Source organism: Arthrobacter sp. NPDC055585, assembly GCF_053619115.1.
This window is the reverse complement of record NZ_JBSHIT010000008.1, coordinates 1-46,506: the sequence shown is the minus strand read 5'-3', so window position 1 is coordinate 46,506 and position 46,506 is coordinate 1. Positions and strand designations below refer to the sequence as shown.

The window sequence follows — 46,506 nt, the reverse complement described above, 5'->3', positions numbered from 1 at the left end:
GTCCCACCGGACCCGCCGGCGAACAAGGCCCAACCGGACCTACCGGACCCACCGGACCAGCCGGCGAACAAGGCCCAACCGGACCTGCCGGACCCACCGGACCAGCCGGCGAACAAGGCCCAACCGGACCTACCGGACCCACCGGACCCGCCGGACTTCCCGGCCGGGACGGAAACAGCATCCACAACGGATCCGGGGCTCCCGCAAACAATGTGGGCGTGGACGGCGACTTTTACCTCGACACCACAACCTTTGCCATCTACGGCCCCAAGTCGGCGGGAACGTGGCCGGGTGGATCTCAGAGTCTGATTGGCCCGCAGGGACCCATGGGCCCTCAGGGCGTGCAAGGCCTTCAAGGTGACCCGGGTGCCCAGGGTCCAGCTGGATCCAACGGTGCTCCGGGACCGGCAGGACCAGAAGGGCAGATCGGTCCGGCCGGACCACAGGGACCTGCAGGGGCTCCGGGACCCGAGGGGCCAGCCGGGCCACAGGGTGATACGGGCGACAAAGGCGACACCGGTGATAAGGGTGACACCGGCCCTGCCGGACCAATCGGCCCGGCAGGACCGGAAGGACTGGAAGGACCAATAGGCCCGGCCGGACCAACCGGCCCGCAGGGGCCCCAGGGCCCGCAGGGCCCAGCCGGGGGCGAGACGGTCTTTGTCAGCTTCCTGCCCGGAACCATAGATCCCGCAACTCTCCCCAACGGTGCGGGCTACTTCCCGATCGCCGGGTCCGTAGCTCCCTCCAGCTCACGGGAAGCTAAGGAAATTCGAATGCCGCGCGCAGGGACCATCACCGGGATGAGAGTCGAGATGACGGAACGGAGCAGCCTCATCGACGTGTACCTCGTCCGTGACGGCCTGTTCCAACCCCTGATGTCCTGCTCGACTACCTCCCACTGTGGGCGCACTGGATCGCTGGCCGTGGAGCAGAACCAGAAGCTCGTCCTGTGGGTTCACGGCTTGGGGCCCGCCCCCATTGAGAACCTGCGCGTCTCACTGCTCTTCGAGTAGAGCCACCGGCTCCTAGATGGCCTTGCCCGGGTTGAGGATGCCCAGCGGATCCAGCGCTGCCCGGATGGTGTGCATGACTTCGAGCGAGACGTCACCCAGTTCCTCCTGGAGCCAGTCGCGCTTGAGCAGGCCTATGCCGTGCTCTCCGGTCAGTGTGCCACCCAGGGACTTGGCCAGGTGGAACATCTCCCCCAGCGCGGTCTTTGGCGGTCCTTCTGTCACAGAGTCCTCAGGGTCCATCACGATCATGGGGTGCAGGTTGCCGTCGGAGGCGTGCGCGATGGTGAAGATGCGGACGCCGGTGCGTTCGGCGATGTCCTCCAGCCCTGCGACGACGTCGGCCAGCTTTCCGCGTGGCACTCCAATGTCCCCGATCGAAACCCTGCCGAGTTTCTCGAGCGACGGGATGGCTTCACGGCGGGCGGTCACGAGTGCGGCGGCCTGTTCATCGTCGACCGCCCGCTCGCACACCCCGAACGGCGAGACGGCGTCCATCACCACATCCTGCTCCAGAAAGGCCCCGTGCCCGTCGGTCTGTACGAGCAGGAAGGACGCACCGCGGGAGCGGTAGTCCGTGCCCAGGGCTGCGTCGACGGCTTCGAGGGTCTGGCCGTCCATCAGTTCCATCATGGACGGCTGGATCCGGGCCGCTACAACGGCCGACGCCGCCCGCGCGGCCTGCTCAACGTTCGGGAAGAACGCGGCCACCGTGGCGGTCTGCACGGGAAGCGGGCGCAGCCGCAGCGTGGCCTCGACGACGATCCCCAGGGTGCCTTCGGAGCCGATCATCAACGCGTTCAGGTCGTAGCCGCTGACCCCTTTGATGGTCTCCCGTCCGGTGCGCAGTTCCCGCCCGTCCGCGAGGATCACGCGCAGCGCCAGCACGGCTTCGCGGGTGACGCCGTACTTGGCGCAGCGCATCCCGCCGGCGTTCGTGGCGATGTTCCCGCCGATCGAGCAGATGGCGGTACTGGCCGGGTCCGGGGCGTAGAAGAGTCCGTATTCTGCTGCTGCCGCGTTCAGTTCAGCGTTCAGCACGCCGGGCTGGACCACGGCCAGCTGTTCCTCCGGGTCAATCCGCAGGATCCGGTCCATGCCGGATACGTCCAGCACCACCTCGCCCCGGCGGGAGGATGAGGCTCCCGCCAGCCCGGTTCCTGCTCCCCGCGGCACCACAGGCACCCGGTGGGCGGTGGCCCGGCGCAGGACCTCGGCCACTTCCCCGGCATCCTGGGCGAAAACCACCCCCTCCGGCAGGCTGTCAGCCACAAACCCGGATCGGTCGGTGCTGGCTCTCAGTCGGTCCTCGTGTTCCACGGAGGACCGGGCAGCAGCGCCGAGTACTGCGGCATGCCCTTCCGCGAAAGTGGTTCCGGGTGCGTCCAGGGGCTCGGTGCTCACAGATTCTCCTTGCGTTGGCTTACGGGACCATCCAGCCGAGGACCGGCGTGGACTGCAGCCAGATCAACAGGGTCATCAGGACAAGCAGGCCAAGGGACCAGCCGATCAGTTTGCGCAGCAGTGTGCCTTCCACCCCGTTCAGCCCCACTGCGGCCGCCGCGATGGCCAGGTTCTGCAGCGAGAGCATCTTGCCCAGCACACCGGCGGAGGAGTTGGCTGCAGCCATCAGGGTGGGCGAAAGCCCGGTCTCCTCGGCGGCAGCAACCTGCAGCTGGCCGAAGAGGGAGTTCGACGACGTGTCCGAGCCGGTCAGCGCCACGCCGATCCAGCCCAGCAGCGGGGAGAGCAGGGCGAAGAAGCCGCCGGCCGAGGCGAGCGCAACGCCCAGGGTGGTGGTCTGACCGGACAGGTTCATCACGAAGGACAGCGCCAGCACCGAACACACGGTGACGATGGTCCAGCGGAGCGTTTTCAGGGTCTCCCCGTAGATCCGCACGCCCTTGGCCGGTGCAATGCGGTACAGGATCATCGTCAGGATTCCGGAGATCAGCAGCAGCGTGCCGGTGGCCTTCAGGTGGTCGAAGCGCAGGTTCTGCGCGCCGACGGGAGCGCCGGAGGAATTCACCACGTCCAGGCCGGGCCAGTGGAACGTCACACCGCCCACCTGGGTCAGCCATGCCTTGATCGGCGGGATCTGCGCGAGAGAGAAAACAACAATGATGATCAGGTACGGAGCCACGGAGAGCCAGACGCTGCGTGCCGGCGGACGGGCGTTGTCCCGGTCCCGGTCTTCTGCTGCGGCGGCCGCATCTTCCCCGCCGGACCCGGTGCCCCCTTCGCTCCCGGTGGCACCGCCGGAGGTGTTTCCGTCAACTGGCGCTGCACCGCCGTCCCCGCCTGTGCGGGTCAGGGTATCGGTTCCTTCCGCGCGCTCCCCGGCCCGCTCTTCGGCCGCTGCCCCGCGTGCCGCGCCGGCGTCGTCGTTCATCGATTCCCCGGACATGCCGATCAGTTCCTTCGGCTGCCAGACCCGCAGCATGGCCAGCACGGCGATCACGGTGGCTACGGCGGCTACAACGTCCGTCAGTTCCACCACAAAGAAGTTCGAGGCCACAAACTGGGCAAGGCCGAACACGATGCCGGCCACCAGCGCCACGGGCCAGGTCTGCCGCACACCGCGCTTGCCGTCCACCAGGAACACCAGGATCAGCGGAACCACCAGGGCGATAAACGGCGTCTGCCGGCCGGTCATGGAGGACAGTTCCTGCAGCGGGATGCCGGTGACGCCGTTCAGGGCGATGATCGGGGCGGCCATGGCACCGAACGCCACCGGCGCGGTGTTGGCCAGCAGCGCCACGATCGCGGACTTCAGCGGTTTCATCCCGGCAGCCATCAGCATGGCGGCGGCAATCGCCACCGGAGCACCGAAACCGGCAAGCGATTCCAGCAGGGCGCCGAAGCAGAACGCGATCAGGATGGACAGGATCCGCAGGTCGTCGGAGATGGAGCGGATGGTGCGCCCCAGCACGTCGAACCAGGGTGTGGCCACCGTGAGGTTATAGATCCACAGTGCGTTGATGAGGATCCAGAGGATGGGGAAGATGGCGTAGAACGCACCGAGCGCGGTGGCGGACAGGGTCTGGTCCAGCGGCATGCCCCAGCCGAAAAGTGCCAGCAGGATGGACAGAACCAGCGAGATAATGCCCGCCTGGTACGCCTTGAGCCGGAAGACGCCGAGCATCACGAACAGCAGCAGCAGCGGAAGGGCGGCGAGGATGGCGGAGAGCACCAGGGAGTCGCCGATTGGATCAAGGACCTGTTCGTACTGCGCTGCCGGAATATGCACAAAAACCCCTTTGTTTTTGCCGGGCCGGGTGGATCCGGTCCTGCCCGTACACAAGTTGGGATGACACTAGGCCTGCACCTCCAGCCGGTCAACGCCCCCGGCCGCCCTTTTCCCCGAAATAGCAGAAAGTGCACGTATCAGCGCTGAAACGCGCACTTTCTGCTATTTCGGTGCATGCGGCAGGATATGGTCATGAGTTTTGAAGGGTTGCGGACAGCCGTTATCACCGGTGCGGGGTCGGGAATCGGCCGGGCCACCGCCAGGGAGTTCCTGGCCAGAGGCTGGCAGGTTGTGCTCGCCGGCAGGCGCGAAGAGGCGCTGACGGAAACGGCCGACGGCGATGCGCGCGCCCTGGTGGTCCCGGCGGACGTCACCCAGCCCGGCGACGTTGAGCGCCTCTTCCGCGAAGCAGCGGACAGGTTCGGCCGGGTGGACGTGCTGTTCAACAATGCCGGCAGCTTGGGACCGTCCGGCTCCGTGGATCAGATCAGCCTCGCCGACTGGAACGAAACCATCGCGGTGAACCTGACCGGCACCATGCTCTGCGCCGCGGCGGCTGTCCGGCAGATGAAGGACCAGGACCCTCAGGGTGGCCGGATCATCAACAACGGCTCCCTCTCCGCGATTGCGCCCCGCCCGTTGGCCGCGGCGTATACGGCCACCAAGCATGCTGTCACCGGCCTCACCAAGTCCATCGACCTGGACGGCAGGGCGTGGGGAATCAGCTGCGCCCAGATCGACATCGGCAACGCCGCCACGGAACTGCTGGCCGGCATCACCAGCGGCGGAGCGCTTCAGCCGGACGGCAGCCGCAAAGCGGAACCCACTTTCCCGGCCGAAGAGGCCGCCCGGACCGTCGTGTTCATGGCGGAGCTGCCGCCGTCGGCCAATCCCGGTTCCGTGATTCTCACGGCGGCAGGCATGCCGTACCTCGGCCGGGGCTGAGCCAGACGCTTAGCGCGCCGGGGCGGCATCCTCAATGTCTTCGTCTTCGATGCCCAGGATGTCCAGCTTGCCGCTCTTGCGGTCTGCGAGGTACTTCTTCATCTCCCGCTTGATCACCGGCAGCAGCAGGTAAACGCCCAGCAGGTTCACGAATGCGCAGATGAACAGTGCGGCGTCGGTAAAGGAGATGACCTGGCTGAAGGAGAGGATGCAGCCGGCCACGGTGAAGGTCAGGAAGATGACCTTGTACGTGATCTCGCGCTTCCGGCCGCGGCCGAAGAGGTATTCCCAGGCTTTGAGCCCGTAGTAGGACCAGGTGATCAGGGTGGAGTAGGCGAACAGTGCGACGGCGACCGCCAGCACGACCGGGAACCAGGGCAGCACGGTGGCGAAGGCATCGGAGGTGAGAATGACGCCGTCGGGGGCGCCGCCGCCGCCCTGCACCTGGTCAATGCCGGCCTGCAGGCTGGGTGCTCCGGCCATGATGATGGCCAGAGCCGTCATGGTGCAGATCAGGACCGTGTCCACCAGCGGCTCAAACATGGCCACGAAGCCCTCGCTGACCGGGCGGCGGGTCTTGACCGCGGAGTGGGCGATTGCGGCGGAACCGACGCCGGCCTCATTGGAGAAGGACGCCCGCTGGAAACCAATGATCATCACGCCGAGGATTCCGCCGGCGAAGCCTTCGGGACGGAACGCACCTTCGATAATCGCACCGAAGGCAGCGGGGATGTTCTGGAAGTTCGCTGCGATGACCGCACCGCAGGCGAGGATGTAAACCGCAGCCATGGCCGGAACCAGCTTGGAGGTGGTGGATCCGATGGACTTGATGCCGCCCAGGATGACCACGGCAACCAGGACGGCGAGGATGACGCCGAAGATCAGCGCGGCGCCGTCGGAACCCAGGAATCCTTCCTCGCCGCCGGTCGCGTTGCGGACCTGTGCGAAGGTCTGGTTGGCCTGGAACATGTTGCCGCCGGCCACGCCGAAGAGCAGGATCGCCACCGCGAACGTTCCGGTCAGCACTTTGGCGGGCAGCGAGCCGAAGCGCTTGAAGGCCACCGGCAGGTATTTGAACGGCCCGCCGCTGACTGTGCCGTCCTCGTGGACCTGACGGTATTTGACGCCCAGGGTGCATTCCGCGAATTTCGTGGCCATGCCCAGCAGCCCGGCCAGGATCATCCAGAACGTGGCGCCGGGTCCGCCCAGGGCCATGGCCGCGCCGACGCCGGCGATGTTGCCGAGTCCCACCGTTCCGGAGAGCGCGGAGGTCAGCGCATGGAAATGCGGTACTTCCCCGGGGTCCTGCTTGGTGGAGAACTTGCCGCGGACCACCTCCACGGAGACCTTCAGCCCGCGGAACTGGATGAATCCGAAGTAGCAGGTGATCACAATCCCGGCGATGATCAGCCAGGCAACAACAACGGGAAAACTGAAGTCCCCGATGGTCAGCGGGAAGAAGACGATGTCATTGAACGCAGTCGCAATGGGTTCCATGAAGTTGTTGACGGATGTGTCGATCGAGCCCAGCAGGCCCTCCGGCTCGGTCTGCGCAGGCACACTGATGCTGCGGCCCATCTCCACCCCCAGGAACTAGTAAGCGAGCTGACGATTAGTGGAGCTAGCTTGCCTTATGTCCCGCCTGTAACACAAATCACAGGCGGGGCGGTGTGTCAGGGCACGACGGCGGGAGACGCTGCCAGATGCGCCCTCACTTCGTCGGCGGCGCGGCGACCAGTCACGACGGCACCCTCCAGCGTTCCCGGGAACGCGTCGGAGACGTCCCCGCCGGCAAGCGCGAATCCCGGACTGGCCGGCGTCCCCGCAGCCAGGGCGGCTGTGTACCCGACGGGCGGGGCGAGCCAGGTGCCGCGGGCCCAGGAATCGGCGCTCCAGTCATAACTGAAGTGTGCCCGCACCCGAGCATCCGGGAGATAGGCACGAATGCCGGCTTCCAGCTCACCGGCGTCCGGCGCCCCTTCGGCCGCCGGTGCAAGCCCGACAGCCAGCGTCCCGCCGTCGGGCAGCTGCGCTTCGGTGCGGAAGTAGCCAAACGGCCCTTCGGAGGCGAAGACCCGGCAGTGCCCGGTGACGCCATCCAGGACGAACCAGTCCTTCCGTGACGCACCGGGCTGGCCGGCGGGCAGGAAGGGTGCCAGCGGGCGGAGCAGGTCCCCAGGCACCGTGATGTCCTTTAGGGTATTGAGCGGCACGGCCAGCACGATGGCGCGGGCTTGGAAGACTTCACCGCCTGTGTGGACCGTGTAACCGGCGGCGGTACGGACGATGTCCCGCACGGGCGTCTCGAGGTGCAGGCGGGCTTCGGAGCGGTCCAGCAGCCCGGCGGCGAGGACCGCCGTTGTGCCGCGGATCTGGCTGCGGTAGTGCTCCGGATCGCGGAGTTCAGCCGGCTCCAGCAGCAGGTGGGCAGCGTCGAGTTCCTCCAGCGGAGCTCCGGCCAGATAGCGCTGCGTGGCAGCGTGCCAGTCCTGGATGTCCGGTGCCAGTCCAGCCTGGTCCAGGACGGACTGGGCCGTGGCCGGTTTGCCGGCGCAGAGGTTTTCCAGCAGTTCCAGGCTTCCCGTGAGGGCGGCGTCGTCCTGCGGGTACTGCTGGGCCCGGATGCCGCTGCGGAAATGCGTCAGGTAGCGGTCCGCGGCAGGTGAGTCGTAGAGATCAAGCCCGAGTTCCCGGACCAGCGCGCGCGTAGCGTCGAAGCCGGGCAGCAGCCAGGTGCCGCCCAGGTCGATCATGCGGCCCGCGGCGGGCCAGAACCAGCCGAACGCTCTGCCGCCTATCCGGGTGGACGCTTCGACGACGTCGACCCTCAGGCCGGTGCCGCGGAGTTTGTCTGCGGCAGCGAGACCGGCGAGGCCGGCACCAACAATGACTACGTCCGTGTGGACTCCAGCGTCCGTGCCGGGTGCGCCCATGATTCTCCTGAAGACCAGTGTCCGAGCCCTGCCCGGCGCCCGTGGGTGCAGCGGTCAGGGAAGCTTGTGGTCCCCATTCTGGGCGCGCGGATTGGGCGGCACCAAGATCGCGCGGAATTGTGTAGCCGAAGGCTAAGACCCGCGGGAGCTGCGGGTTTCCTTCTCGTTCGCCTTCTGGATGGCATCCACCAGTTCATCCTTGGTCATCCGGGAGCGGCCGGTGATGTCCAGCCGGGACGCGACGTCGTACAGGTGTTCCTTGGACGCGTTGGCATCCACTCCCCCGGCGGTCTTTGCGTTGGAGCGCCTGCCCTCCTCAGCCCTCTTGTCCGAGGGTCCCTTGGATTCCTTGGGTTCCCAGTGATCGCCGACCTTTTCATAGGTGTGCTTCAGCGACGCATAGGCCGTCTGGGCGGCGCGCTGCTCGTCGCCGTATTCCTTCAGGGCTGAATCGTAGGTCTTTGCGAAGGTTTTCCGTGCCTTCTTTTCTGAGCGCTGAAGTGTCGAGGGCAACTCACTCTTTTTCACCTTGCCGGTCTTGGTTGTCTTCGGCATTCTCAGTCGTCCCCCTCCGGCTGGATAGTGAAGGCTTCCGTCTCTTGAACCGATCCCATGACGTCCTGGACTTCGGCGCTGTCGGTGTCATCCGCCAGCGGTTCGGGCTGGCGCCATTCCTGGGCGTGGTCAGGGACGGCGTTGCGGGTGAGGTTCTGCGTTTCGTGCTTCATTTCCTCATCCATGCGGCGCCCGTGGGTGCTGTTTCCGCGTTCGGCCATGATGCTTTCCTTCCGGTCGGCGACTTACTAAGCGTCCTTACTGTCTACCATCCGGGAGGGTGCGCCTCAACCCGCTGCGGTCAGCACTCCACAACGTTCACGGCGAGGCCGCCCATAGCGGTTTCCTTGTACTTCGAGCTCATGTCCCGCCCGGTTTCCCGCATGGTCACAATGACCTCGTCCAGCGACACCCGGTGCTCGCCGTCGCCCCACAAAGCCATCTTGGCGGCGTTGACCGCCTTGCCGGCACCGATCGCGTTCCGCTCGATGCACGGCACCTGCACCAGCCCGCCGATCGGATCGCAGGTCAGGCCCAGGTTGTGCTCCATCGCGATTTCCGCGGCGTTTTCCACCTGTTCGGGCGAGCCGCCCAGGATTTCGGCAAGGCCTGCGGCAGCCATGGACGACGCCGAGCCCACCTCGCCCTGACAGCCCACCTCCGCGCCGGAAATCGAGGCCTGCTCCTTATAGAGCACCCCAATTGCTCCGGCGGCGAGCAGGAAACGGACGACGGCGTCGTCCTTCTGTTCCGGGCTGGCCGTGTCCATGCCGGGGCCGTAGTGCGTGGCATAGAAAAGCACCGCGGGGATGATTCCGGCCGCACCGTTGGTCGGCGCGGTGACCACACGGCCGCCGGACGCGTTTTCCTCGTTCACGGCCAGCGCTACGAGGTTCACCCATTCCTGCCAGAAACGCGGGTCCCGGTTCGGGTCCTCTGCGCGCAGGCGGGTATGCCACTGGGGTGCCCGACGGCGGACTTTCAGCCCGCCGGGCAGCAGGCCGGAGCGGGAAATGGCTGAGTCCTTGCACTGGTCCATCACGTCCCGGATGTGCAGCAGGCCGGCGCGGATCTCCTCCTCGGAGCGGGACACCAGCTCGTTCGCCAGCATTACCTGACTGATGGAGAGCCCGTTGGCGGTGCAGTGTTCCAGCAGCTGGACGGCGGTGCGGAAGGGATACGGAAGGGACTGTTTGGAGGCCTCGAGCTCGACGGCGGCAGTCTCCTCTTCGCCGTCGCGCACAATGAACCCGCCGCCCACGCTGAAGAACGTGGCTTCATGGAGCATTTCACCGTCCGCGGCGCTGACGGCGAACCGGATGCCGTTGGTGTGGCGGGGAAGGACGGTGAGCGGATGCAGCACCATGTCCGCGATCCCGTATTCAAGGACGACGCCGGCGCCGGGCTTCAGCTGGCTGCCCAGCTCGATCTTGCCGCTGGCTTCGATTTCGGCGAGCCGGTCCTCCATTTGGTCCGGGAGGATCTCCTCCGGGGCGAAGCCCTCAAGCCCCAGCAGGACGGCAGGAAACGTGCCGTGCCCGCGGCCGGTCGCCGCGAGGGACCCGTAAAGGTCCACGCGGAGACCGGCCACGGAGGCAAGGACACCGGCGTCGGCGAGCTCCGCGGCGAAGGCCGCGCCTGCCCTCATAGGCCCCACAGTGTGGGAGCTAGAGGGGCCGATGCCTACGGTGAAGAGGTCGAATACTCCTACAGCCATGCGGTGTCCTTTGGTTCGCGCGTCTTAGGCGCGGGCGGGTGCTCCGGCCAGGTCGGCGACCTGCGGGTAGAGCGGGTGGGCCGCGGCCAGGGTATGGACGCGGTCCTTGAGTGCGCTGAGATCGTCAGCGTTTCCGGCAATGAGGGCCAGCGCTATGATGTCTGCGACTTCAGAGAACGCTTCCTCACCGAAGCCGCGGGTAGCCAGCGCCGGGGTGCCGATCCGCAGACCCGAGGTAACCATCGGAGGACGCGGGTCGAACGGCACGGCGTTGCGGTTGACCGTGATGTCGATCTGCGCGAGGCGGTCCTCGGCCTGCTGGCCGTCCAGTTCCGCGTTGCGCAGGTCCACCAGGACCAGGTGCACGTCAGTGCCCCCGGAGACCACGGAGATACCCTTGGCAGCGACGTCGTCGGAGAGCAGCCGTTCGGCGAGGATCCGTGAACCGGCCAGGGTGCGTTCCTGGCGTTCGCGGAACTCAGGCGTGGCGGCGATCTTCAGTGCGGTGGCCTTGCCGGCGATCACGTGCTCCAGCGGCCCGCCCTGCTGGCCGGGGAAGACGGCGGAGTTGATCTTCTTGGCGATGTCCGCGCCGTTGGAGAGGATGATGCCGCCGCGCGGACCAGCCAGGGTCTTGTGCGTTGTGGAGGTCACCACGTGGGCGTGCGGAACCGGGCTGGGGTGCAGCCCTGCCGCGACCAGTCCGGCGAAGTGCGCCATGTCCACCATGAGGTAGGCACCCACCTCGTCGGCGATGCGGCGGAACGCCTCGAAGTCCAGCTGGCGGGCGTAAGCGGACCAGCCGGCGACGATCAGCTTCGGCTTGTGCTCCCGGGCCAGGCATGCGACGTCGTCCATGTTCACGGTGTGGGTGGTTTCATCCACACCGTAGGGAACGATGTTGTACAGGCGGCCGGAGAAGTTGATCTTCATGCCGTGCGTCAGGTGGCCGCCGTCGGCCAGGGAAAGCCCCAGCACGGTGTCACCCGGACGGATCAGCGCATGCATCACCGAAGCGTTGGCCTGCGCACCGGAGTGCGGCTGGACGTTGGCGAAGTTCGCACCGAACAGTGACTTGGCGCGGTCGATTGCCAGCTGCTCAATGACGTCCACGAACTCGCAGCCGCCGTAGTAGCGCCGTCCGGGGTAGCCCTCGGCGTACTTGTTGGTCAGCACAGAGCCCTGGGCTTCCATGATGGCCACCGCGGTGTGGTTCTCCGAGGCGATCATCTCCAGGCCGTTCTGCTGGCGGCGCCGTTCGTTATCGATCTGCTCGGCAACCTCGGGATCGATCTCCGCGAGGTGGGAGTTCAGGAAATCGGTCACAGCTCGCCGCCGTTCTTCTCTGCGTAGTCGGCAGCGCTCAGCAGCTCGCCCTCCTCCGTGACCTCAACGGTGAACAGCCAGCCGGCGCCGTACGGGTCTTCGTTCAGGATGGCCGGGTTGTCCACGGCTTCCTGGTTGATCTCCACGATGGTGCCGGAAACCGGGGCGTACAGGTCCGAGACGGACTTGGTGGATTCAACCTCGCCGCAGGTCTCGCCTGCAGTGACGGAATCGCCGACGGCGGGAAGGTCAACGTACACGACGTCGCCCAGGGCGTCAGCGGCGACGGCCGAGATGCCGACCTTCACGGGGCTGGAAGCGTCAACCCACTCGTGTTCGGCGGAGTAGCGCAGGGACGGATCAACTTTGCTCATTGGGATGTGCCTTTCGGGAGCTTGGAGTCGTTGGTTCGAGTGTAGATCGGGCGGCGGAGGCGAAGCGCTCCGCCCCCGCTTAGACACCTCGCTCGTTCCTCGCTCGGCGATGCGGGGCTACGCGAAACGCTCCGCCCCCGCCGGGTTTGGCCCAAACTGGTGCCCGTCATTCTTCAAAACTGCTGCCGTCCCCCACCGAGAGGCCAGTTACGGCTCGTTTCAGGGCTCAAAAGAGCCGTAACTGGCCTCTCGGCGGGAGGGGAGAGCTAGTTGCCCCGCTTGTAGAACGGAAGGGAGACGACGGTGAAGGGTTCAGGCTTGCCGCGGAGGTCGACGTCGAGCTCGGTGCCGGGTTCGGCATAGGCAGCATCGACGTAGGCCAGGGCAACCGGGTAGCCGAGGGTGGGGCTGGGAGCACCGGAGGTGACCTCGCCAATCACCGCGCCCTCCTTCAGGACCGGGTAGTACGAACGGGCCGACCGGCGGCCGGAGCCCTTCAGGCCCACCAGCTTGCGGGCCGGCCCCTGCTCCTTCTTGGCGGTGAGGGCTTCGCGGCCCACAAAGTCGCCGTCCTTGGACAGGGCCACAACGCCGCCCAGTCCGGCTGCGTACGGATCCACCTCGAGGGAGAGCTCGTTGCCGTAGAGGGGCATGCCGGCCTCCAGCCGCAGCGAGTCGCGGCAGGCCAGGCCGGCCGGAACCAGTCCGCGGTCTTCTCCGGCGGCGAGCAGCGCCTGCCACAGGGCGGGTGCGTCGTCGTTCGGAACGTAGATCTCGAAACCGTCCTCCCCGGTGTAGCCGGTGCGGGCTACCAGCAGCGGATGAGAGCTGCCGCCTACGGTCAGCTCAACCGGCGCAGCCGCGTAGTACTTCATGCCGGTGACCAGCTCCTGCTGCCCGGCGGGCACCAGTTCCAGCAAAATCGCCTCGGCCTCAGGGCCCTGCACGGCCACCAGGGAGGTGGCCGCCGTCTTGTCCTCCACAACGACGTCGAACCCGTCGGCACGGGCCGCGAGCTCGGCTGCCACTACAGCGGCGTTGCCGGCGTTGGGGACCACCAGGTAGGACTCCTCGCCATGCCGGTAGCTGATCAGGTCATCGATGATCCCGCCCTCGGCATTGGTGATCAGCGAGTACTTGGCCCGGCCCACGGCCACGGCGGAGAGCTTGCCGGTCAGCGCGTAGTCCAGGAACGCGGCAGCCTGCGGTCCGGTGACGTCGATTTCGCCCATGTGGGAGAGGTCGAACAGGCCGGCAGCCTTGCGCACGGCGTGGTGCTCGGCCAGCTCGGAGCTGTACTTCAGCGGCATCTGCCAGTCGCCGAAGTCGGTGAAGGAGGCACCCAGGCGTTTGTGCTCTTCGTACAGTGCGGTGTACTGCTCAGTCATTGCGGCTGTCCCCTTTAGTTTTCGAAGTCTTCGATCGGCGGGCAGGAGCACACCAGGTTGCGGTCACCCGCGGCGCCGTCAATGCGGCCCACCGGCGGGAAGTACTTGTCCATCCGCAGGCTCTTCAGCGGGAAGACGGCCTGTTCGCGCGGGTAGGCACGGTTCCATTCGTTGCCGGCGGCGACGGTGGCGGTGTGCGGCGCGTTGCGCAGCGGGCTCTCCTCCACGGAGAAGTCCCCGGCTGCCACCTGGTCGATCTCGCCGCGGATGGCGATCATCGCGTCGATGAACCGATCAATCTCGCCCTGGTCCTCGGACTCAGTGGGCTCCACCATCAGGGTGCCTGCCACCGGGAAGGACAGGGTCGGGGCGTGGAAGCCGTAGTCCACCAGGCGCTTGGCCACGTCCTCGGCGGTGACGCCGGTCTTGGCCGTCAGCTCGCGCAGGTCCAGGATGCACTCGTGCGCCACCAGACCGCCCTTGCCGGTGTAGAGCACCGGGAAGTAGTCGTTCAGCCGGGCTGCCACATAGTTCGCGGCCAGCAGGGCGCTCTTGGTTGCAGCAGTGAGGCCTTCGCCGCCCATCAGCCGGACGTAGGCCCAGGAGATCGGCAGCACGCCGGCCGAGCCGAAGCGGGAAGCAGAGATCGGGATGTCATCCCCGCCGTCCCAGGCTGCGGCGTTGCCGGGCATAAACGGTGCCAGGTGCGCCTTGGCTGCAACCGGGCCGACGCCGGGGCCGCCGCCGCCGTGCGGGATGCAGAAGGTCTTGTGCAGGTTCAGGTGGGAGACGTCGCCGCCGAACTCGCCGGGCTGGGCCAGGCCAACCAGGGCGTTGAGGTTCGCGCCGTCGATGTAGACCTGGCCGCCTGCCTCGTGCACGGCTTCGCAGACGTCGCGGACGTCGTCGTCGTACACACCGTGGGTGGACGGGTAGGTGATCATGATGGCGGCGAGGTTCTCGCGGTGCGCGTCGATCTTGGCGCGCAGGTCTGCGTGATCGATCGCGCCGTCGCCGGCGGTGCCCACGACGACGACCTTCATGCCGGCCAGCACGGCGGAGGCCGCGTTGGTGCCGTGTGCAGAAGCCGGGATCAGGCAGATGTTGCGCTGTTCCTCGCCGCGGGAGTGGTGGTAGCCGCGGATCGCCAGCAGGCCGGCGAGTTCGCCCTGCGAGCCGGCGTTGGGCTGGATGGAAACCTGGTCGTACCCGGTGATGGTGGCCAGCTGGGCTTCCAGATCGGAGATCAGTTCGCGCCAGCCCTCGGTCTGGGAATCCGGGGCGAACGGGTGGATGGAGGCGAACTCCGGCCAGGTCATGGCCTGCATCTCGGCCGTGGCGTTGAGCTTCATGGTGCAGGAGCCCAGCGGGATCATGGTGCGGTCCAGGGCCAAGTCGCGGTCCGAAAGGCGGCGCAGGTAGCGCAGCATCTGGGTTTCGGAGCGGTAGGAGGAGAACACCGGGTGGGTCATAAAGTCCGAGGTGCGCAGCAGCTCGGCGGGCAGCTCGAACCCGGCAGCTTCCGCAGGCTCCGCGCCGAAGGCACCGGCGACGTCGGCAATCACAGCCTCCGTAGTGGTCTCATCCGCGGAAACACCCACGGTGTCCGCGTCAACCAGGCGCAGGTTGATGCCCTTGGCTTCGGCGGCGGCAACCACGTCGGCGGCGCGGCCGGGAACGCGGGCGGTGACGGTGTCGAAGAAGGTCTCCGAAACCAGTTCAATACCGGCCTTCTGAAGCGCGTTGGCCAGCGCGCGGGCGTGGCCGTTGGCGCGCAGGGCGATCGCCTTCAGCCCTTCGGGGCCGTGGTAGACGGCATACATCGAGGCCACGATGGCCAGCAGCGCCTGGGCGGTGCAGATGTTGGACGTGGCCTTCTCGCGGCGGATGTGCTGCTCGCGGGTCTGCAGCGCCAGGCGGTAGGCGGGGGTGCCGGCGGAATCCTTGGAAACACCAACCAGGCGGCCGGGAAGCGAGCGTTCCAGGCCCTTGCGCACGGCCATGTAGGCGGCGTGCGGTCCGCCGAAGAACAGCGGAACGCCAAAGCGCTGCACGGAGCCGACGGCGATGTCCGCGCCCTGCTCACCGGGAGGGGTCAGCAGGGTCAGGGCCAGGAGGTCAGCGGCCACGGTTACCAGGGCCCCGCGGTCCTTGGCTTCGGCGATGACGCCGCACAGGTCCCGGACGGCACCGGAGACACCGGGCTGCTGGAGCACAACGCCGGTGATCTCGCCGTCGGGCAGCCCTGCGGCGAGGTCGGCCACCTCGACGTCGAAGCCCAGGGCCTTGGCCCGGCCGCGGACGATCGCGATGGTCTGCGGCAGCGCATCGGCGTCCAGGACGATCTTGCCCTCGGACTTGGCCTTGTTGGAGCGGCGCATCAGCAGCACGGCTTCGGCAACGGCCGTAGCTTCATCCAGCAGGGAGGCGTTGGCCACGGCCAGCGCGGTGAGGTCCTGGACCATGGTCTGGAAGTTCAGCAGCGCTTCGAGCCGGCCCTGCGAGATTTCCGGCTGGTACGGGGTGTAGGCGGTGTACCAGGCGGGGTCTTCCACGACGTTGCGGAGGATTACCGGCGGAGTGTGGGTGTCGAAGTAGCCCTGGCCAATCATCTGCACGGCGGTCTTGTTCTTCGCGGCGATGCGGCGCAGTTCGGCGACGGCTTCCTGCTCGCTGCGCGGCGCGCTGAGCACCAGCGGCGCATCCTGGCGGATGGCGGCGGGGACGGCGGTGTCCACGAGGTTATCCAGGGTGTCATAGCCAACGGCCTTAAGCATGGCGTCGGTTTCGGTTGCGCGCGCGCCAATATGGCGGTCAACAAAGGCTGCGGTGGACGGGACTGCTGTCATGGGGAGCTCCAAGAGGCGGGCGAGGGTACGCCGATACGACGACTGGCTCCTCCCCGCTCTGTATTGGACCTGAGAGATTCCGCGGGTGTAGTCCGCTTGCACCGTCGGTGAGGAACCGGCTCGCCGGTCCTGCTTTCCAGAGTTGCCTCGCCATGGCGGTACAGGGGCCTGAGAGATTCCCGGGGAGGGTTTGCTCCTACGGCGCCCGCGTCTGCGTTGATGCGCGGGTCTCTCCCGCCACGGCTGGTAAAGGCATATTCAATTGTGGCTGCAACCTGACTTTAGCCCGCGGGACATTCGCCTTCAAGGTATGACCCGGGCCTCATCCGGCAGCGCGGAATCTGGTATACGGCTTCCGGTGCGCCCGGTTCCCAAATTGACATGGCCCCGGGCACTGCAGAAACTGAATTGGTCGGCGGTCACGCCACTCCTCATGAGGCTTCATTGAATATCTGTGCATATTGGGTGTCAGCAACGTGTCTTGGCGGCGGCGTGCTGACTCGGCGCCAACGAGAAAGAACCCCATGCCAGGTAGCTCCACCCCTGCTTCAGCCACGGATAATTCAGCTGCGGTAACAAGTTCCAAGGACCCGGGCCTCGCGCGTTCGATGTCCAGCCGCCACATCCAGCTCCTCGCCATCGGCGGAGCGATCGGCACCGGCCTGTTCATGGGTTCGGGAAAAACCATTTCCGTAGCCGGACCCTCGGTCATCTTCGTCTACATGATCATCGGCTTCATGCTGTACTTCGTGATGCGGGCGATGGGCGAGCTCCTGCTGTCCAACCTGCGCTACAAATCCTTCAGCGACTTCGCCGCGGACCTGCTGGGCCCCTGGGCCGGCTTCTTCACCGGCTGGACCTACTGGTTCTGCTGGGTGGTCACCGGCATTGCCGACGTCGTCGCGATCGCCCACTACGTAACCTTCTGGTGGGCTGAAATTCCGCTGTGGATTCCGGCGCTGGCCTGCATTGTGCTGCTGGTGGCGCTGAACCTGCCCTCCGTAAAAGCCTTCGGCGAGACCGAATTCTGGTTTGCGCTGATCAAGATCATCGCGATTCTGACGCTGATCGTGGTGGGCCTGGTCATGATCCTCACCCGTTTCGATTCGGGCAACGGAGCCACTGCCGGGTTCGAGAACCTGTGGGAGAACGGCGGGTTCTTCCCCACCGGCCCCATGGGCTTTGTGGCCGGCTTCCAGATCGCCGTCTTCGCGTTCGTCGGCATTGAGCTGGTGGGCACCGCCGCTGCGGAAACCAAGGACCCGGAGAAGAACCTCCCCAAGGCCATCAACTCCATTCCGCTGCGCATCATGCTCTTCTACGTAGGCGCACTGGTGGTGCTGATGGCAGTCATTCCCTGGACGCGGTTCAACGCCGACGAAAGCCCGTTTGTGGGCATGTTCGCCCTCGCGGGGCTGGGCATTGCCGCCGCCGTCGTCAATTTTGTGGTCCTGACTTCCGCTGCGTCCTCCGCGAACTCTGGCATCTATTCAACGTCCCGGATGGTCTTTGGCCTGGCGCACGACGGCGATGCCCCCCAGGCGTTCGGCCGGCTGTCCCGCCGCCAGGTTCCCCGCAACGCCCTGTTCTTCTCCTGCACCTTCCTGCTGGCCGGTGTGGTGCTGCTTTACGCGGGCGACTCGGTGAGCGAAGCGTTCACTCTGGTCACCACCATTTCGGCGCTGTGCTTTATGTTCGTGTGGACCATCATCCTGTTCAGCTACCTCACCTACCGGCGCCGCCGTCCGCAGCTGCACCGGGACTCGAAGTTCAAACTTCCCGGCGGCCGCGTGATGGTCTACGTGGTGCTGGCCTTCTTCGTGTTTATTGTCTGGGCGCTGACTACCCAGCCGGACACCCTGACGGCCCTGCTGGTCACACCCATCTGGTTCGCCCTGCTGGGCGGCGCCTACGCCGTGCTGCGCCGTACCCCGCTGCACCAGGCGCGGGTGGCCGAGTACAAGGCCATGGCGGAAGCCGAGCGGGCTGCCGCGAAGCAGCTCAGCCGCGTGTGAACTTGAGGTAGCGGCGGGCCGAATCCTGCACGATCCGGTCCGCTCCGCGGGTGAGAATGTAATCCCACCAGGCCCCGTACAGCCGCTCATAGGCCAGCGGGGCCAGGAGCTCGGCCGCCGCTTCCACCACATCCGGACGCTCCGGAATGAGGTTGGGATAGCTGTACATAAAGGCCACATGGGTGAAGTCAGGGATTACCTGGATGATGTCGCCGCTGAACAGGGCGCCGAGTCCGTCCGGGTCGTCGTCCCAGTGCATCACCGTTCCGCCGGGGAAATGGATGCCGGGACGGTAGAGGACCAGCCCTTCGGCCAGTTCCATTCGATCCCCGTCCCAGAACTGCAGGGCCGGGTCGCTGCGGCCCACCCATTCCCGGTCCGCACTGTGCAGGTAGACGGGGACGCCGAATTCCCGGGCCCAATCCACCATCGTGGCGTAGTAGTGCGGGTGGCTGATGGCAATGGCGGTCAGTCCGCCTTCGGCGTTGATGAGGTCAATCAGCTCTTCGTCCAGATACGGCACGCAGTCCCACAGCACGTTGCCGCCTGCGGCCTTCACCAGCAGGGCACGCTGGCCAATGGCAAACTTCGGTTCACAGCCAATCCCCAGCACACCGGGCCCCTGCGGGTGTACGCTGGCGCGCCGGGCACCGGAACGCAGCCGGGTAAGCGAGGTCCAGGACTGCCCGGAGAGCGGAACGTACTGCCGCTCATCCAGGCACACCGGACAGTCCGGGCGGGGTTCCCCGTACTGGGTCCCGCACGTGACACAGATTGGATAGTCGTTTGGAGGCAGTGCCTCCCGGTAATGCTGCACCATGGTCATAAACCCGTCCGTCGCCAGGTAAGGCCGAAGTGCCGTTTAGGCTACAGCGTGGCGGGCCGGGGCAACACCGTTGCCGGTGAGTTCCCCCGGCCTGGGAAATAACGATTTGGCAACTCAGTAGACAACGGTGCCGGTGGATTCGACGGTGGTTCCCATCTGCGCGGGACGGCCGCTGACTTCCAGCGCGATTCCTGCCGTGTGCAGCGGAACCTCCAGGGCGCGGCTGAGATTAGCCAGCACCTCGGTGCGGACGCGGCGCAGCGCTTCCTGCACATCTGCCCGCTCGTTCAGGGTCAGCCGCATGGCCAGGTCCGGTGAATCCGCGGTTCCGCGCAGGATCGCCGAACTGCTCACCACCCCGGGCAGGGATGCGGCGTCGTCCTCCACAGCCGCCGCCAGCACCGCCGGGTCACACCGGGTGATTCCGCGGGCCGGATCCTCGTGGAGCCGGTAGGTGGAAGCGGCCCGCCGGCGCGGGACCTCCGCCAGCATCCACCACAGCCCCAGCAGGCCCAGGATGATGCCGCCGATCAGCACGGCGGCAGCGGGGACTGAATCCAGCACGCCGGGGCCGTCTGCAAGGACCGGCTCGCCGGACCCGGCAAGGTTGCCGCCGGAGAGCTGGTCCATGAGCCCCGAAGAGAAGAGGATTGAGGCTGCTCCTGCGGCAAGCAGGATGATGCCAAGAATGATCAGCCACGTCCGGTTCATGGCTCCTGCATGGTGTCGCATGCTGTGTCCTTCCCGGTGCGCCGGGTCAGTCCCGTGAGTGGATGGTGACCCGGACCCGCGGTACAGGATCCAGGCCCGAAGCTTCCAGCCGCGAATGCACCCCGTCGCCGACCCACCGCTGCAGGTCCTGGGTGTCGTGCAGCGCCGTTGTGACTGAAACGCGGACATCACGGTCCGTGGCGGTGGCCGACGCCGAGGAAACGCCGTCAATGTGCTCGCAGGTGGCGGCCGCCAGCTGCGCCACGGCGCGGCGGGACATCACGGCAGACGGTTCACCTGCCGTTTCCTGTTCTGCTGCCGGATCTCCCGTGCCGGGAAGACGAACCGGGAGATCGTGGAAGCGGCCGGGAAGTATGCCGGCAAGCAGCAGCACCAGGCCCACGACGGCGAGCGCGATGCCCAGCGTCCAGACGCCAGGACTGTTCCACGCAGAGTCGGCCAGCCACTGCACCGGTGCCGTCACTGCCTCCGGCCAGGTTCCGGACGTTAGGCGCAGCAGGGCCGCCACCACGGCTGCGACTCCCAATGCCAGAAGCACCACGGCGCAGATGGTCGCAGGTACCGAACGGCTGGGCCGGGGGCGCAGGGACACGGGAGGCGACTCGGCGCTCACAGCAGTTTCCGCCGTCCGGAGGATGCCGGACGCGGCCTTAGCCACGCCACGGTGATGTCCACCTGCCGTACCTGGACGCCCGTCAGCTCGGTGACCCGGCCGGCGATCCGTTCCCGCAGCTCATGCGTGGCCTGGCGCAGCGGCACGGGATAGGGCAGCCCTACGGTTACCCGCAGGCTGGCGATGTTTCCGGCGAGCTCGACCGAGGCCTCGGGACGGGCTGAAAAATCCGCCCGGCTTCCAAGTCCGAGAAACCCTCCTGAAGATCCGCCCGCCTCGGTCTCATCACGTGCCACCTGGCTGGCGATCTTCTCCAGGACCTTGCGGGACATCGACGTGCTGCCCCGGTCTTCGACCGCCCGCCGCGGGCGGCGCGCTGTGCCCACCTGTGTGGTGGTCATCGGCTTGCGGCACGGCCAAACAGGCCGGCCATGTCCAGTTTGCCGTCAGCAACCAGCCCCACCAGCAATCCAATCAGGCCGAAGAGAATGGTCACCAGGAAGGCAAACCACCCGCCGAATGCCAGCACAATACCCAAAACCAGACCCACTACCAGGCACCATCTTGTTGCATTCATCGGTGCTCTCCTTAGGACGAATTAGTACGTTATGGATTTGGACCCGACGGTGGCCGGGCCCGGCCTACTCCAGCCGTCCGGAAGGTTTCTTCTGCGGCTGGCTGTCGTCGTCGCTGTCCTCATCGGGGAGATGGACGTCCGTGACGTTCACATTGACCTCCAGGACTTCCAGCCCGGTGGCGTTCTCCACGGAGCGGATCACGTTGGTGCGGATCGCCTGGCTGACTTCAACAATCGAATAGCCGTACTCCACAATCACGCTGACATCGACGGCTGCCTGCCGCTCGCCCTTCTCCACACTCACGCCGTTGCCGTAGTTGGTCTGGGAACCGGGTATACGTTCGGTGACTGCGCTGAACGCACGGCGGGCGGCATTTCCCATGGCGTAGACGCCCGGGACTTCGCGGGTCGCGATGCCTGCAAGCTTCTGCACCACGCTCTCCTCGATGGTGGTGTCTCCGCGTGGAGTGTGCAGGGGGCCGGAGGGCCGGTGTTGCGAGAGGTCGCTGTCCCTGTCCTCGCTTTCCCCGGTGACCGCCGCTGATGCGGTGGATTGTCCAGGATTCTTGGCGGGATCTGCCATGGCACTCATCTCCTGAAGAGGGGGATCCCGGAGAGGGATCGCCGTACCTTCCATTAAGGGCGCACCACGGCAGGATCGTCACGCCCCGCCGAACTTTTCTCCGGTGCGGAGCCGGAATTCCGGCAGGTCCGGACATCCGCTTTGGGCATACCTGCTCCCCCGGTCTTGCCCTGCCCCAACCCAGTCCGTAATATTCACGATACGGAAATAAGTTTTCATTTCTGAGCACAGCGTGTTGGTGCTGAACCCGGAAATGACCGCAGAAAAGCGTAAACCGGCGGGTTTACACCAACACGTTCGCCCCGTACGTTCAGGGCAACGCTGCACTTCGACGACGCGGCCGGGCCAGATCCGGCACGCGAGAGGAGAAACCATGGCCATCGAAGTAACCGATCCGAACCCGGCCGAGGGTGCCGAGACCATCCTGACTCCGGAGGCGCTGGCGTTCATCGAAGAACTCCATCACCGCTTCGCTCCCACCCGGAACGACCTTCTGGCCGCCCGCACGGCCCGCCGCGAAGCCATCGCCGCAGGCGAAGCCCTGGACTTCCTGCCGGAGACCGCGGAAATCCGGGACGGCAACTGGAGCGTTGCCCCGGCTCCGCCTGCACTGACCGACCGCCGCGTGGAAATGACCGGCCCGGCTTCCCCCGCCAAGATGGCCATCAACGCCCTGAACTCAGGGGCCAAAGTGTGGCTGGCGGACCTGGAGGATGCCTCCACCCCAACGTGGCACAACGTGGTGGATGCCGAGTACAACCTCTACCGCGCCGCCCGCGGGGACCTGTCCTTCACTTCCCCGGACGGCAAGGAATACGCACTGCGCACCGATGAGCCACTCGCCGTCGTCGTCATGCGCCCGCGCGGCTGGCACCTGCCGGAGAAGCACGTGCTGATCGACGGCGAACCTGCCGTGGGTGCACTGGTGGACTTTGGCCTGCACTTCTTCCACAACGCGAAGCAGCTCCTGGAGAACGGCCAGGGCCCCTACTACTACCTGCCCAAGATGGAGAGCCATCTGGAGGCCCGCCTCTGGAACGACGTCTTTGTCTTTGCCCAGGACTACGTGGGTGTTCCGCAGGGCTCAGTCCGCGCCACCGTACTGATCGAAACCATTCCCTCCGCGTTCGAGATGGAAGAAATCCTGTACGAGCTGCGCGACCATGCCGCGGGTCTCAATGCCGGGCGCTGGGACTACCTCTTCAGCATGATCAAGGTGTTCCGCGACTCCGGCAAGGATTTCCTGCTTCCGGACCGGGCCGACGTCGCCATGACCGCACCGTTTATGCGCGCCTACACCGAACTGCTGGTAAAAACCTGCCACCGCCGCGGCGCTTTTGCCATGGGCGGGATGGCCGCCTTTATCCCCAACCGCCGCGAACCGGAGATTACCGCCAAGGCGTTTGAGAAGGTCACTGCAGACAAGTCCCGTGAGGCCAATGACGGGTTTGACGGTTCCTGGGTGGCGCACCCGGACATGGTTCAGACCTGCCGCGAAGTCTTTGACTCGGTTCTGGGCGATCAGCCCAACCAGGTGGACAAGCTGCGCGAGGACGTCCATGTCACCGCCAGGGACCTCCTGGACGTGACCACCGCAGAGGGTTCCATTACCGAAGCGGGCCTGCGCTCCAATCTCTACGTTGCCGTGGCCTACACCGCGGTCTGGCTCTCCGGCAACGGCGCGGTGGCCATTCACAACCTGATGGAGGACGCCGCCACCGCGGAGATCTCCCGCTCCCAGGTCTGGCAGCAGGTCCACAACGGCGTCACGCTGGAAGACACCGGGGAGACCGTCACCGAGGATTTGGTCAAGCGCCTGCTGGCGGAAGAGACCGAGCGGCTGCGCGGTGAAGTGGATGAGGAAAAGTTCAACCGCTGGTACGCCCCGGCCAGTGAGCTCATCGGCCGCATCAGCCTCGCCGACGACTTCGCCGAGTTCCTGACCCTGCCGGCCTACGAGCTCCTGGACTAGGTAGGCGGGGTGGTCGCACCGGGCGGGCCGGAACGGCGGCAACGAAACTCCTTCGCTCGCAGGGCTCGCTTGGAGTATTAAAGCCGCCTAACCCGGCCCGGCCGGCGCTCCGACCCAGCCGCCGTTCCGGTCCGGCCGGCACGGTTCAGTCCGGTCAGTCGAAGTGGATCACCTGGCGGATGGCCCGCCCCTCCGCCAGGGTGTCCATCGCCTCATTGATGTCTTCCAGGGCAACCTCCGCGGAAACCAGTTCTTCGACGGGCATCTTCCCCTGGCGCCACAGGTCCGCATACACCGGAATATCCCGGGACGGCACGGCCGAGCCCAGGTAACTGCCGATGATGGTCCGCGCCTCCGCGGTGAGGGTCAGCGGCGTTACCTCGGCGCGCTGGTCGGGGGCCGGCAGCCCCACCGTGACAGTGGTGCCGCCCGGTGCGGTGAGCTGCACGGCGGTCTCGAACGCACGCGGATGACCCGCTGCCTCCACCGCCAGTGCCGCCCGGACACCGGCGTCGGCCGCCTGCTCCGGGGTGTACACGGCATCGGCACCCAGCTCCAGGGCGCGTTTGAGTTTCTCCGGCAGCGCATCGACGCCAATCACGCTGCGTACCCCGGCAGCCCGGGCGGCCAGCAGCGCTGCCATGCCCACCCCGCCGAGCCCCACCACCGCGACGTCGTCCCCGGGGCCGGGAGGTGCTGCGTTCAGCACCGCTCCGGCACCGGTAAGCACGGCGCAGCCCAGCAGTGCGGCGACGGCCGGCGGCACGTCGTCGTCCACCGCGACGACGGAGCGGTAATTGACGACGGCGTGGGTCGCAAAGGCGGACACGCCCAGATGGTGCAGCACGGGTTCGCCGTTCCGGCTGAGCCGGACACCGCCGCCGAGCAGCGTGCCGGCGTTGTTCGCTGCACTGCCGGGTGTGCAGGGCATCTTTCCGTTGGTGCGGCAGGCGGCGCACTCCCCGCAGCGCGGCAGGAATGCCATGACTACCCGCTGGCCTTCCCGAAGGCCCGGGACATCCGGGCCCAGCTCCTCGATGCGTCCGGCGGCCTCATGGCCCAGCAGCATCGGCAGTGGGCGGACCCGGCTGCCGTTGACCACCGAGAGATCTGAATGGCACACCCCGGCGGCCTCAATGCGCACCAGCACCTCACCGGGACCGGGTCCCTCAAGCTCCAGTTCCGCCACGCGCAGGGGACGGCTGCCGGTGTAGGGACGCTCCGCTCCGATGTGTTCCAGGACGGCTCCCCGTATGGTGCGGCTGCTCATGATTCTCCTTTGAATCCGCGGTTCGCGCCTTGCCCGGCGCCGGCTGGGACCCATTCCAGCACGGTGCGGGCCAACGGCCAAGAACTCACCCGGCGGCGCGGCGCGCACTTCTGTGACGCAAGATCATGTTTCCGGGCTGTTTCATTTGGCAAGATGTGATCCATGAGCCAACAGAGCAGGACCTTCCCCGCACTGACCGGCAAGGATGCCGCGGCGCTGAACCGGGCACTTTCGTCCGGGGACGTCACGGTGTTTGTTGACGGTACGGCGCTGCGGCTGCCGCCGCCGGCCCGCGACGCGGTGCTGGACCTGCTCGGCCGTCTTGCTTCCGGCTCGGCCGTGAGCGTCACTGCTGCCGCGCAGCCGGAAACGGGAGGCACAGACGAAGCCCGGGCCCATAATCCACTGCTCACCACCTCCCAGGCCGCTGCCGCGGCCGGGATCTCCCATACCTACCTGCGCAACCTGACCGATGCCGGCGTCATCCCCGTGGAATACCGGGGCACGCACCGCCGGATCAGGATGTCCGACGTCGAGGCCTGGCTTCAGTCCCAGCGCGAGGCGCGCGCTGCGAAGACTGCAGCGCAGGGCGGGGACGGTACTTCAGGGGGGACTGATACCTAGGAGCACCGCCCAAGTGCGGCTCCGCACACCTGCTCACCAGTAATTGGTTCCAGATTGGTTCCACTCGTACTTTCAAACTTTTGACCGGAGCAAAACGTGATTATCGGTATCCCCAAAGAAATCAAGAACAACGAGTACCGGGTGGCCATTACGGCCTCCGGCGTGCACGAACTGACCACCCGCGGACACACAGTCCTGGTAGAGACCGGCGCCGGCGCCGGTTCGAATATTACCGATGAGGAATATTCGACGGCAGGGGCCGAACTGACCCCAGCCGCGGCCGATGTCTGGAAGCGCGCGGACATGATCCTGAAGGTGAAGGAGCCCATCAGCTCGGAATACCAGTACTTCCGGCCCGGGCTGATCCTCTTCACCTACCTGCACCTGGCCGCCACTGAGGAACTTACCCGTGCGCTGCTGGATTCCGGCGTGACTGCGATTGCCTATGAGACCGTGCAGGAAGGCCGCGCCCTGCCCCTGCTGGCACCCATGTCCGAGGTTGCCGGACGCCTTGCCGTTCAGGTGGGGGCGCAGTGCATGATGGCCCCCGCCGGCGGACCGGGCCTGCTGCTCGGCGGTGTTCCCGGAGTGCGGCCGGCCAAGGTTGTTGTCCTCGGGGCCGGCGTTGCCGGAACCAACGCCGTCGCAGTCGCCGTCGGCGCGCACGCTGACGTCACCGTCCTGGACATCAACATCAACCGCCTGCGCGAACTTGATGCCCAGTACGCCGGGCGCATCAAGACCGTGGCCTCCAACGCGTTCGAGATTGAGCGCGCCCTGCTGGACGCTGATCTGGTGATCGGCTCCGTCCTCGTCCCGGGCGCCCGGGCTCCGAAGCTCGTGACCAATGACATGGTGGCGCGCATGAAGCCGGGCTCCGTCCTGGTGGACATCGCGGTGGACCAGGGCGGATGCTTTGAGGACAGCCGTCCCACGACGCATGAAGATCCCACGTTCCGTGTTCACGGCTCACTCTTCTACTGCGTGGCGAACATGCCCGGCGCTGTTCCGAACACCTCAACCTACGCGCTGACCAACGTCACCCTCCCCTACGCCGTCGCCCTGGCGGACAAAGGTGTCCGGGTTGCGTTCGAGGACTCCCCGGCGCTGGCCCGCGGCCTGAACATCGCCAATGGGGCCGTGGCTCACCACTCCGTCTCTGACGCACACGGTCTGGCCCTGACCGAGGGCTGGAAGGAACTGGTCGCTCCGTAGCGCCCCACGCGAAAGGCCGGCAACCTATGTGGGTTGCCGGCCTTTTTGGCTTTAGGTGGGATGTTACTTAGTGCGGAACCGGGACCTTGGCGGCAGCTCCGCGCAGTACGGGAGCACCGAGCATCGAAATGACGACGGCGCCGAGGGCCATCGGAATCACGAAGAGGAAGTACAGGTCCCCGGGTGTCCATCCGCCGTCGATCAGCCCGCCGGCCAGGATCGGGGAGACGATCGCGCCCACGCGGCCCATGCCAATCACCAGGCCCAGCGCGGTGCCGCGAACCTCGGAATCGTAGTACGTGGGGCTGATGGCCAGCATGCCCGCGATCGGGGCATTGGCGCCGAAGCCCACCAGCGCGGCGGCAAACAGCGCCAGTCCCAGCGAACCTTCCGTGGAGTTGGCGAACACCACGAAGGTGGCGGCACCGACCACGAAGAACACGGCCAGGACCCGGCGCATGTCATAGCGGGCACCGAAGACGCCCAGCACCACGGCGCCGGTGATGGCGCCGACGCTGAAGAGGACACCGGCGTTGATGCCGTCCTGGGCGCTGAAGCCGCTGGCAGTTATCAGCTTGGGGGTCCAGGAGTTTGCGAAGTAGAAGCTGGCCATCAGGATGAAGTACGCCAGCGAGAGCAGGATGGTACGGCGGGCGTTCACGCCGGTGAGTACGTCGGCGAAGCGGGATTTCTTCTCGCCGCGTGGTGCCGGTTCGGGCAGTTCCGCGACCGGTTCCTGGCCGATGCTGCGCAGGGTCTTGTTGATGCGTTCCAGTGCGTTGTCCGGACGCCGCACGGAGAGGTAATCGATGGATTCCGGCAATACCTTGAGCACCAGCGGAATCATGATCAGTGTGGCGAGGGCGCCGAAGAGGAAGGCCGAGCGCCAGCCGAAGGAGGAGATCAGCACACCGGTCACCAGTCCGCCCAGCACGCCGCCCACGGGCTGGCCGATGCTGACGATTGCCAGCGCAGTGGAGCGGCGCTTGGCGTTGGAGAACTCCGAGGCGAAGACGTTGATGGTGGCCTGCAGGGTGCCGATCGCGACGCCGGTGATAAGGCGCAGGATCAGCAGGACCTCATAGGACGGAGCGAAGACGGAGGCGAACATGCCCGCTGCGACAACGCAGACACCGAGCAGCAGTGTTTTCTGGCGGCCGATTACGTCCGCAATGGTGGAGACAAAAATGGAGCCCACAGCCATACCGACCAGAGCCGCGCTGAGCAGGAAACCAAGCTGCGCGCCGTTGAGGTCCCATTCCGCTGAAACCGCGGAAGCGCTGAAGGCCATGACCAGGACGTCGAAACCGTCGATCATGTAGAGAGCTGTACAAATTGCAATGATTCCGACTTGCCGCCGGCTCAGGGTGGAATCTTCGATCCGGTCTTTGAGGTGCATTCCTAGAATGCTAAAGGAGACCAGCGCCACAACGTGATTTCGCTCGCGTTATGGTCAGACCGTTACGCGGGCGCCCTAAGGGGAATCACAGCCCGGCATGTATCTGCCGTATAATTTCCAGCCCTCTCAGGGACTCGGCCGGGTCTACCGGCAGTTCTGCTCCGTCCAGGACGGCGGCGGCCAGTCCGGTGTAGAAATCCTGGTAGCGGCCGGCCTCGGTGGGCACGGCAGTGGTTGAACGGTCCGTTCCCAGCAGCCCCCAGCCGGCGAGGTCCTCCGAGCCATATCCGGAATCTCCCGGCCGCACGCCTGCATCCAGCTGCGCTTCCTGCGGGTCCGTGCCGTGTTTCACCCAGGCTGCTTTGGACCCGGTGACCCGGAATCTTTCCGCTGCCTGCGGCGCCAGCGCATTCATCGAGAGGTGGGACAGCACACCTGTTTTATGCTGCAGGACCACAAACGCGTCGTCGTCGGGCCCGCCGGCCTGGCGCCTGGACCGCACTTCCGCGTACACCGGTTCGGCCGGGCCAAAGAGCTGCAGCGCCTGGTCGATCAGGTGAGGGCCAAGGTCAAAGAGGATCCCGCCGCCGTCGTCCGCTCCAGCTTCTCGTTTCCAGGCCTTGGTGACGGCAGGCTTGAACGACTCCATCCGCGATTCGAAGCGGGTAACGGTACCCAGCTCGCCGCGTTCAAGCAGTCCTTTGAGCGTCAGGAAGTCCCCGTCCCAGCGCCGGTTCTGGAAGACGGTCAGCACCTGCCAGGCTGCGGCTGCAGCATCCATCAGCTGCCGGGCAGCTTCCGGAGAATGCGCAAAAGGCTTGTCCACGACGGCGCCGAGTCCGGCTTCCAGCGCGGCAAGGCCCAACGGCGCGTGCGTTGCGGGAGGTGTGCTGATGACCGCGAGGTCCAGGTCCGCGGCCAGCTCCAGGGCGGTTTCAGCCGTGGGCACGACGGCGGCAGCGGGGTACGCTGCCTGCGCCGCTGCCGCGCGGGCGGGGTCTGATGTGACGATCACGTCCAGTGCGTACCGCGGATCTGCGTCAATCAGCGGTGCATGGAAGACCCGCCCGCCCAGGCCGTAGCCAAACAGGACGGTACGAAGGCGCTGGTTTTCGGGCCGCTGGTCGGGGGCGGTCATGAGGTCTGGAAGTGCGTTTCGGAGGGTGCACCGTTGAGCTTGGCCACAATTTCCCCGGCCAGCACCTTCAATTTCAGGTTCCTGCTGTTGGAGGCACGCTTGAGGGTTTCGAATGCCTCGCTCTGGGAACAGCGGTTCTGGCCCATGATGATGCCGATCGCCAGGTCGATGTCTGTCCGGGACTGGAGCACGGTCTGCAGGTCCTCCACCGTGGTGGCCCGCTGTGACATCCGCACCGCGAGGCGAAGGGCCATGGAGGCTTCTTCGGCGTAGGTGCGGGCGACCCGTTTGAAGTCCTCGTCGAAGGTGTTTTCCGACCGGGAGTAAAGGTTCAGTGCCGCCCGGGCGTGCCCCTCCAGGGTGAGCGGCACGGCGTAGATGGAGCGCATCCCCTGGGCCAGGACGTGCTGCATGTACTCCGGCCACCGCTCGTCGGCGGAGGTGTCCGGAACATCCACGGCCTCGTGAACGCGGAGCGCGTGAAGGCAGGGCCCGTCGTCGAACGCGTACTGCATTTCATCCATTTCCAGCGCGGCGCTTTCACTGCTGGCAACCGTGTAGCTGTGTCCGCGGGAACGCTGCAGCGTGATGCCGCAGTAGACCGTGCCCCGCGAAGACAGGGAAGACGCACTGAGCCGGGCCAGCTGCTGCAGGAATTCGAGCACGTCCTCATGGTGAATCAGCAGGTCCTGCAGCTGCGCTGCCGTGGCAGTCGCAGACCTCAGATCGTCCATAGTGCACTGTTCCTTTTCAACCCCGGTGAACCGCACTAAAGCGCCCACGATTGTCGTGTTTGAGCTTAGATACTACGATATCGGGATACGGTCAAGACGCGGCCATGGCTTCTGTATACCCTTATGGAGTTATCGATGGGCCTGCCGGCGCACTTGCCGATCTGCCACCATTGCGGCGTTGACGATTACCTGATCTACGAGTTCTACACCGCGCCCACCCCTGATGGTCCGGGCGTTGTGAGCTACACCTGCTCCGCCTGCGAGACCTTCGCCGGGCATGAGGTGCCCGCTGACTGGGCTCCTCCCGGATGGCGCGTTGGACACTAATTCACCGCCGCCGATTCCCGGCGGGCTCGCCCTGCTGCTGGGTGCCGCGGCCCACCTCTCGGCCGAAGCCAGCCGCATGTTCCTTGCAGACCTGCAGCTGACCGAACACTCCGTGCGTGTGCTGAAGGTGCTCTCCGCCCCTGGAATGCAGGCGGCGAGGGTGGCCCAGCTGACCAATCTGAGTGTCGAAGAAACATCCTTTGGCCTGGCCTCGCTGCACCGGGCCGGTTACGCACGTCCCCGCCGGCCGGGGCGCTGGACGCGCACAGCATCCGGCACCGCAATGGTGGAAGAGCTCGCGGCGGTCCGGAAGAAGTGCGATGCCCGTGCGGGGGAAACTGAACTCCGCCAGGCCCTTTACGCTCTCATCCGGTCCATGGAGGACGAAGAGACTCCGGATCCGGTCTAGCCCCGGCAAAAGCGGCGGGTCCGGAGCAGCAGTGCTGCTCCGGACCCGCCGTCTTTTACCGGTATCGGGTATCCGCCGCTACGCAGCCGTGACCGGGAACCGCTCCCACACGCGGTGCTGTCCCAGCAGGGTGATCAGGCCGGGAACCAGTTCTTCCGGCGATTCCACCAGGATGCCCGGAGCGTCCTCCGGAATTCCGGAAGCACCCAGTACGCCGGCGCCGCTGCCCCAGGCGCCGAGCGCCTTCGAGTGGCGGTACGCCTCCGTGAGCAGGATGGCCACCCGAGGATCGATGGCCGGGTGCCCGGCCGGGTTTCCGGCCTTGGCGTCGAGGCTGTCCACCGCGTCGGTGCCGTATTCACCGGAACCGGCGACGATCACGGCGTCGAACTCCGTGGAGCGGGCGGTCAGGTACGTGCGCTGGACCGGGATCTGGCCACCCAGCATGCCGCCCTGCGGAGCGATAACCAGCGGAACCATGTCCGCTGCATCAACGGCGGCCCGGATCCGGGCCAGGGCCGCGAGGTCGGTGCTCTCGTCGGCGAGAATGCCGATGATCCGTCCGTCCACGGGCCAGGTGCGGCCAACCTGCTGCAGGGCAGGGCTCGGATCAGCGTTTTCAACCTTCACCGACGGGGCCGGCGCGGGCAGGCCGAGGCCTGCTGCCACTTCGGCGCACAGCCGCTCATCGATGTTGGCAAGCGCCTGAAGCTGCCGGACCTTGATGTTCTCCTCGTAGCACTTGCCGAGTTCGAAGGTGTAGGCCTGGATCACGTGGTCCTGCTCCACCGGAGTGAGGGAACGGAAGAACTGCCGCGGCTGGCTGTAGTGGTCGTCAAACGTCGCCGGGTTCTCCCGGACCTTCCGCGATTTGGCCACGGGGGCCGGCACATCGATGAAGGCGCCCATGTCCGCTCCGGCGAGGAACGGGCAGCCGCCGTCCAGCGAATTCGGCTGGTACGGAGCAGTTCCGCTGTGCACGGCATCCTGGTGGAAACCGTCACGGAGCATGTCGTTGACAGGTGCGTGGGGCCGGTTGATGGGGATCTGCGCGAAGTTCGGACCACCGAGCCGGGTCAGCTGCGTATCGATGTAGGAGAACAGTCGGCCCTGGAGCAGCGGATCGTTGGTGACGTCGATGCCCGGCACCAGGTGTCCGGGATGGAAAGCCACCTGCTCCGTTTCAGCGAAGAAGTTGGTCACGTTCCGGTTGAGCGTCATGGTGCCAATGATCTGCACCGGTGCCAGCTCTTCGGGGACGATCTTGGTTGGATCCAGCAGATCGATGCCCTCGAACATCTCGTCCTCGGTGTCCGGGAAGACCTGGACACCAAGGTCCCATTCCGGGTAGGCGCCGGCTTCGATGGCGTCTGCCAGGTCCCGGCGGTGGTAGTCGGGGTCCATGCCGTTGATGATCTGCGCTTCTTCCCAGACCAGCGAGTGCACCCCAAGGCGCGGCTTCCAGTGGAACTTCACGAGGGAGGTCTCCCCCTTGGCGTTGACCACCCGGAAAGTGTGGACACCAAAGCCTTCCATGGTCCGGTAGGACCGCGGAATGCCGCGGTCGGACATGTTCCACATGGTGTGGTGCTGGGCCTCGGTGTGCAGCGAGACGAAGTCCCAGAAGGTGTCATGCGCACTCTGTGCCTGAGGGATCTCCCGGTCCGGGTGCGGCTTGCCGGCGTGGATGACGTCGGGGAACTTGATCGCGTCCTGGATGAAGAAGACCGGGATGTTATTCCCTACGAGGTCGAAGGTTCCTTCATCCGTGTAGAACTTGGTGGCGAACCCGCGGGTGTCGCGGACCGTGTCTGCGGAGCCTCTGGAACCCAGCACGGTGGAGAAGCGGACAAAGACCGGGGTCTGGGCGTCGCGGGCCAGGAAACTTGCCCGGGTAATGCCTTCTGCTGCTCCGTTGGCGACGAACACGCCGTGTGCTGCTGCACCGCGGGCATGGACCACACGCTCGGGAATGCGCTCGTGGTCGAAGTGTGTGATCTTCTCACGCAGGTGGTGGTCCTGGAGGAGGACGGGTCCGCGGGGACCGGCCTTGAGGGAGTGGTCCGTGTCCCGCAGCCGTGCGCCCTGCGCCGTCGTCAGGTAGCGCCCGGACTGTGCATTCGAGGTCTTGGGTGCACCGGTGGGGACGCCCGTGGGAGAGACCGTTTCGGGACCGTCCTGGTCCGGCTTTGGCGGAAGCGGATCGTGCGGCTCCGTGGGTTCCGCGAGCGAGGGTTCCTGCGGTGCGGGAGCACCGGGAATGGGAAGTCCGTTGGCTGATGTGTAATCTGACATATGGCCTCCATCTAGTGGAACTTATTGCTGCACCGGAGGGCAGCTCCAAGTAGAGCGTACCGAAAAATTAGTAAGGGTACTTAACATGTGACCCTACCGGCGTGCCTTTGCCCAACGCAAAGGACGGACCCGCCTGTAGGGGGGAGCACAGGCAGATCCGTCCTTCGTGGGGGTTTCCCCCATACCGTCCGGCCAGTCCGGCCCCTCAGCGGGCGGGACTCTTCAGACGGACATTCATGGGCCCGGCATCCTGAACCGGGCTGTTCTCAGCGCTCTTCGGGCAGCTAGTCCCACAGGCAGTCGGCCCAGGCAGCGTCCCTCAGGTAGTCCCTTGCCGGCCCTACGCTCCAGAGTTCACCTCGGGATTCGACGTAGCCCATTCCGCGCATGTCCTCGACAGTGCCTTCGTCGCAGCCCAGGACCGTACCGAGATCCTTGTCGTCAGCAGCCAGAACTACTTCATTCCGTTGCGACACCGTGACCGCCTCCTTCTCCGTGACGACTTCCCCCCGGTCCATCCGGCGGAGTTAGTGCTTATCCAGGAGCATGGCTTCGCGCTCCGTGCTCCACGTCCGGGCGTACAGCCCCATCGCGGCTTCTTCCCGCAGTGAGAGCCCCAGCCGGTTCAGCAGCATGTGTGCCTGGTAGACCGTCAGGTGCTGTGCACTGCGGCTTACACGCGCCTTGTCTGCCCGGTAGAGGTAGGTGTCCATGGTGCGGAACCAGCGGCGCCGCCAGTTTTCCACGGCCGATTCAGCAGCAGTGGCTGCCATCAGCCGGTGGGTCGGCATCACTTTGGCGCCCACCTGGACGGTCATGGCCTGCCGCACGCTCGCTGCCCGCGGGCCGAAACCGGCAGTGCAGCTGCGCAGGTGGCTGTCCCAGTAGTAATCCCAGGAAAGCCGGCGCCGGTCGGGCCAGCTCGAGGCACGAGGGCCCTTCATCATGCTGCGTGCCGAATCGAACAGCAGCAGGGAGCCAAGGGCCCAGCGGTTCTGCACCTTCGGGAACCGGGCCGTTGCCCACGTACCGAGGTCCGAGGACAGCTCGAAGACCTCCTCCGCAAGGGCAAGTCCTTCAACTCCGCCGTACTTGGCAAGATCCGCCTCGATCCGCGGATCCTGCTGTTCCATTCCGCCCGGGCTCAATCGGTCGCTGGCCGGATCTCCGAAGGCGTGCGTCACGGTCAGATGGCCGATGACGCCGTTCGCCTGTTCCTGGAGAGCCACCAAAAGGGACTTAAGCCGGTCAAGCGTTTCCTGGGGTGCCAGGACCTTCATTCGCACATGGGCGTTCGCAGGCTCAGAGCAGCGGGTGTAAAACCACCGCTGCGCCCCCCATAGCTGGGCCTGCGCCGCCAGCGGGGTAACCAGTTCTCCAATGATGCCGTCCGCTACATCGAAGCCGCCGGTATAGATGGATAGAGTCCACCATTGAGTGCTTGCATTAGTTCGCGAGGCGTTTCGAACTGCTGTTAGCTGACTCATGGCGCTCTTCCTCCGGGTTCAAGTCTGGTTACCACCGCTGGGGCGGGTCTAGATGTGTTGCTGGTTGGTTCATCCCCCAAAAGAGGGGCCTAAATTAGAACCATTCCCAGCTCTTGATGGAAACCGGTGCAGTTGCCTTCTTCATGGTCGTATCCCCTCTTTTAGTTCGGCTGGTTGCACAGCCGGTCGTGTTTGACTCCGAAAGCTTCCCCCGCGCCTCAACGGCCTGTCCACCGTTACCAATTTCAGCTTCCTGTCATGTCCGGTTGGTGCCCCGGGGGCTGCCGGCACGACTCCGCCGCTACCCCGAATCCCTTGAAAAAGTGCGGATTTCAGCCTTTTGGGTACCGAACTACCAAGTGAGGGTGGACAATGGCATTAAGCTGTCATGTCATTCTCTCCGGGTTCCAATTCTGAGCGGGAACGTCTTGCCCGGAGGCTGGCAGCAGACCGGGATTCAGTGCCGCGCCGGGGCGCGGGCACCGTCCCTCACCCCCGCAGTTGGAGGAGGAAGCTTGCTCGATCAGGTGTCGGTTGAGGTGTACCGTTACGCGGTCTCTCATCCGGGTTGGACCCCTGCAGAAGCATCGGATGCGCTCGGCTACACCTCGCGCGCCATTGACCGCGCGGTGGAGGAGCTGCAGGCCCGCTGCCTGCTTTTCACGGAAGGCACGGGGAACCCCGTCTACACGGCAGTCTCCCCCGACGTCGCGCTGGCAGAGCTGGTGGATCCGGATGAACGCGCGATGCTGGAACTTCGGGCCAGCATCGGAGCCAAGCGGCGGGAACTGGCCAGCCTGGTGCCCACCTTTGCCGAAGCACGCCGGCAGGTGGCAGCGGACGCATCGGTGGAGGTACTGGAGGACCCGGAGCAGGTCCAGCGAGTTCTCATTGAGTACGGCCGCTCGGCGGCGGAAAGCGTCCTGATCGCCCGGCCGGGCCATGGCTCCAATGCCGACTTCCAGGAAGAAAGCGTGCAGAAGGACCTGGACCTGCTGCGTGCCGGGGTGAAGCGCCAGACCCTCTATCACTCCAGCACCCGGGACCACGTACCCACCTGCAAGGCCGTGGAACGCATCAGTGAGGCCGGCGGGGAGTTCCGCACCCTGCCGTATGTTCCCCTGCGCACCCTCATCTTCGATGACAAGGTGGCGGTAGTGGCCCGTCAGCTGCACACCTATGACAGGGCGGGGCTGGTCATCCGGGACCCCAACCTCATAGGCCTCTTCACCAAGCTCTTCGAGTTTGCGTGGAGCCTGGCGGAACCATTCCTGGCCGATGACCCGGGCAAGGGAGGCCTGAACAGCACCCAGCGCTCCGTGCTCGCCGGGCTGGCGGCCGGTCACTCTGACGAGGTCATCGCCCGCAGAGTGGGCATCAGCGTCCGGACCTGCCGCCGGCACATCGCCTGGATGCTGGAGGAACTAAAAGCCGAGAGCCGCTTCCAGGCCGGCATCAAGGCCCACAAGGCGGGCTGGATCTAGAAAACTTGTGTTGCTTCCCGGTCAACCCGAGTGCCATGATGTGGCATGACGTTTGAGGAAACAACGGGGTCAGTGCTGACCCCGGAAGCACAGGTTGCGCTGGACAGGGCCACCGGATCCGCCCACCGCCACTACGAACTTCTGTCGGACCGGGCGTTCCACATCAAGCAGTCGGCGGTTCGGGACGTCTTTGACATTTCGATCCGTTCCGACCTCATCTCCCTGGCCGGCGGCAGTCCGTACATGCAGGAGCTGCCGCTGGAGGAGCTCGCGGAGACAACCGCTTCGATCATCCGCACCCAGGGCCTGGCAGCCCTGCAGTACGGCCCGGGCCAGGGCCTTCAAGAGCTGCGTGAGCTCGCGTGCGAAGTCATGGCAGCGGAAGGAATCCTCGACGCGGATCCGGCCGACGTCGTCATCACCACCGGTTCCCAGTCCGGACAGGACGTGGCCGCCAAGGTCTTCTGCAATCCCGGTGACGTAGTGCTGTGCGAGGATCCCACCTATGTGGGCGCGCTGAACGCCTTCGAGTCCTACGAAGTCGATATCCAGCCGGTCGCCATGGATGCGGAGGGCCTGATTCCGGAGGCCCTCCGGGAACGGATCGCTTCACTGCGTGCCGCCGGCAAGACGGTGAAGATGCTCTACACGATCCCCAGCTTCAACAACCCCAGCGGCATCACGCTCTCCGCCGGGCGCCGCGGCGAAGTGGTGCAGATCTGCCGCGAGAACAACATCCTGGTGCTCGAGGACAATCCTTACGGGCTGCTGCGGTTCGACGGCGAGCCGCTGGCGCCGCTGCGGGCCTCGCACCCGGAGGACGTCCTGTATCTGGGCTCCTTCTCGAAGATTTTCTCCCCCGGGATGCGGCTGGGCTGGGCGCTGGTGCCGCGGCACCTTTTCCGCCGGTTTTACCTCGCCTGCGAAGCCGTGGTGCTCTGTCCTTCTCCCCTGACCCAGATGATCACTGCGGCCTACCTGCGGGACTACGACTGGATGGGACGCATCCGGGACTCGCGCCGTCTGTACGCGGACCGCTGCGCCGCCATGCTCGCAGCACTGACAGAAGAGATGCCCGACAGCGTGAGCTGGACGGTGCCGGACGGCGGCTTCTTTATCTGGGTAAGCCTGCCGGAGGGGATCGACACGTACCCCCTGCTCGCCGAAGCCATTGAAGCAGGGACGGTCTTCATTCCGGGAACAGCCTTCACCCCCGGCGATGAACCCAGTTCCAGGCTGCGGCTGGCTTTCAGCGCAGTCTCGGAAGAGGACATCACTGAAGGCGTCAGGCGCCTCGCACCGGTGATCCGGCGGGCAGTCGCCGCTGCAGGAACGGTTTAGGGACGGCGCGCACCCGGCCGGTGTTCACCGGCCGGCCGTGGCTACTTCCGCCGGCGGCGGTCGAAGATTGGCACCACAATCACGAACAGCAGGGCCATGATGGCCAGCCGCCAGAGCATGCCCAGGTTCGGGAACAGGATGATCAGCAGGCTGGAGACGATAAAGGCGCCGACGAGGATCCAGGCCGTCCGCTTCCAGTCGATCTGCGGTCCGCCCCCGCGGTTTTCGGGTCCGGGGTTCATTGACATGCTGCTCCGATCGTTGGGTCCCTTTCGAGCCTAGTCCAGAAGCAGGGCAGGTTCTTCCAGGATGGCTGCTACGTCAGCCATAAAGCGTGCCGAAAGGTCGCCGTCGACCACCCGGTGGTCAAAGGAGCCGCCAAGCGTTGTGATCCAGCGCGGGATCACTTCGCCGTCGAGCACCCAGGGCTTCTGCTTGATCGTGCCGAAAGCAACGATCGCGACTTCCCCGGGGTTGATGATCGGTGTGCCGGTGTCGATGCCCAGGGCACCGATATTGGTGATGGTCAGAGTCCCGCCGCGCATGTCTGCGGGCGGAGTCTTGCCAGCCCGGGCCGTGGTGGCGAGCTCATTCAGCGCCACCGCAAGCTCCTTGAGCGAGAGATCCTGGGCGTCCTTGATGTTCGGGACCATAAGCCCGCGCGGTGTGGCCGCGGCAATGCCGAGGTTCATAAAGTGCTTGACGTGGATCTCGTCTCCGGCCCAGGTCGCATTGACGGAAGGGTTCCGGGCAGCGGCCCAGATGACGGCCTTGGCCAGGATCAGCAGCGGAGAAACCTTGATTCCTTCGAAGTCCCGTGAGGCTTTCAGGCGCTTGACGAATTCCATGGTGCGTGAGGCATCAACGTCCACGAAGATGCTCACGTGCGGGGCACTGAAGGCACTGTCCACCATTGCCTTTGCGGTGGCCTTGCGGACTCCCTTGACCGGAATCCGCTCGATTCGGCGTTCCTGGGGCTTGGTGGAGGGAGACCAGAAGGTATCCGCGGAGTCGACCTCGGATTCACGCTGTGCCTGGTAACTGATCAGGTCCTGCTTGGTCACCTCACCTCCGGCACCGGTTGCCGGAACATCGGCCAGGTTGATGCCCAGGTCCTTGGCGGCCTTGCGGACCGGAGGCTTGGCCAGCACACGCTGCACAAGACGGTTGATGCGGTCCTGGACTGCCGCGCCTGCAGCAGCGACGGCAGCCCCGCGGGGATCGATGCGTGCTGCACTCCGGGCCTCGGAGGATACCGGCGAAGGGGACAGGGTTTCGGGTGCCGGTTCCGATTTGGTCTCAACGGCCGGTGCTGGGGCCTGCGCGGCCACTGCAGATCCTGCCCGGTTCCGGCGCGGACGCCGGCGGACGGCGTCGGCCTTGGGGCCGGTCCCCGTCAGGGATGCCGACGGCGGTCCATCGGCCGCGCCCGCCGTCGTCGTTTTCTCCGCCTTTGCAGAGGCCTTGCCCGCCTTGCCGGGGGCAGCCTTTCTGCCGGCTCCGGAGGTATCCACCTGGAAGATGGGGGTGCCTACCTCCACCGTGGTGCCTTCCTGGATCAGGATGCCGCTGACGGTGCCAGCGAACGGAGATGGAAGCTCCACCAGCGACTTGGCGGTCTCGATTTCCACGATCACGTCATTGATGGCGACGGTGTCGCCTTCCTTGACCCGCCACTGGACGATTTCGGCCTCGGTCAGGCCTTCCCCGACGTCGGGCAGTTTGAATGTTTTCTCAGTCATGGCATCTCGATCTGGCGTGGGCCGGAGGACCGGCGGCGGAAGCTTCGGGCGGGGCTCTGTCAGTAGGAGAAGACAGTGTCGAGGGCGTCGAGCAGCCGGTCGATGTCCGGCAGGTAGTGCTCCTCGACGGCGGCAACGGGGTAGGGCATGTGGAATCCGCCGACGCGCAGGACGGGCGCTTCCAAATGCAGGAACGCACGCTCAGCGACGCGGGAAGCGATCTCTCCGCCGATTCCGCCGAAGGTGGGGGCCTCGTGCGTGACAATCAGCCGGCCGGTGCGGCGCACCGATTCGGTGACGGTGTCGAAGTCGATTGGCGAGATGGAGCGCAGGTCGATGACCTCGATGCTCCGGCCGTCTTCGGCGGCAGCTTCGGCAGCCGCCAGCGCTACGGGCACCAGCGGCCCGTAGGCAACGATTGTGGCGTCTGTTCCGGTGCGCAGGATCTGGGCGGTGTACGGGTCTCCCGACGGCGCGGAGGTGTCCACCTCGCCCTTGAGCCAGTAGCGGCGCTTGGGTTCGAAAACGATCACCGGATCCTTGCCCTGCATCGCCTGCTGGATCATCCAGTAGCCGTCCTGCGGGTTGGAGGGGGCGAGGATGCGCAGCCCGGCGGTGTGGGCGAAGAGCGCTTCGGGGGATTCCGAGTGGTGCTCGATCGAGCCGATGCCGCCGCCGTAGGGAATCCGGATGACAACGGGTGCACTCAGGGCACCCTCGCTGCGGGAGTGCATCTTGGCCAGCTGCGTGGTGATCTGGTTGAACCCGGGGAAGACGAAGCCGTCGAACTGGATTTCGCAGACCGGACGGTAGCCGCGCAGGGCCAGGCCGATCGCGGTGCCGATGATGCCGGATTCCGCGAGCGGTGTGTCCATAACGCGGTCGGTGCCGAATTCGGCCTGCAGGCCTTCGGTGATGCGGTAAACGCCGCCCAGGGCGCCGATGTCCTCGCCCATCAGGAGAGTTTTGGGGTCCGCCGCCAGTCCGGCGCGCAGACCGGCGTTGATGGCCTTGGCCATGGTCATGGTGCTCATGCGCCGGCCCTTTCCTCGGTGTCATTGGTGCCGGCCGCTTCCTCTGCGTCGGCGAATCCGTCCTCGTAGGCCTGGTGGAAGGCCAGTTCCTCAGCAATAAGCGGGTGCGGTTCGGCGTAGACGTCCGCGAAGGAATCGGTGAACGACGGCGGCTCCATGGCCTGCACGTCTGCGCGCAGCTGTGCTGCCAGCTCATCTGCTTCGGCGGTGAGGCAAGCGAAGAAGGCGTCATCCCCGGCACCGGTGGAACGAAGGTGCTTTTCCAGGCGGGTCAGCGGGTCGCGGCCAATCCAGGCCTGCTCGTCGGCGGACAGCCGGTACTTGGTGGGGTCATCCGCGGTGGTGTGCGCACTCATCCGGTAGGTAAACGCTTCGATCAGCACCGGACCCTTGCCGCTGCGGGCGTGTTCCAGCGCCCAGCGGGTCACGGCATGGACTGCCAGGACATCGTTGCCGTCCACGCGGATGCCGGGGAAGCCGTAGCCCTGCGCGCGGTTGGCCAGCGGGATGCGGGACTGGACCTCGGTGGGCACGGAAATTGCCCAGTGGTTGTTCTGGCAGAAGAACACCACAGGAGCGTCGTAGGACGCAGCGAAGACCATCGACTCGTGGACGTCGCCCTCGGAGCTGGCGCCGTCGCCGAAGTACGCGACTGTGGCACCGGCAGGCTGGGACGGATCGGCTGCGTTGTCCCGCGCCATACCCATGGCGTAGCCGACGGCGTGCGGCACCTGGGCGGCGAGCACCAGGGTGTAGAGGTGGAAGTTGGACTCGCGCGGATCCCATCCGCCGTGCGAAATGCCGCGGAAACGGCGCAGCAGGTCGGAGAGCTTCAAGCCGCGGGTCAGCGCAACGCCGTGTTCCCGGTAGGTCGGGAAAACGTAATCCTGCCCGGCCAGGGCACGGCCGGAGCCGATCTGGGCGCCTTCCTGTCCGGTGAGCGGAACCCACATGACCAGTTCGCCCTGACGCTGCAGTGCTGTGGCCTCGGTATCGAACCGGCGGATGAGGAACATGTCCCGGTAGAAGGAGCGCAGGGCCTTGTCATCGACGTCCTCGGCGTACCGGCCGTACAGCTCGTGTCCGGTGCGTTCCCCTTCCGGGGTCAGCAGCTGGACCATGCCGTCCGGTGAGCTGCCGGGGGCAGGCACCAACGTCTCATTCAGCGCCGTCGAATCGAATTCGGTGGCGGGCAAGTGCTCCAGGGCCATACCTCTCCTCGCCAGGGCAGACTTTCAGGTCCGCCCCCGCTAGAAATATGCCGCCGCAGGAATATGTACCCGTGGTGGCATATATGTGGAAGTTACTTCCCACAGCCTAACGAGGGCGGAGACCCTGAAAGCACTTAGGACACGCTAGGAAACCCGGAGCCCTTTTGTATAGGTTGCACATAAAGCGAGGAATCGGCTGTTGGCTTCCTGCTCGCCGATGGTGACACGCACACCTTCGGTACCGAAGGCACGCACTGCCAGCGCCTGCTGCTCGGCCAGCACTGCAAACTCGGGGGTGTTCCCCCCCAGCGCGAGCCAAACGAAGTTGCCCTCAGCCTGGGGAATTGCCCAGCCGAGCTCCTTCAGGCCCTCAACCACGCGGGTCCGCTCTGCAACCAGCGCTTGTATTCTTTCCACAAGTTCGCCGTGGTGCTTCAGCGAAGCGATAGCCGCCTGTTCCGCGATCTGCGACACGGCGAACGGGACCGCCGTGACCCGGAGGTACTGCGTCAGGTGCGGATGGGAAATTGAATAGCCGACGCGCAGGCCGGCCAGGCCGGCACCCTTGGAGAAGGTCCTGAGGACAACCACGTTCTGGTAGCGGCGGTAGATTTCCACGCCGTTGACGGCGTCCGGGTCGCGGACGAAGTCTTCGTAGGCTTCGTCAATGACCACGATTACGTCTGAGGGGACCTTTGCAAGGAAGCCCTCAACCTCTTCCGCGCTCAGCACCGGGCCGGTGGGGTTGTTCGGGGTGCACAGCAGGATCAGCTTGGTGCGGTCTGTGACTGCTGCCGCCATGGCATCGAGGTCGTGGCGTCCGTCGGAGAGCAGCGGGACCTGAACACTGCGGGAACCGGAGAGTCCCACCGAAATGGGGTAGGCCTCGAAGGACCGCCACGGGTAGATGACCTCATCCTGGGTGCCGTCCTCGTTCTGCCCGGCAAAGGTGGCCAGGAGCTGGTTCAGCGCGCCCAGGCTTCCCCCGCCGGTGACGATGTCCTCAGCAGGGACATCGAGGAAGGACGCCAGTTCCGTCCGCAGCGCCGTTGCCAGCGGATCGGGGTAGCGGTTTACATTCGGGTGGGCAGCAATTGCTTCCAGGACTGAAGGCAGCGGCGGGAAGGGGTTCTCATTGGAGGAGAGCTTGTAGCTCTGCAGCCCTTCAATAGCCACGGGCGGTTTTCCAGCTGCGTAGCGCGGCAGCCGGTCAACCACCGGGCGCGGACTAGTGCCGGGCGCCGGATCAGCCACAGCGTTGGTGTCATTCTCGGTAGTGGTCATGGCTTAAGACTAGTCCGGATTTACAGGTGCTTATGTGACGCGCTGCACAGGCTGACCCGGCGGGAATTTGTCCGGTGCTTGGGGCTCCGCAACCGCTGTGCCAGCATTAGGGCATGCGCCTTGTGCTGACAATCCTCATTAATGCCCTCGCCCTGTGGGTTGCCGCTTGGGCACTGCCCGGAATCGTGGTGGGGGAATCCGGAACGCCGGCGACCGGGAACTCCACCCTGGACATCGTGCTGGCCTACCTCTTTATTGGGCTGGTCTTCGGCGTGGTCAACGCCCTGGTGCGTCCGATCGTCCGGCTGCTGGCCCTGCCGCTGACCATCCTGACGCTCGGCCTCTTCACCGTGATCATCAATGCCGCCATGCTGATGCTCACGGCCTGGCTCACCAGCTTCACGCCCGTGCACTTTGAGATTGACTCCTTCTTCTGGACGGCCATCTTCGCCTCGATCATCATCTCCCTGGTCTCCCTGGTGGCCGGTTCACTGGCCGGTACCCGCCGTTAGTTGTCCCGGCGCACGACGCGCGGCAGGGACGGGCCAGGCGCCGGTCCGGGCGGGCCTTTCGGCACCACCTGAATCGGCGGCCGGCGGTCCCTGCGGCGAAACCGGTACAGTTCCCGGGCAGCAACGCTGCCCACACCCACCACAGCGCCTACACCGGCCAGCGATCCCCGGAGTGACGGGTCAGTGCTTTGGTCCGCAGCCGCTGCCCCTTCGAGGTACACGGGCAGTTTGTGGGCCGGACCCAGCCCGCCCTGTCCGGGAAGTACCGGGACGTCATCCGTCAGCGTCATGGTGACGCGGTTGAGTGTGTCGGGGTTGGAGGTGCCGTCCGCTCCGGGCACCCAGTCCTGGACGTGCTCCAGGTGCAGAGCCTGCGTCTCGGGCGGGATGTCGGCATCTCCGGCCGGCGCACCGGCGGTAAGAACGTAACGGACATCCAGCCCGGAGGTTTCCCGGAGGTACCCGGCGGCGTGCGCAGCATGGATGCCGCCCTGGCTGTAACCCACCAGAACGACGGCATCTCCGGCTTCCGCTTTGGCCTGCCGCAGGGCCTCCGCCACGGCGGCAGCAATAAACCGGCTTTCCTCGGCCCTGCCCTCGGCGTTGCCGTAGTTGTCGAACGGGTTCTTCCCTGCGCTTCCTCCGCCCGTCTGGGTTCCCGGCAGCGTCACCACAAACACACCTGCTCCGCCGCCCGGGGGCTCCACCCGCAGCACCTCAACAACACCGGGATCGTTCTCGCGCAGCAGCACAGCGCTTCGTTCCAGGAGCCCTGCAGCGCCGCCGGACAACTCGATCTTCTCCCCCTCCCCTACCGGGGGCTGGACCCGCTCAACCTCGATCTCCCGAAGCGCGGCCGGCCCACCGAATAGGGCGGCCAGTACGCGCAGGGCCGCAGTATCGATAAACCTCACGGGCAGCGACTCCACTGCCCTTAGCTTTGGGAACCCGCCCGGTCCGGGGTCCAGGAGCACCATGCCCAGCGGCAGCAGCCCGGGCAGCGCGGCAATCCGTTCAGTACGTCCCTCGGCGTCCCGGTATTCGTGCACCGCCAAGCGCAGCTTTGATGCTGTGCCAGCGGCCGATTCAATACAGCTGCGGAGCAGGAAGAGGGCCCGGTCCAATTCAGTCCTGGCTGTTTCGGCCGCACTGGCAGGCTGTATCCGGATCCATGCTGCTTCCTCTCCGCTCATCCGCTCGAGGGCCGATGCAATCTCCCGCAGGGTTCCGGCAGATGAATCCAGCCGGGCGGCCCGGGCTTCCAGAGCATCGAACTCGACCAGGATGCTGTTCTGTCCCCCGCGGACCGTATAGGCCGGCGAGGGCACCGGGCATGTTTCCAACGGTCCTGTTACCCCCAGACTTCAAGCTGATTGGTTGCAGACACCGTCCGGCGGGCCGAGGCGGCCCGCTCCATGGCCTCCCGGCACATCCCCAGCTCGCGTGCCAGCACATGCAGCTGGTCCTGAAACGCCCTGCCGGCCGGGGACCGCCACTCCTCCTCGCGCGTGTCCCCAAGCTCATGCTGCAGCCGGCCCACTTCCTCGGCATGTGCTTCAAGAACCTGCGCCGCCTCCCCTGCCCGCTGCGCCTGTGCCGCCGCTTCTCCGTCTGTCACACCCTGCCCCTGTCATCCTGCAGCCGCCCCGGGCGCCCGCGTTGCCCGCGTTGCCCGCAGTGCCCGCGTTGCCCGCCAAAGCCGGCACCTCCTGCCGCACCGGAACCGCAACCGTAGGCAGGTACGCGGCGCCGGCGTCGTGCGCCTTTTCGATCCGTGGAAACAGGTTCGGCTTCAGGTGCCTGTGGAGGAAGGTTCAGCGTCCTGTCACGGAATCGGCCGCAGCGCGCGACCGTGGAAGAATTGGCCCATGGCCGATTCTTCTTCCGCACCCCGCGTTTCCCTTGCCTCCGTGACCCCCGCAATCGCGCTGGGGCCGCTGGACGGCCGGTACCGCTCCGCGACCGCACCGCTGGTCGACTACCTCTCCGAAGCCGCACTGAACCGCGACCGCACCCATGTTGAGGTCGAGTGGCTGATCCACCTCACCTCCAACTCGGTCCTGCCGGGCACCTCGCCGCTGACAGCCGAGCAGCAGGCGCAGCTGCGGGAGATCGTCTCCGGGTTCGACGGGAACTCCGTCACCGAGCTGGCCGAAATCGAGCAGGTCACGGTTCACGACGTGAAGGCCGTGGAGTACTACATTGGCCGACGGCTGGCCGCGATCGGCATTGAGAACCTCACACCGCTGGTGCACTTCGGCTGCACCTCGGAAGACATCAACAACCTTTCCTATGCCCTGGGCGTGAAGGGTGCCGTGGAGAACGTCTGGCTGCCCGCAGCCCGGAAAATGGTGGCCCAGATCGCCGCCATGGCCGAAGAAACCCGCGCCGTGCCCATGCTCTCCCGCACCCACGGCCAGCCCGCCACCCCCACCACGCTGGGCAAGGAACTCGCCGTCACCGTGCACCGCCTGACCCGCCAGCTGGACCGCGTGGCCGGCACCGAGTTCCTCGGCAAGATCAACGGCGCCACCGGCACCTACGCCGCGCACTACGCCTCCGTTCCGGGTGCCGACTGGCAGCAGGTGGCCAAGTCCTTCGTTGAGGGCCTGGGCCTGACCTGGAACCCGCTCACCACCCAGATCGAGTCGCACGACTGGCAGGCCGAGCTCTACGCGGACATGGCCCGCTTCAACCGGATCCTGCATAACTTCTGCACGGACGTGTGGAGCTACATCTCCATTGGCTACTTTGCCCAGATCCCCGTTGCCGGTGCCACGGGTTCCTCCACCATGCCGCACAAGGTGAACCCGATCCGCTTCGAGAACGCCGAGGCGAACCTGGAAATCTCCAACGGCCTGCTGGACACCCTGGCCTCCACGCTGGTCACCTCCCGCTGGCAGCGTGACCTCACCGATTCCTCCTCGCAGCGGAACATCGGCGTGGCCTTCGGGCACTCCCTGCTGGCGATCTCCAACGTGGCCAAGGGCCTGGAGCGCCTGAACGTCGCCGAAGACGTGCTCGCTGCAGATCTGGACACCAACTGGGAAGTCCTCGGCGAAGCCATCCAGATGGTGATGCGGGCGGAGGCCATTGCCGGCGCTCCGGGCATGGAAAACCCCTACGAGCGGCTCAAGGAACTCACCCGCGGACACCGCGTGGACGCCGAGCGCATGAAGGAATTCGTCTCCGGGCTGGGCCTGCCGGCCGAGGCCGAGGCACGCCTGCTCGCACTCACCCCGGCCAGGTACATCGGCATCGCCAAAAACCTGGTGGACCACCTGCAGAAGTAGGGGAACACCAAACAACGACGGCGGGAGGCCGGGTTCGAA

Annotated in this window: 43 protein-coding genes and 1 riboswitch; of the genes, 12 read left to right on the top strand and 31 right to left on the bottom strand. The window is 65.9% G+C overall.

Annotation, left to right across the window (positions count from 1 at the left end; genetic code table 11):
• Positions 1–776 precede the first annotated feature (776 nt).
• Positions 777–1,016, top strand: coding sequence for a hypothetical protein (locus ACWGQ2_RS13925; protein WP_452018238.1), 240 nt, complete (start codon positions 777–779; stop codon positions 1,014–1,016).
• Positions 1,017–1,028: 12 nt separating this feature from the next.
• Here ACWGQ2_RS13925 and ACWGQ2_RS13920 read toward each other — a convergent pair whose 3' ends face one another.
• The gene (locus ACWGQ2_RS13920; RefSeq protein WP_452018236.1) at positions 1,029–2,417 is read right to left on the bottom strand and encodes an FAD-binding oxidoreductase; all 1,389 of its coding nucleotides are present in this window, start codon (positions 2,415–2,417) and stop codon (positions 1,029–1,031) included.
• 19 nt (positions 2,418–2,436) lie between these two features.
• Positions 2,437–4,263 (bottom strand): L-lactate permease, encoded by a 1,827-nt coding sequence (locus ACWGQ2_RS13915; RefSeq protein ID WP_452018234.1) that lies wholly within the window; start codon positions 4,261–4,263, stop codon positions 2,437–2,439.
• 192 nt (positions 4,264–4,455) lie between these two features.
• Here ACWGQ2_RS13915 and ACWGQ2_RS13910 point away from each other — a divergent pair, with 192 nt between their 5' ends.
• Entirely contained in the window at positions 4,456–5,208 is a 753-nt protein-coding gene (locus ACWGQ2_RS13910; protein ID WP_452018232.1) for an SDR family oxidoreductase, read from the top strand.
• A gap of 9 nt (positions 5,209–5,217) precedes the next feature.
• Here ACWGQ2_RS13910 and ACWGQ2_RS13905 read toward each other — a convergent pair whose 3' ends face one another.
• The 9 genes from ACWGQ2_RS13905 to gcvP all read right to left on the bottom strand — a co-directional run bounded on the left by ACWGQ2_RS13905 (position 5,218) and on the right by gcvP (position 16,350).
• On the bottom strand, positions 5,218–6,786 hold the full coding sequence (locus ACWGQ2_RS13905) for an alanine/glycine:cation symporter family protein (protein ID WP_452018230.1): 1,569 nt from the start codon (positions 6,784–6,786) through the stop codon (positions 5,218–5,220).
• Between the two features lie 95 nt (positions 6,787–6,881).
• Positions 6,882–8,141 carry a flavin monoamine oxidase family protein gene (locus tag ACWGQ2_RS13900; protein ID WP_452018228.1) on the bottom strand — a complete coding sequence of 420 codons (1,260 nt, stop codon included), beginning with the start codon at positions 8,139–8,141 and terminating at the stop codon, positions 6,882–6,884.
• A gap of 132 nt (positions 8,142–8,273) precedes the next feature.
• Positions 8,274–8,696: a ChaB family protein gene (locus ACWGQ2_RS13895; protein ID WP_452018226.1), complete on the bottom strand. Its 423-nt coding sequence runs from the start codon at positions 8,694–8,696 to the stop codon at positions 8,274–8,276.
• A 2-nt stretch (positions 8,697–8,698) separates the two neighbouring features.
• Positions 8,699–8,917, bottom strand: a complete 219-nt coding sequence (locus ACWGQ2_RS13890) for a hypothetical protein (protein WP_452018224.1) — start codon at positions 8,915–8,917, stop codon at positions 8,699–8,701.
• 80 nt (positions 8,918–8,997) lie between these two features.
• Entirely contained in the window at positions 8,998–10,413 is a 1,416-nt protein-coding gene (locus tag ACWGQ2_RS13885) for an L-serine ammonia-lyase (protein WP_452018222.1), read from the bottom strand.
• A gap of 24 nt (positions 10,414–10,437) precedes the next feature.
• Complete coding sequence (gene glyA, locus ACWGQ2_RS13880; RefSeq protein WP_452018220.1) at positions 10,438–11,739, bottom strand: serine hydroxymethyltransferase; 1,302 nt, start codon at positions 11,737–11,739, stop codon at positions 10,438–10,440.
• Entirely contained in the window at positions 11,736–12,113 is a 378-nt protein-coding gene (gcvH, locus tag ACWGQ2_RS13875; RefSeq protein ID WP_325788190.1) for a glycine cleavage system protein GcvH, read from the bottom strand. Before gcvH ends, glyA begins: the two co-directional genes overlap by 4 nt.
• Before the next feature lie 266 nt (positions 12,114–12,379).
• Positions 12,380–13,501 (bottom strand): glycine cleavage system aminomethyltransferase GcvT, encoded by a 1,122-nt coding sequence (gene gcvT, locus ACWGQ2_RS13870; protein WP_452018218.1) that lies wholly within the window; start codon positions 13,499–13,501, stop codon positions 12,380–12,382.
• A gap of 14 nt (positions 13,502–13,515) precedes the next feature.
• Positions 13,516–16,350, bottom strand: a complete 2,835-nt coding sequence (gene gcvP, locus ACWGQ2_RS13865) for an aminomethyl-transferring glycine dehydrogenase (RefSeq protein WP_452018216.1) — start codon at positions 16,348–16,350, stop codon at positions 13,516–13,518.
• 146 nt (positions 16,351–16,496) lie between these two features.
• Positions 16,497–16,597, bottom strand: a riboswitch (glycine riboswitch).
• 277 nt (positions 16,598–16,874) lie between these two features.
• Here gcvP and cycA point away from each other — a divergent pair.
• Positions 16,875–18,365: a D-serine/D-alanine/glycine transporter gene (cycA, locus tag ACWGQ2_RS13860; RefSeq protein ID WP_452018214.1), complete on the top strand. Its 1,491-nt coding sequence runs from the start codon at positions 16,875–16,877 to the stop codon at positions 18,363–18,365.
• On the opposite strand, the gene ACWGQ2_RS13855 is transcribed toward cycA, so the two are convergent.
• The 6 genes from ACWGQ2_RS13855 to ACWGQ2_RS13830 form a co-directional block, all read right to left on the bottom strand.
• Entirely contained in the window at positions 18,352–19,191 is an 840-nt protein-coding gene (locus ACWGQ2_RS13855) for a hydrolase (RefSeq protein WP_452018212.1), read from the bottom strand. The genes cycA and ACWGQ2_RS13855 overlap by 14 nt on opposite strands.
• A gap of 114 nt (positions 19,192–19,305) precedes the next feature.
• Entirely contained in the window at positions 19,306–19,923 is a 618-nt protein-coding gene (locus ACWGQ2_RS13850) for a hypothetical protein (protein WP_452018210.1), read from the bottom strand.
• Between the two features lie 25 nt (positions 19,924–19,948).
• A complete protein-coding gene (locus tag ACWGQ2_RS13845) occupies positions 19,949–20,536 on the bottom strand; it encodes a DUF6286 domain-containing protein (protein ID WP_452018208.1) in 588 nt (195 codons plus the stop codon).
• Positions 20,533–20,937, bottom strand: coding sequence for an Asp23/Gls24 family envelope stress response protein (locus ACWGQ2_RS13840; protein WP_452018206.1), 405 nt, complete (start codon positions 20,935–20,937; stop codon positions 20,533–20,535). The genes ACWGQ2_RS13845 and ACWGQ2_RS13840 overlap by 4 nt, the downstream gene beginning before the upstream one ends.
• Positions 20,934–21,113 (bottom strand): hypothetical protein, encoded by a 180-nt coding sequence (locus ACWGQ2_RS13835; RefSeq protein WP_422400531.1) that lies wholly within the window; start codon positions 21,111–21,113, stop codon positions 20,934–20,936. Before ACWGQ2_RS13835 ends, ACWGQ2_RS13840 begins: the two co-directional genes overlap by 4 nt.
• Before the next feature lie 64 nt (positions 21,114–21,177).
• Complete coding sequence (locus ACWGQ2_RS13830) at positions 21,178–21,696, bottom strand: Asp23/Gls24 family envelope stress response protein (protein ID WP_452018204.1); 519 nt, start codon at positions 21,694–21,696, stop codon at positions 21,178–21,180.
• 373 nt (positions 21,697–22,069) lie between these two features.
• Between ACWGQ2_RS13830 and aceB the strand changes: the two genes are divergently transcribed.
• Positions 22,070–23,668, top strand: a complete 1,599-nt coding sequence (gene aceB / locus ACWGQ2_RS13825) for a malate synthase A (RefSeq protein WP_452018202.1) — start codon at positions 22,070–22,072, stop codon at positions 23,666–23,668.
• A 154-nt stretch (positions 23,669–23,822) separates the two neighbouring features.
• Here aceB and ACWGQ2_RS13820 read toward each other — a convergent pair whose 3' ends face one another.
• Positions 23,823–24,938 carry an alcohol dehydrogenase catalytic domain-containing protein gene (locus ACWGQ2_RS13820; RefSeq protein WP_452018200.1) on the bottom strand — a complete coding sequence of 372 codons (1,116 nt, stop codon included), beginning with the start codon at positions 24,936–24,938 and terminating at the stop codon, positions 23,823–23,825.
• Positions 24,939–25,100: 162 nt separating this feature from the next.
• Between ACWGQ2_RS13820 and ACWGQ2_RS13815 the strand changes: the two genes are divergently transcribed.
• Entirely contained in the window at positions 25,101–25,562 is a 462-nt protein-coding gene (locus ACWGQ2_RS13815; protein WP_452018198.1) for a helix-turn-helix domain-containing protein, read from the top strand.
• Positions 25,563–25,658: 96 nt separating this feature from the next.
• Positions 25,659–26,777, top strand: coding sequence for an alanine dehydrogenase (gene ald / locus ACWGQ2_RS13810; protein WP_452018196.1), 1,119 nt, complete (start codon positions 25,659–25,661; stop codon positions 26,775–26,777).
• Positions 26,778–26,844: 67 nt separating this feature from the next.
• Here ald and ACWGQ2_RS13805 read toward each other — a convergent pair whose 3' ends face one another.
• The 3 genes from ACWGQ2_RS13805 to ACWGQ2_RS13795 all read right to left on the bottom strand — a co-directional run bounded on the left by ACWGQ2_RS13805 (position 26,845) and on the right by ACWGQ2_RS13795 (position 30,048).
• Entirely contained in the window at positions 26,845–28,176 is a 1,332-nt protein-coding gene (locus ACWGQ2_RS13805; RefSeq protein WP_452018194.1) for an MFS transporter, read from the bottom strand.
• A gap of 85 nt (positions 28,177–28,261) precedes the next feature.
• Positions 28,262–29,314 carry a Gfo/Idh/MocA family protein gene (locus ACWGQ2_RS13800; protein WP_452018192.1) on the bottom strand — a complete coding sequence of 351 codons (1,053 nt, stop codon included), beginning with the start codon at positions 29,312–29,314 and terminating at the stop codon, positions 28,262–28,264.
• The gene (locus ACWGQ2_RS13795; RefSeq protein ID WP_452018190.1) at positions 29,311–30,048 is read right to left on the bottom strand and encodes a GAF and ANTAR domain-containing protein; all 738 of its coding nucleotides are present in this window, start codon (positions 30,046–30,048) and stop codon (positions 29,311–29,313) included. The genes ACWGQ2_RS13800 and ACWGQ2_RS13795 overlap by 4 nt, the downstream gene beginning before the upstream one ends.
• Before the next feature lie 135 nt (positions 30,049–30,183).
• On the opposite strand from ACWGQ2_RS13795, the gene ACWGQ2_RS13790 reads away from it, so the two are divergent.
• Together ACWGQ2_RS13790 and ACWGQ2_RS13785 are read left to right on the top strand one after the other, a co-directional pair.
• The gene (locus ACWGQ2_RS13790; protein ID WP_452018188.1) at positions 30,184–30,375 is read left to right on the top strand and encodes a hypothetical protein; all 192 of its coding nucleotides are present in this window, start codon (positions 30,184–30,186) and stop codon (positions 30,373–30,375) included.
• Entirely contained in the window at positions 30,365–30,784 is a 420-nt protein-coding gene (locus ACWGQ2_RS13785) for a hypothetical protein (RefSeq protein ID WP_452018186.1), read from the top strand. Before ACWGQ2_RS13790 ends, ACWGQ2_RS13785 begins: the two co-directional genes overlap by 11 nt.
• A 78-nt stretch (positions 30,785–30,862) precedes the next feature.
• Here the strand turns inward: ACWGQ2_RS13785 and ACWGQ2_RS13780 are convergent, their stop codons facing one another.
• From ACWGQ2_RS13780 to ACWGQ2_RS13770, 3 genes are all read right to left on the bottom strand, one after another.
• Positions 30,863–33,079 (bottom strand): catalase, encoded by a 2,217-nt coding sequence (locus tag ACWGQ2_RS13780; protein ID WP_452018184.1) that lies wholly within the window; start codon positions 33,077–33,079, stop codon positions 30,863–30,865.
• Positions 33,080–33,363: 284 nt separating this feature from the next.
• Complete coding sequence (locus ACWGQ2_RS13775; protein WP_452018182.1) at positions 33,364–33,555, bottom strand: hypothetical protein; 192 nt, start codon at positions 33,553–33,555, stop codon at positions 33,364–33,366.
• A gap of 51 nt (positions 33,556–33,606) precedes the next feature.
• Complete coding sequence (locus tag ACWGQ2_RS13770; protein ID WP_452018180.1) at positions 33,607–34,566, bottom strand: lantibiotic dehydratase C-terminal domain-containing protein; 960 nt, start codon at positions 34,564–34,566, stop codon at positions 33,607–33,609.
• Between the two features lie 515 nt (positions 34,567–35,081).
• Between ACWGQ2_RS13770 and ACWGQ2_RS13765 the strand changes: the two genes are divergently transcribed.
• Together ACWGQ2_RS13765 and ACWGQ2_RS13760 are read left to right on the top strand one after the other, a co-directional pair.
• Positions 35,082–36,050, top strand: coding sequence for a helix-turn-helix transcriptional regulator (locus tag ACWGQ2_RS13765; protein ID WP_452018178.1), 969 nt, complete (start codon positions 35,082–35,084; stop codon positions 36,048–36,050).
• 45 nt (positions 36,051–36,095) lie between these two features.
• A complete protein-coding gene (locus tag ACWGQ2_RS13760; RefSeq protein ID WP_452018176.1) occupies positions 36,096–37,391 on the top strand; it encodes an aminotransferase-like domain-containing protein in 1,296 nt (431 codons plus the stop codon).
• A gap of 41 nt (positions 37,392–37,432) precedes the next feature.
• Here ACWGQ2_RS13760 and ACWGQ2_RS13755 read toward each other — a convergent pair whose 3' ends face one another.
• The 5 genes from ACWGQ2_RS13755 to ACWGQ2_RS13735 all read right to left on the bottom strand — a co-directional run bounded on the left by ACWGQ2_RS13755 (position 37,433) and on the right by ACWGQ2_RS13735 (position 42,662).
• Positions 37,433–37,639 (bottom strand): hypothetical protein, encoded by a 207-nt coding sequence (locus ACWGQ2_RS13755; protein ID WP_452018174.1) that lies wholly within the window; start codon positions 37,637–37,639, stop codon positions 37,433–37,435.
• A 30-nt stretch (positions 37,640–37,669) separates the two neighbouring features.
• Complete coding sequence (locus tag ACWGQ2_RS13750) at positions 37,670–39,133, bottom strand: dihydrolipoamide acetyltransferase family protein (RefSeq protein WP_452018172.1); 1,464 nt, start codon at positions 39,131–39,133, stop codon at positions 37,670–37,672.
• Between the two features lie 59 nt (positions 39,134–39,192).
• Positions 39,193–40,167 carry an alpha-ketoacid dehydrogenase subunit beta gene (locus ACWGQ2_RS13745; protein WP_452018170.1) on the bottom strand — a complete coding sequence of 325 codons (975 nt, stop codon included), beginning with the start codon at positions 40,165–40,167 and terminating at the stop codon, positions 39,193–39,195.
• Complete coding sequence (gene pdhA / locus ACWGQ2_RS13740; protein WP_452018168.1) at positions 40,164–41,378, bottom strand: pyruvate dehydrogenase (acetyl-transferring) E1 component subunit alpha; 1,215 nt, start codon at positions 41,376–41,378, stop codon at positions 40,164–40,166. The genes ACWGQ2_RS13745 and pdhA overlap by 4 nt, the downstream gene beginning before the upstream one ends.
• Positions 41,379–41,522: 144 nt before the next feature.
• Complete coding sequence (locus ACWGQ2_RS13735; protein ID WP_452018166.1) at positions 41,523–42,662, bottom strand: histidinol-phosphate transaminase; 1,140 nt, start codon at positions 42,660–42,662, stop codon at positions 41,523–41,525.
• 113 nt (positions 42,663–42,775) lie between these two features.
• Here ACWGQ2_RS13735 and ACWGQ2_RS13730 point away from each other — a divergent pair, with 113 nt between their 5' ends.
• Positions 42,776–43,174 carry a phage holin family protein gene (locus ACWGQ2_RS13730; RefSeq protein ID WP_452018164.1) on the top strand — a complete coding sequence of 133 codons (399 nt, stop codon included), beginning with the start codon at positions 42,776–42,778 and terminating at the stop codon, positions 43,172–43,174.
• On the opposite strand, the gene ACWGQ2_RS13725 is transcribed toward ACWGQ2_RS13730, so the two are convergent.
• Together ACWGQ2_RS13725 and ACWGQ2_RS13720 are read right to left on the bottom strand one after the other, a co-directional pair.
• A complete protein-coding gene (locus tag ACWGQ2_RS13725; RefSeq protein ID WP_452018162.1) occupies positions 43,171–44,502 on the bottom strand; it encodes a hypothetical protein in 1,332 nt (443 codons plus the stop codon). The genes ACWGQ2_RS13730 and ACWGQ2_RS13725 overlap by 4 nt on opposite strands.
• A 23-nt stretch (positions 44,503–44,525) precedes the next feature.
• Positions 44,526–44,792, bottom strand: coding sequence for a hypothetical protein (locus ACWGQ2_RS13720; protein ID WP_452018160.1), 267 nt, complete (start codon positions 44,790–44,792; stop codon positions 44,526–44,528).
• 250 nt (positions 44,793–45,042) lie between these two features.
• Between ACWGQ2_RS13720 and purB the strand changes: the two genes are divergently transcribed.
• Positions 45,043–46,467, top strand: coding sequence for an adenylosuccinate lyase (gene purB / locus ACWGQ2_RS13715; RefSeq protein WP_452018158.1), 1,425 nt, complete (start codon positions 45,043–45,045; stop codon positions 46,465–46,467).
• The last annotated feature ends 39 nt before the right edge of the window (positions 46,468–46,506 follow it).

What these genes read in the sequence shown, in the direction of transcription:
- ACWGQ2_RS13815 (WP_452018198.1), top strand. Translation starts at nt 25,101, where the DNA reads ATGAGCCAACAGAGCAGGACCTTCCCCGCACTGACCGGCAAGGATGCC.
- aceB (WP_452018202.1), top strand. Translation starts at nt 22,070, where the DNA reads ATGGCCATCGAAGTAACCGATCCGAACCCGGCCGAGGGTGCCGAGACC.
- ACWGQ2_RS13840 (WP_452018206.1), bottom strand. Translation starts at nt 20,937, where the DNA reads ATGACCACCACACAGGTGGGCACAGCGCGCCGCCCGCGGCGGGCGGTC.
- gcvH (WP_325788190.1), bottom strand. Translation starts at nt 12,113, where the DNA reads ATGAGCAAAGTTGATCCGTCCCTGCGCTACTCCGCCGAACACGAGTGG.
- ACWGQ2_RS13855 (WP_452018212.1), bottom strand. Translation starts at nt 19,191, where the DNA reads ATGACCATGGTGCAGCATTACCGGGAGGCACTGCCTCCAAACGACTAT.
- ACWGQ2_RS13820 (WP_452018200.1), bottom strand. Translation starts at nt 24,938, where the DNA reads ATGAGCAGCCGCACCATACGGGGAGCCGTCCTGGAACACATCGGAGCG.
- ACWGQ2_RS13910 (WP_452018232.1), top strand. Translation starts at nt 4,456, where the DNA reads ATGAGTTTTGAAGGGTTGCGGACAGCCGTTATCACCGGTGCGGGGTCG.
- ACWGQ2_RS13795 (WP_452018190.1), bottom strand. Translation starts at nt 30,048, where the DNA reads ATGGACGATCTGAGGTCTGCGACTGCCACGGCAGCGCAGCTGCAGGAC.
- ACWGQ2_RS13750 (WP_452018172.1), bottom strand. Translation starts at nt 39,133, where the DNA reads ATGACTGAGAAAACATTCAAACTGCCCGACGTCGGGGAAGGCCTGACC.
- purB (WP_452018158.1), top strand. Translation starts at nt 45,043, where the DNA reads ATGGCCGATTCTTCTTCCGCACCCCGCGTTTCCCTTGCCTCCGTGACC.
- ACWGQ2_RS13830 (WP_452018204.1), bottom strand. Translation starts at nt 21,696, where the DNA reads ATGGCAGATCCCGCCAAGAATCCTGGACAATCCACCGCATCAGCGGCG.
- gcvT (WP_452018218.1), bottom strand. Translation starts at nt 13,501, where the DNA reads ATGACTGAGCAGTACACCGCACTGTACGAAGAGCACAAACGCCTGGGT.
- ACWGQ2_RS13735 (WP_452018166.1), bottom strand. Translation starts at nt 42,662, where the DNA reads ATGACCACTACCGAGAATGACACCAACGCTGTGGCTGATCCGGCGCCC.
- cycA (WP_452018214.1), top strand. Translation starts at nt 16,875, where the DNA reads ATGCCAGGTAGCTCCACCCCTGCTTCAGCCACGGATAATTCAGCTGCG.
- ACWGQ2_RS13925 (WP_452018238.1), top strand. Translation starts at nt 777, where the DNA reads ATGCCGCGCGCAGGGACCATCACCGGGATGAGAGTCGAGATGACGGAA.
- ACWGQ2_RS13790 (WP_452018188.1), top strand. Translation starts at nt 30,184, where the DNA reads ATGGGCCTGCCGGCGCACTTGCCGATCTGCCACCATTGCGGCGTTGAC.
- ACWGQ2_RS13760 (WP_452018176.1), top strand. Translation starts at nt 36,096, where the DNA reads ATGACGTTTGAGGAAACAACGGGGTCAGTGCTGACCCCGGAAGCACAG.
- ACWGQ2_RS13885 (WP_452018222.1), bottom strand. Translation starts at nt 10,413, where the DNA reads ATGGCTGTAGGAGTATTCGACCTCTTCACCGTAGGCATCGGCCCCTCT.
- ACWGQ2_RS13900 (WP_452018228.1), bottom strand. Translation starts at nt 8,141, where the DNA reads ATGGGCGCACCCGGCACGGACGCTGGAGTCCACACGGACGTAGTCATT.
- ACWGQ2_RS13895 (WP_452018226.1), bottom strand. Translation starts at nt 8,696, where the DNA reads ATGCCGAAGACAACCAAGACCGGCAAGGTGAAAAAGAGTGAGTTGCCC.
- ACWGQ2_RS13770 (WP_452018180.1), bottom strand. Translation starts at nt 34,566, where the DNA reads ATGAGTCAGCTAACAGCAGTTCGAAACGCCTCGCGAACTAATGCAAGC.
- ACWGQ2_RS13745 (WP_452018170.1), bottom strand. Translation starts at nt 40,167, where the DNA reads ATGAGCACCATGACCATGGCCAAGGCCATCAACGCCGGTCTGCGCGCC.
- ACWGQ2_RS13730 (WP_452018164.1), top strand. Translation starts at nt 42,776, where the DNA reads ATGCGCCTTGTGCTGACAATCCTCATTAATGCCCTCGCCCTGTGGGTT.
- ACWGQ2_RS13780 (WP_452018184.1), bottom strand. Translation starts at nt 33,079, where the DNA reads ATGTCAGATTACACATCAGCCAACGGACTTCCCATTCCCGGTGCTCCC.
- pdhA (WP_452018168.1), bottom strand. Translation starts at nt 41,378, where the DNA reads ATGGCCCTGGAGCACTTGCCCGCCACCGAATTCGATTCGACGGCGCTG.
- ACWGQ2_RS13805 (WP_452018194.1), bottom strand. Translation starts at nt 28,176, where the DNA reads ATGCACCTCAAAGACCGGATCGAAGATTCCACCCTGAGCCGGCGGCAA.
- ACWGQ2_RS13850 (WP_452018210.1), bottom strand. Translation starts at nt 19,923, where the DNA reads ATGCGACACCATGCAGGAGCCATGAACCGGACGTGGCTGATCATTCTT.
- gcvP (WP_452018216.1), bottom strand. Translation starts at nt 16,350, where the DNA reads ATGACAGCAGTCCCGTCCACCGCAGCCTTTGTTGACCGCCATATTGGC.
- ACWGQ2_RS13890 (WP_452018224.1), bottom strand. Translation starts at nt 8,917, where the DNA reads ATGGCCGAACGCGGAAACAGCACCCACGGGCGCCGCATGGATGAGGAA.
- ACWGQ2_RS13755 (WP_452018174.1), bottom strand. Translation starts at nt 37,639, where the DNA reads ATGTCAATGAACCCCGGACCCGAAAACCGCGGGGGCGGACCGCAGATC.
- ACWGQ2_RS13800 (WP_452018192.1), bottom strand. Translation starts at nt 29,314, where the DNA reads ATGACCGCCCCCGACCAGCGGCCCGAAAACCAGCGCCTTCGTACCGTC.
- ACWGQ2_RS13905 (WP_452018230.1), bottom strand. Translation starts at nt 6,786, where the DNA reads ATGGGCCGCAGCATCAGTGTGCCTGCGCAGACCGAGCCGGAGGGCCTG.
- ACWGQ2_RS13835 (WP_422400531.1), bottom strand. Translation starts at nt 21,113, where the DNA reads ATGAATGCAACAAGATGGTGCCTGGTAGTGGGTCTGGTTTTGGGTATT.